Source organism: Streptosporangium sp. G12, from assembly GCF_052983175.1.
In genome coordinates, this window is record NZ_JBRIQO010000020.1 from 1 (window position 1) to 57,671 (window position 57,671).

General features: G+C 72.2%; 39 protein-coding genes (1 of these 39 running past the window's edge). 15 read left to right on the top strand and 24 right to left on the bottom strand.

Annotation, left to right across the window (positions count from 1 at the left end; translation table 11 throughout):
- Positions 1-648, top strand: a 648-nt coding sequence (locus ACVCAG_RS28265) for an RNA-guided endonuclease InsQ/TnpB family protein (protein ID WP_447190571.1), incomplete at its 5' end; no start/stop codon positions are given.
- A gap of 331 nt (positions 649-979) precedes the next feature.
- Complete coding sequence (locus ACVCAG_RS28270) at positions 980-2,269, top strand: ABC transporter ATP-binding protein (protein WP_362845700.1); 1,290 nt, start codon at positions 980-982, stop codon at positions 2,267-2,269.
- Between the two features lie 90 nt (positions 2,270-2,359).
- Here ACVCAG_RS28270 and ACVCAG_RS28275 read toward each other — a convergent pair whose 3' ends face one another.
- From ACVCAG_RS28275 to ACVCAG_RS28340, 14 genes are all read right to left on the bottom strand, one after another.
- Complete coding sequence (locus ACVCAG_RS28275; RefSeq protein WP_440086467.1) at positions 2,360-3,088, bottom strand: hypothetical protein; 729 nt, start codon at positions 3,086-3,088, stop codon at positions 2,360-2,362.
- 232 nt (positions 3,089-3,320) lie between these two features.
- The gene (locus ACVCAG_RS28280; protein ID WP_440086469.1) at positions 3,321-3,959 is read right to left on the bottom strand and encodes an amino acid-binding protein; all 639 of its coding nucleotides are present in this window, start codon (positions 3,957-3,959) and stop codon (positions 3,321-3,323) included.
- Positions 3,960-4,053: 94 nt separating this feature from the next.
- Positions 4,054-5,331, bottom strand: a complete 1,278-nt coding sequence (locus ACVCAG_RS28285; protein WP_440086470.1) for a right-handed parallel beta-helix repeat-containing protein — start codon at positions 5,329-5,331, stop codon at positions 4,054-4,056.
- 172 nt (positions 5,332-5,503) lie between these two features.
- Positions 5,504-6,535 carry a methyltransferase gene (locus ACVCAG_RS28290; protein ID WP_447190572.1) on the bottom strand — a complete coding sequence of 344 codons (1,032 nt, stop codon included), beginning with the start codon at positions 6,533-6,535 and terminating at the stop codon, positions 5,504-5,506.
- A 98-nt stretch (positions 6,536-6,633) separates the two neighbouring features.
- A complete protein-coding gene (locus ACVCAG_RS28295) occupies positions 6,634-7,950 on the bottom strand; it encodes an MFS transporter (RefSeq protein ID WP_440086472.1) in 1,317 nt (438 codons plus the stop codon).
- Positions 7,947-12,542, bottom strand: a complete 4,596-nt coding sequence (locus ACVCAG_RS28300) for a non-ribosomal peptide synthetase (RefSeq protein ID WP_447190573.1) — start codon at positions 12,540-12,542, stop codon at positions 7,947-7,949. Before ACVCAG_RS28300 ends, ACVCAG_RS28295 begins: the two co-directional genes overlap by 4 nt.
- Positions 12,539-13,213: a DUF6875 domain-containing protein gene (locus ACVCAG_RS28305; protein ID WP_440086474.1), complete on the bottom strand. Its 675-nt coding sequence runs from the start codon at positions 13,211-13,213 to the stop codon at positions 12,539-12,541. The genes ACVCAG_RS28300 and ACVCAG_RS28305 overlap by 4 nt, the downstream gene beginning before the upstream one ends.
- On the bottom strand, positions 13,210-14,670 hold the full coding sequence (locus tag ACVCAG_RS28310; RefSeq protein WP_447190574.1) for an FAD-dependent oxidoreductase: 1,461 nt from the start codon (positions 14,668-14,670) through the stop codon (positions 13,210-13,212). The genes ACVCAG_RS28305 and ACVCAG_RS28310 overlap by 4 nt, the downstream gene beginning before the upstream one ends.
- Positions 14,667-14,789, bottom strand: a complete 123-nt coding sequence (locus ACVCAG_RS28315) for a hypothetical protein (RefSeq protein WP_440086476.1) — start codon at positions 14,787-14,789, stop codon at positions 14,667-14,669. Before ACVCAG_RS28315 ends, ACVCAG_RS28310 begins: the two co-directional genes overlap by 4 nt.
- 329 nt (positions 14,790-15,118) lie before the next feature.
- Complete coding sequence (locus ACVCAG_RS28320) at positions 15,119-16,189, bottom strand: LacI family DNA-binding transcriptional regulator (RefSeq protein WP_447190575.1); 1,071 nt, start codon at positions 16,187-16,189, stop codon at positions 15,119-15,121.
- A complete protein-coding gene (locus ACVCAG_RS28325) occupies positions 16,179-17,795 on the bottom strand; it encodes a glycoside hydrolase family 13 protein (RefSeq protein ID WP_447190576.1) in 1,617 nt (538 codons plus the stop codon). The genes ACVCAG_RS28320 and ACVCAG_RS28325 overlap by 11 nt, the downstream gene beginning before the upstream one ends.
- Positions 17,796-17,845: 50 nt before the next feature.
- On the bottom strand, positions 17,846-18,748 hold the full coding sequence (locus ACVCAG_RS28330; RefSeq protein WP_447190577.1) for a sugar ABC transporter permease: 903 nt from the start codon (positions 18,746-18,748) through the stop codon (positions 17,846-17,848).
- Complete coding sequence (locus ACVCAG_RS28335) at positions 18,745-19,734, bottom strand: ABC transporter permease subunit (RefSeq protein ID WP_440086480.1); 990 nt, start codon at positions 19,732-19,734, stop codon at positions 18,745-18,747. The genes ACVCAG_RS28330 and ACVCAG_RS28335 overlap by 4 nt, the downstream gene beginning before the upstream one ends.
- Positions 19,735-19,758: 24 nt before the next feature.
- The gene (locus tag ACVCAG_RS28340; protein ID WP_440066964.1) at positions 19,759-21,051 is read right to left on the bottom strand and encodes an extracellular solute-binding protein; all 1,293 of its coding nucleotides are present in this window, start codon (positions 21,049-21,051) and stop codon (positions 19,759-19,761) included.
- Positions 21,052-21,416: 365 nt separating this feature from the next.
- Between ACVCAG_RS28340 and pulA the strand changes: the two genes are divergently transcribed.
- The 3 genes from pulA to ACVCAG_RS28355 all read left to right on the top strand — a co-directional run bounded on the left by pulA (position 21,417) and on the right by ACVCAG_RS28355 (position 30,070).
- A complete protein-coding gene (gene pulA, locus ACVCAG_RS28345; RefSeq protein ID WP_447190578.1) occupies positions 21,417-27,302 on the top strand; it encodes a pullulanase-type alpha-1,6-glucosidase in 5,886 nt (1,961 codons plus the stop codon).
- A 92-nt stretch (positions 27,303-27,394) separates the two neighbouring features.
- The gene (locus tag ACVCAG_RS28350) at positions 27,395-29,113 is read left to right on the top strand and encodes a carbohydrate-binding module family 20 domain-containing protein (RefSeq protein ID WP_447190579.1); all 1,719 of its coding nucleotides are present in this window, start codon (positions 27,395-27,397) and stop codon (positions 29,111-29,113) included.
- Positions 29,114-29,194: 81 nt separating this feature from the next.
- On the top strand, positions 29,195-30,070 hold the full coding sequence (locus ACVCAG_RS28355) for an AEC family transporter (protein WP_447190580.1): 876 nt from the start codon (positions 29,195-29,197) through the stop codon (positions 30,068-30,070).
- On the opposite strand, the gene ACVCAG_RS28360 is transcribed toward ACVCAG_RS28355, so the two are convergent.
- Positions 29,953-30,570 (bottom strand): TetR/AcrR family transcriptional regulator, encoded by a 618-nt coding sequence (locus ACVCAG_RS28360; protein ID WP_447190581.1) that lies wholly within the window; start codon positions 30,568-30,570, stop codon positions 29,953-29,955. The two genes, ACVCAG_RS28355 and ACVCAG_RS28360, sit on opposite strands and share 118 nt — an antisense overlap.
- A gap of 105 nt (positions 30,571-30,675) precedes the next feature.
- Between ACVCAG_RS28360 and ACVCAG_RS28365 the strand changes: the two genes are divergently transcribed.
- The gene (locus ACVCAG_RS28365) at positions 30,676-30,942 is read left to right on the top strand and encodes a hypothetical protein (RefSeq protein ID WP_440086487.1); all 267 of its coding nucleotides are present in this window, start codon (positions 30,676-30,678) and stop codon (positions 30,940-30,942) included.
- Between the two features lie 198 nt (positions 30,943-31,140).
- Here ACVCAG_RS28365 and ACVCAG_RS28370 read toward each other — a convergent pair whose 3' ends face one another.
- From ACVCAG_RS28370 to ACVCAG_RS28380, 3 genes are all read right to left on the bottom strand, one after another.
- Positions 31,141-33,570, bottom strand: coding sequence for a protein kinase domain-containing protein (locus ACVCAG_RS28370; RefSeq protein WP_447190582.1), 2,430 nt, complete (start codon positions 33,568-33,570; stop codon positions 31,141-31,143).
- A 141-nt stretch (positions 33,571-33,711) separates the two neighbouring features.
- Positions 33,712-34,362, bottom strand: a complete 651-nt coding sequence (locus ACVCAG_RS28375; RefSeq protein ID WP_440086489.1) for a response regulator — start codon at positions 34,360-34,362, stop codon at positions 33,712-33,714.
- Entirely contained in the window at positions 34,359-35,468 is a 1,110-nt protein-coding gene (locus ACVCAG_RS28380; protein ID WP_440086490.1) for a histidine kinase, read from the bottom strand. The genes ACVCAG_RS28375 and ACVCAG_RS28380 overlap by 4 nt, the downstream gene beginning before the upstream one ends.
- 110 nt (positions 35,469-35,578) lie before the next feature.
- On the opposite strand from ACVCAG_RS28380, the gene ACVCAG_RS28385 reads away from it, so the two are divergent.
- Positions 35,579-36,523, top strand: coding sequence for an ATP-binding cassette domain-containing protein (locus ACVCAG_RS28385; protein WP_440086491.1), 945 nt, complete (start codon positions 35,579-35,581; stop codon positions 36,521-36,523).
- On the top strand, positions 36,520-37,284 hold the full coding sequence (locus ACVCAG_RS28390; protein WP_447190583.1) for an ABC transporter permease: 765 nt from the start codon (positions 36,520-36,522) through the stop codon (positions 37,282-37,284). The genes ACVCAG_RS28385 and ACVCAG_RS28390 overlap by 4 nt, the downstream gene beginning before the upstream one ends.
- A gap of 404 nt (positions 37,285-37,688) precedes the next feature.
- On the opposite strand, the gene ACVCAG_RS28395 is transcribed toward ACVCAG_RS28390, so the two are convergent.
- From ACVCAG_RS28395 to ACVCAG_RS28420, 6 genes are all read right to left on the bottom strand, one after another.
- On the bottom strand, positions 37,689-38,612 hold the full coding sequence (locus tag ACVCAG_RS28395; protein ID WP_440086493.1) for a hypothetical protein: 924 nt from the start codon (positions 38,610-38,612) through the stop codon (positions 37,689-37,691).
- Between the two features lie 235 nt (positions 38,613-38,847).
- Positions 38,848-39,294: a DUF6294 family protein gene (locus ACVCAG_RS28400; protein ID WP_447190584.1), complete on the bottom strand. Its 447-nt coding sequence runs from the start codon at positions 39,292-39,294 to the stop codon at positions 38,848-38,850.
- The gene (locus ACVCAG_RS28405) at positions 39,291-40,568 is read right to left on the bottom strand and encodes an amidohydrolase family protein (RefSeq protein ID WP_447190585.1); all 1,278 of its coding nucleotides are present in this window, start codon (positions 40,566-40,568) and stop codon (positions 39,291-39,293) included. Before ACVCAG_RS28405 ends, ACVCAG_RS28400 begins: the two co-directional genes overlap by 4 nt.
- Before the next feature lie 84 nt (positions 40,569-40,652).
- Positions 40,653-43,583 carry an AAA family ATPase gene (locus ACVCAG_RS28410; protein ID WP_440086496.1) on the bottom strand — a complete coding sequence of 977 codons (2,931 nt, stop codon included), beginning with the start codon at positions 43,581-43,583 and terminating at the stop codon, positions 40,653-40,655.
- Positions 43,584-44,406: 823 nt separating this feature from the next.
- Positions 44,407-45,123: an MgtC/SapB family protein gene (locus tag ACVCAG_RS28415; protein WP_440086497.1), complete on the bottom strand. Its 717-nt coding sequence runs from the start codon at positions 45,121-45,123 to the stop codon at positions 44,407-44,409.
- A gap of 247 nt (positions 45,124-45,370) precedes the next feature.
- Positions 45,371-48,889, bottom strand: coding sequence for a S8 family serine peptidase (locus ACVCAG_RS28420; RefSeq protein WP_447190586.1), 3,519 nt, complete (start codon positions 48,887-48,889; stop codon positions 45,371-45,373).
- A 301-nt stretch (positions 48,890-49,190) separates the two neighbouring features.
- On the opposite strand from ACVCAG_RS28420, the gene ACVCAG_RS28425 reads away from it, so the two are divergent.
- The 7 genes from ACVCAG_RS28425 to ACVCAG_RS28455 form a co-directional block, all read left to right on the top strand.
- Positions 49,191-50,153 (top strand): alpha/beta hydrolase-fold protein, encoded by a 963-nt coding sequence (locus tag ACVCAG_RS28425; protein WP_440086499.1) that lies wholly within the window; start codon positions 49,191-49,193, stop codon positions 50,151-50,153.
- A 262-nt stretch (positions 50,154-50,415) separates the two neighbouring features.
- On the top strand, positions 50,416-52,473 hold the full coding sequence (locus ACVCAG_RS28430; protein ID WP_447190587.1) for an N-acetylneuraminate synthase family protein: 2,058 nt from the start codon (positions 50,416-50,418) through the stop codon (positions 52,471-52,473).
- Positions 52,474-52,530: 57 nt separating this feature from the next.
- Positions 52,531-53,460 carry a glycosyltransferase gene (locus tag ACVCAG_RS28435; RefSeq protein WP_440086501.1) on the top strand — a complete coding sequence of 310 codons (930 nt, stop codon included), beginning with the start codon at positions 52,531-52,533 and terminating at the stop codon, positions 53,458-53,460.
- On the top strand, positions 53,457-54,746 hold the full coding sequence (locus ACVCAG_RS28440; protein ID WP_440086502.1) for a polysialyltransferase family glycosyltransferase: 1,290 nt from the start codon (positions 53,457-53,459) through the stop codon (positions 54,744-54,746). Before ACVCAG_RS28435 ends, ACVCAG_RS28440 begins: the two co-directional genes overlap by 4 nt.
- A gap of 130 nt (positions 54,747-54,876) precedes the next feature.
- Positions 54,877-56,589, top strand: coding sequence for a serine hydrolase domain-containing protein (locus ACVCAG_RS28445; RefSeq protein ID WP_447190588.1), 1,713 nt, complete (start codon positions 54,877-54,879; stop codon positions 56,587-56,589).
- Positions 56,590-56,595: 6 nt separating this feature from the next.
- The gene (locus ACVCAG_RS28450) at positions 56,596-57,270 is read left to right on the top strand and encodes a response regulator transcription factor (RefSeq protein WP_447190589.1); all 675 of its coding nucleotides are present in this window, start codon (positions 56,596-56,598) and stop codon (positions 57,268-57,270) included.
- On the top strand, positions 57,267-57,671 hold the start of the coding sequence (locus tag ACVCAG_RS28455; protein WP_447190590.1) for a HAMP domain-containing sensor histidine kinase. The gene runs 654 nt beyond the window's last position; the window shows 405 of its 1,059 coding nt (coding positions 1-405); the start codon lies at positions 57,267-57,269; its stop codon lies beyond the right edge, outside the window. The genes ACVCAG_RS28450 and ACVCAG_RS28455 overlap by 4 nt, the downstream gene beginning before the upstream one ends.

The window sequence follows — 57,671 nt, forward strand, 5'->3', positions numbered from 1 at the left end:
GCCGAACCGCTTCCCGCGACCGGCGCGGTCGTCGGCATCGACCTGGGGGTGGCGTCGTTGGTCACCACCTCCGACGGCGACCACCTCGACAACCCGCGCCACCTGGCGGCGTCCGCAGACCGCCTCGCCGCCGCTCAGCGGGACCTGGCACGTAAGAAGCGGGGCTCTGCGCGGCGCCGCAAGGCCGTGGCCCGGATCGCCGCCCTGCACGGCAAGGTGCGCCGGCAACGCCTCGACGGCGCGCACAAGGCGGCTCTGCACCTGGTTCGCGACTACGACGTCATCGCCCACGAGGACCTGCGGATCGCCAACATGACCCGATCGGCGTCCGGCACGGTGGAGACACCCGGCCGGAACGTCGCGCAAAAGTCCGGCCTGAACCGCAGCCTCCTGGACGCGGGTTGGGGGGTGTTCCTGCGAATCCTCGCGGACAAGGCTGAAAGCGCCGGTCGAGAGCTGATCGCAGTGAACCCCCGAAACACCTCCCGCACGTGCGCCGCCTGCGGCCACGTCGCGAAGGAGAACCGCCTCACCCAAGCCGGGTTCCACTGTCAGCGGTGCGCTCATACGGCGCACGCCGACGTGAACGCGGCGATCAACATCCTCAGGGCAGGGCTTGCCCTTCGCGACGTCGCGCAAGCGGCCTAGCGAGAAGCCGCTCCCTTCAGGGAGCGGAGGAGTCACCAAGCAGTCACCCCACCATGCGGCTGAACCGGGCGCGAACCGATCGGCGTCCGGCGCCCTCTATGAAATTCGTTTCTGCAACTTTTCGCAAACTGTAACATTTCAACCTTCGTGCTGGCGCTCCGGTAAAGGCTTGGTGTCACGACCGACCGTCACGCCCGGGAACGGAGAAGTAACCATTAGATGAGCGATTTCTAACGACATCTATGGACACACGGGCAAGTGTCGCGATGTACTACCTCATCAATCACACAGCTGGGATCCGGGCGGGGGCGTCCGGGAGGAACGAGCGCGCATGAGTACCGTCGTCCTCGACAACGTGAGCAAGGTATACCCGGGTGGATACCTCGCGGTCGACCGCATGAGTCTGCGCGCGGAAAACGGGGAGTTTCTCGTTCTGTTAGGCCCTTCCGGCTGCGGCAAATCCACCCTGCTCCGGATGATCGCGGGTCTGGAGGAGGTCACCGAAGGGGACCTGTGGCTGGGCGGCACGCTCGCCAACGAGCTCGCTCCCCGCGACCGCGACGTGGCCATGGTGTTCCAGAACGGGGCGCTCTACCCGCACCGGACGGTACGCGGCAACATCGCCTTCCCCCTGGAGATCGCGAAGGCCGACCCCGCGATGGTCAGGGAGCGCGTGACGGAGCTGTCCAAGGCGTTGCACATCGACGAGACCCTGGAACGGCGCCCTGGAACGCTCTCCGGCGGCCAGCGCCAGCGCGTGGCGATGGGCCGCGCGATCGTCCGCCAGCCCTCGCTCTTCCTGATGGACGAGCCGCTCTCCAACCTGGACGCGGGCATGCGCACCGAGCTGCGGATGGAGATCTCGTCGCTGGTCCGCTCCCTCGGGGTGACCACGATCTACGTGACGCACGACCAGGTCGAGGCCCTCACGCTGGCCGACCGGATCGCCATCATGAACCGCGGCGTCCTGCAGGACGTCGGCACTCCCGGCCAGGTCTACAACGACCCCGCGACCGCCTTCACCGCGGCCTTCCTCAGCTCCCAGCAGATCAACCTGCTCGCGGCCACCGTACGGACCCCGCAGAACCAGTTCATCCTGCTGGACTTCGGCCCGCACCAGATCATGATCCCCTGGACCGATCCCAGGGCGTACGTCATCTCCCAGCATGTGGGCCACCAGATCATCGTCGGCCTGCGCCCGGACTGCCTGGCCCCGGTCCCCGACAGCTTCGAGGGCCCGACCTTCCTCGGCCGCGTCCGCGCCCTGGAGTACCACGGCCACGAGTGGCTCGCCTACGTCGAGAGCGGGCTGACCTCCGTGGCCGTGCCCGAGCCCCCCGACCCCCGGCACAAGGCCAACGGCCTGGGCGTCCCCCTCGTCGGCGGGCGGATCCGCTCGGTCCTGCGGCGGCTGATGCCCGGTGGCGTGTTCGACGAGGACGCCGAGCCGCAGCAGCAGCAGGAGCACGTCAGCGGCCACCACCGCCGGGCCGACCTCATCGTCCGCCTGGGCTCCCGCCCGGTCTGGCGGTCCGGAGAGCCCGCCAGGGTCGGTGTCGACGTCACCCGCCTGATGCTCTTCACCATGGACGGCGCCCGCATCGACCCGCCGCAGCGCTGACGCGGCGCCGCCCCGGAGCCGCCCACGGCGGCGGGGCGGTGCGGCGCCGGTCGTACGGGGCCCCCTCGCCTGCCGCGGGAGATGAGGCGGTCAGACCGGCCTGATCGTCTCGCCGATCCGGTCGAACAGCTCCTGCTTGCCCCCGGTGTCGGTGCTGAGCGTGACGATGCAGGTCCGGTCCTCGACCGGTACGTAGTACTGGGTGCCCCGGACGTTGACGCCGTTGGTCTCGAACGAGTAGACGAGCCGCGCCACCTCCCTGGAGCCGATCCGCACCTTCCCCGTCTCGATGACCTTGGCGTTGAGCTGTTCCAGCTGGGATCTGGTCTCCCTGAGCAGCTGTTCCGTCGGGATCTGCCGGCCGGCCTGGCAGAAGGCGTTGAGGTTGGTGGGGAAGCCGTTCCTGGAGGTCTTCGCCGAGTCGGTGTCCGACGCCCAGATGCCGTTGTTGTCGACCAGGGTCTGCAGGCTCTTCTTCGCCTGTTCCAGCGTGGGACCCGACAGGCCGCTTCTCTTCAGCCCCTTGTCGAGATCGTCCTTGGTCAGGTCGAGCGCCACCCATTCCTTCGGGACCGCGACGGTGACGCCGTTGGCGGGTCCCCCGATCCGTTTGAACCCCTCCGGCACGGGTGCGGCGCTCCCCGGGGAACCGGTACCGGGGGTGGCGCTCTGCCGGGGGCCGGGACTTCGCTCGAGGTCGGAGTCTCGCACCGGGACCGCGGAGGCGGCGTCCGTGACGGCCGGGCTCCCCCCGCAGGCCGTGGCGGCTCCCAGGCACAGCCCCAGCAGGATCATCGTCACGTGGTGGCGCTCAGGCATCAGGCTGCCCTCCTCGCGGACCCGCGGGGGCCCGGTACCGATACGACCAGCGGCGTCTATCGGGGGGAGATCTGATGCGGGTGTGCGCGACGGCCACCGTCCCGCCGGGCGGACCCGGCCGCCCACGGTGGACGGGGCCGGGCACGACGGACAAAGGCGCGGTCACCGCAGGTGGCGCCGAGCCACTCCTAGCCTTCCTACCCCATAACCGACATATCGGAAACGCGGGGACTTAAGAGGATCGACTCATGATGGAGACGATCTCCAGGACACGGATGGCACGGTCCAGCTCCGCGCGGTGGAAGGGCGGGCCGTCGGCCCTGGCCAGGACCAGGTGCCGGCTCGTGTCCGGCACCGGGAGGCTCATCAGCTGGTGCCGCCCGGAACCGAGGACGGCGGGGCGCAGCGTGGCGAGGTCGGCCGCCTTGACGCCGACGAGGCCACCCGTCTCGTCGAGGGCCACCGGAGCCTGCCAGCTGCGATGGACGAGATCTTCGCTCTCCGGCGACAGGATCACCGCCCACTCGGCGCTCACCAGGTCGGGCATGGCGTCCACGAGGGTGGCGAAGGCCCTGCCGGGATCGGCGGCGACGTGCTTCAGCAGGTCGTAGTCGGGCGCGGTACCGGGTATCTCGCGGGTGGGCCAGACGCCCTCGACGCGCATCCCGGGAACGCCGGAGAGGCGGTCCCTGACCGTCTCCGCGTCCACGGTGCCGGGCCAGGAGACGGTGAAGTCGTCCACCGCCCGGCCGAGCTCGCGTTCCAGGACCGTCACCTGGAGGATGTCCGCACCCAGCGTGCCGAGTACCCGGGCCGCCTGGCCCAGTGCGCCCGGCCTGTCCGGGAAGGAGACACGTAGCCGCAACATCATGCCGATCACCTCGCTCTGCGCACCAGACTGTCCTAGCCAGGTTTCACGAAGGTTCCGGGGAGATGTCCAGAATAAGACCCAAAACGGGTAAAAGTCAGGACTGATAGGCCCCGGCGGCGGGGGTCGCGGACAGCGTGGCACCGGAGAGGTCGCGGGCCAGGCCCGCCCCGCCGTACCAGGTGGGGCCGAGCTTGACGCCGCGGCCGAGCGCCGGGGAGCCGGGGAGCAGGCGCAGGTCCGTCCGGCTCCTGAAGCGGGGGTCGGCCATGATCGACCGGGGGCCGAGCTTGAACTTGCGGGAGCGGCCCTTGTAGACGCCGGCGTCCTCGTCGGCCCCCTTGCCGTCCTCGAAGCCCACCTCGCCGCCGACCACGATGATGTTGTTGCGCAGCTTCAGGATCGCCGGGGAGCAGCCGTCGTGGCAGGCCCAGCCGAGGGTCTTACGGGCGGGCAGGTAGACCGAGTTGTGCACCGCGACGGTGCCCTTCACCGGCCCGACCACGTGGCCGGCGCCCCGGGTGACGAGGAAGGAGCCCCTGCGCGAGGAGGTGACCACGTTGTGGGCGAAGATGTTGCCCCCGGCGGTCTTGCCCTTCTGCGCGCCGAGCTCGACGAAGGTCTCGTTGTTCCTGGCGATGTTGTGGGTGATCCGGTTGCGGTCACCGTTGAACACCTCCACCGCGGCGCCGTCGGTGCCGTAGTCCTTGCTGCTCGCGTAGCTGCCGGTGATCACGTTTCCGGTGACGAGGTTGTCGTCGCCGTTGAGCAGCACGCCGAACGCGCCGGAGTCGTCGTCGCCGCCCTCGTCGTTGACGCTCATGCGGTTGTTGTCGCTCAGAAAGCTGTTCTTGACGACGTTGCGCGCGCCGACGAAGTGGACCCCGGTGATGTTGCGGTCGGCGATGACGCGGTCGAGCTCGTTGCGGCTGCCGCCGACCTCGAAGCCGGCCCACCGGCAGTTGCTCGCCCGCACCCCCACGACCCGCACGTAGGAGCCCGAGATCACCACGCAGGCCGCGTCCCTGCCGCTGATCCTCGGGGCCGCGCCCTCGCCGTACGGCTCGACCGAGATGGGGCCGGCGGCGGTGCCCCGGCCGGACAGCGTCAGCGCGCCCGGCCAGCTGCCGCCGCGCTTGAGGCGCACGGTGTCGCCGGGGCCCAGGGTGGCGGCGTTGACGTTGTCCAGGCTGCGCCAGGCCGCCGCGGCCGAGGTCCCGGCGGCGGAGTCGTCTCCGGACCTGGAGTCGACGTAGTAGACGGTGCCCGCCGCGGCCGCAGCCGTGGCCGCGGTGGCTCCGGGCACGGCGACGAGCATGTTTCCCGCCATGAGAGCCCCCGCCACGGGAGCGGCCCACAGCCTCGTCGATTTCATTCTGGTACGCTCCATCGCCGTCACCGCCAGTACGTCAGCGCAGATCTTCGCACACCTGGGGTTCACTCAGCGATCCGAGCGCAGGACGCACAGCCGGTCGTTACCTCCGCTTCACTCCGGCGGGCCGGGAGGGCCGCTTCACTCGGGCGGGCCCGGTCGCCGTCCGTGCGGCTCACGCCCTGGTGGCGATGATCAGAAGGTGGGCCGGGGAGCGCGTCAGGACGTACTCCTGCGGTCCGTGACAACCGGCCTCGGCGAGCCATCGGGTGATCGTCTCCGGGGAGTACAGCCGCCCGCCCTGGGTGTGGTGCAGGTTGAGCTCGAAGAGCGGGGTGAAGGCCCGCGCCGCCGTGTCGCCCGGATGGCCGGGATCCCGGTCGAGGACCAGCACGACCCCGCCGGGCCGAAGCGTGCGCGCCGCGGCCCGCAGCAGGGCCGAGGCCTGCTCCTCGCCGAAGCCGTGCAGCAGGTTGAACAGCAGCACGGCGTCCTGGTCCCGGTACGGAAGATCGCCCAGGATGTCCCCGGCGAGGAGGGTGACGCGGTCGGCCATCCCCGCCGAGGCCACCGCCGGACGGCCCGCCTCGATCCCCGAGGGCAGGTCGACGACGGTGGCGCGCAGGTCCGGCCGGTCGCGGCAGTAGGCGATGCTGTAGCGGGCGTGCCCGCCGCCCAGGTCGAGCAGCCGGGAGGCGCCGCCCGGCAGGGGGGCGACGGCGGCGATCTCCTCCGCCAGCCACCCCGCCTGGTCCTGGAGCAGCCGCTGGAAGCGGGCCAGCACCTCGGGGCGCCCGGCCAGCCAGGCGTAGAAGTCGGCGCCGCGCCTGCCGGAGCGCACCGACTCCTCCAGCCCGCCCCAGAGCCCGGCCAGGACCTCCTGCCAGAACAGCAGCGTGTTGCCGTACCCGCCGAGCAGCGGGCGGGACACGGCGGTGAGCGCGTACCCGCCGGCCTCGGAGCTCACGTACCCGGTCGCGGCGAGCGCGCCGAGCAGGACGCGCAGGCCGTCCCGGTCGGCGCCGAGCCCGGCGGCCAGTTCGGTCAGCTCTCTGGGCCCGTCCGCCAGGGCCTCGAACAGGCCGAGCCGGAGCCCGGCCGCGGCGGCGTGCGCCGACATGGCGCCGATCACGTCGAGATGCGGACCGGGCGCCTCTCCGCTCTCCAGGTAGCGGCGGGCTTCCTCGGGTGTCAGGTGCAGCGGCATCGGACCTCGTTCGTAAGGGTCGCGGTTCGTATGGGCGGGGTGCGTGAGGGTCGCGGTTCCGAAGGTTTCTCGCGGGGACGCGGTCCCGGGGGCGGGGGTCAGGAGACCGGGGCGGGCGCGGTGTCCGTTCTGGGCGCGTCGGGGATCTCGCGCTCCAGGCGGCGGAGCCGGGGAAGGACGAAGGTCGTGACCGCGAGGACGACGAGCAGCAGCCCGTCGACCAGGAAGATCAGGGCGGTGCCCCTGCCGGGGCCCGTCCCGATCAGTTCCCCGACGCTCCCGGCGAGCGCGCCGCCCGGCATCAGCAGGGGGCCGGTCAGATGCTCGGCGGCGGGCGCGGCGCTCAGGTAGGCGATGGGCATCGCGCACTGGGACAGGGTGCGCGCCGTGGCGAGCACCCTGCCGAGCGCCCCCGCCTCCGTCTTGAGCTGCAGGACCGTCATCACGCAGCCGTTGACCACCGGCAGGACGAACAGGAACGCGGGGGCGACCACCGCGATGAGCACCACCGAGGGCGACAGGCCGTGCGCCGCCAGGGCGAGCCCGCCCGCCGCCATGAAGAGGCTCATCCCGGTGATCCTGCGGCGCGGCCCTCCCCACAGGCCCATGACCAGGCTTCCCGCGAACAGCCCCGCCCCACCGGCGAACACCAGCACCCCGAGCGTGGCGGGCCCGGTGAACGACAGGATGAGCGGGCGGATCAGCACCCCCGCGACGGCGAACACGAGGTTGAACGCGGCGAAGACCGCCAGCAGGGGGAACAGCCCGTGGGAACGCAGGTGCCGCAGCCCGAAGAGCAGGTCGGTGCCCAGCGACGGCGGGCTCGCGACGGTCTCGGGCCGGGTGACCGACCTGGGCAGCCTGGTCGCCAGGACCACGACCGTCGCGACGGCGAACGACAGGAGGTCCAGCAGGAGCACCCCGCGCAGTCCCACCACCTCCAGCAGCGTCCCCGCCGCCACCGGGGCCGCGATCTGCAGCCCCCAGGTGGCCTGCATCAGCCCGTTGGCCCGGCCCAGGTGGCGTTCGGGGACCAGCAGCGGCGTCATCGCCTGGTAGACGGTGAGGTGGAAGGTCCCGCAGATCGCGCCGACCGCGGTGGCGACGTAGACGTGCCACACGGCCAGGCTCTGCGCCTGGACGATCAGCAGCAGCGCGGCCGTCGACAGCGCCGCCCCGCAGTCGCTCAGCACGAGCACCCGCTTCCTGTCGAAGCGGTCGACGACCACCCCGGAGAAGGGGGTGATGAGGATGCCGGGCAGCGTGGCGCAGAGCATGGTGAGGGCGAACTGGGTCTCGGATCCGGACTCCTGGTAGACCCAGACGCTGAGCACGAAGCCGGTGAGGCTGGAGCCGATCACCGACACCAGCTCGGCGGACCAGATGCCGGCGAACCTGAGCGCGTCGGCTCTCAACGGAGCCCTCCTTCCGCGGACGTCCCGGTGGACGTCCCGGTTTCGGCGGACGTCCCGATGGACGTCCCGGCGGGTTTCTCGGTGGAGGCCTCGGTGGAGGCCTCGGTGGAGGCCTCGGAGGGCGTCCGGGGAGACGTTCCGGAAAGGAGTCCGGGGCACGTTTCGAGGAACGCGAGATAGCGACCGATCAGGGCGGCGCCGGGCGGCGGGCAGGTGAACGAGGTGTCGAACCTCGGTCCGCGCGGTCCCGGCGGCTTCTCGCCCAGATCGGCGGCGAACGGTCCCATGGCGACCGGCTCGCCCGTGGCGGAGCGCCGCAGGATCTCCGCCCGCCAGCGCTCCCAGGGGACGAGCCCGACGTCGTACCCGTGGTCGAGCAGGGCCGCCGCCATCTGCCGGTAGGTGATCCCCTCGGCGTCGAAGTAGTGGAAGTCGCGCCCCGCCGACGCCGGGTCCAGCAGCCTCGCGGCGATGGCGGCGGCGAGGTGGTCGACGGGGACGACGTCCTCGGTGACCGGGATGTCGGGCACCATGCGGAGCTGGACGAACGTGGCGAGCAGCCGGTTGAGGTAGTCCGCGGGATCGCCCCTGCCGGTGAGGCTGTGGCCGCCGACCCGCGCGGGCCGGTGGACCGTCACGGGCAGGCCGTGCTCGCGGGCCCGCCGCGCCACCGCGTCGGCGACCCACCTGGTCTGGTAGTACGGGGAGTCCAATCCGGCGGGGTCGTCCGGGGCCTCGTCCTCGGTGATCGGGCGGTCCTCGCCCGCCCGGCCCAGGTACACGCCGAGGGTGGAGACGGCGTGCAGCGGGGTCGGCCGCAGGTGCGCGGCCAGCCGGACCATCTCCACGGTCCCGCCGACGTTCACGGGGCCGAGCATCCGGTACGGCTGGACGAAGTTGACGATCCGCCCGGTGTGGCAGATCAGGTCGCTCCCCTCCGCCACGGCGTCGTGGACGCCGGGCTCCAGCCCCAGCCGGGGCGCCGTCAGGTCCCCGGCCAGACCGGTGACCCTCTCCCGGTAACCGGGTCTCCAGAGGCCGTGCCGGGTCAGGACGTCACGGACCCGGCCGGCGGCGGCGTGCCCGTCCCCCGCCCTGACCAGGCACACCACCTCGGGAACGCCCCGGTCGAGCAACTCGGCCAGCAGGTGCGCCCCGAGAAGGCCCGTCGCCCCCGTCAGCAGCACCCGCTCGGGCCACCCCGCCGCCCCGCCCGGCGCGGAGCCGGCCGGGCGGAGGACGCCGCGCGCGTTCCCCGGTACGCCGGACACGGGACCGGGCGCCTCGCCCCCGTCCCCCGGTACGCCGCGCGCCGGGGCGAGGGCGTCGCGCACATCGCCGGGCAGCACGGCCAGCGCCCTCAGGTCGTCGTCGCCGAGGGCCGGTTCCGGCGTGGCCGCGGAGGCCGCGAACTCCGCCAGGTCGGCCGTCTCGAAGAGACCGCCGAGGGAGAGCTCGGCCCCGGTCTCCCCGCGGGCCTCGCCGAGCACCCTGGCGGCCAGCAGCGAGGAGCCGCCGAGGGCGAAGAAGTTGTCGTGGCGTCCCACCCGGGGAAGGTCGAGCACCCGGGCCCACACCCCGGCCAGCGCCGTCTCCAGCGGGCCGCGCGGCGGGACGTATCCGGGCGCGTCCCGCGAGGCGTCCGGGAGCCGCCCGGTGTCGACCTTCCCGTGCGGTGTGCGCGGGATCTCGTCGAGCGGTACGAGCACGGCGGGCACCATGTGCCGGGGCAGCCGCTCGCGCAGGAAGCCCCGAAGCTCCTCGGGGTCGGTGGTGCGCGGCGCCACGTAGCCGACGAGCCGGTCTCCCTCGGGGGAGGCCACGACGGCCGCGTCCCGCACCCCCGGGTGCGCCGCGACGGCGGACTCGATCTCGGCGGGCTCGATCCGGTAGCCGTTGACCTTCAGCTGCCGGTCGACCCGCCCGAGGAACTCCAGCGTCCCGTCGGGCAGGTATCTGGCCAGGTCCCCGGTCCGGTACATGCGGGCCCCCTCGCGCCCGGCGTGGGGGTCGTGGACGAACCGCGCCTCGGTCTCCTCCGGCCGGGCGACGTAGCCCCGGGCCAGGCAGTCACCTCCCAGGTGGAGCTCGCCCGGCGTGCCGGTGGGCGCCAGGCCGCCCCTGCGGTCGAGGACGTACGCGCGGACGTGCGGCAGGGGGCGCCCGATCGGCAGGTGTTCCCGCCCGGCCGCCTCGGCGCCGTCGCGGGTGCGGTGCACCGTGGCGCACACGGTCGCCTCGGTCGGGCCGTAGTGGTTGAACAGCTCGACCCGGCCGCCGGTGGCGGCGGCCCAGGCGCGGACCGCCCAGAGCGGCACCCGCTCCCCCCCGACCATCATCGTGGTGACCGGCCAGCCGTCGGGCACCGCTCCGGGCGCCAGTCCGGCCGCCCACCCGCGCCACAGGGAGGCCGCGGTGTCGACCGCGGTCACGCCGTGCCGCGCGCAGAAGCGCACCAGTTCCGGCCCGTCGAGCAGGGCGGGGTCGGGATGCAGCACGACGGCGGCCCCCGAGCACAGGGCGGGGAACACGTCCCCCACCGAGGCGTCGAAGGTCAGCGGCGGCAGCATCAGCACCCGCCCGCCGGGCCCGAACCCATGGATGTCGCGGAACGACCCGGTCAGCCGGGCGAGGGTCCCGTGGGTCACCATCACCCCCTTGGGCCGCCCGGTGGACCCCGACGTGTAGATCACGTACGCGAGGTCCTCCGGTCCCGCGGGCGGCACCTCACCGAGGTCCCCGAGGCCCCCGGGGTCCCCGGCCTCCTCCGCGGCCCCGGCGGTGAGAACCGCGCCGGGGTAGCCCGCGAGCGCGTCCCGGTGCTCGTCGGAGGTGACGGCGGCGACCGCCCCGGCCTCCAGGAGTATCCCGGCGATCCTGTCCGGCGGGTCGGCCGGGTTGAGCGGCAGGTAGGCGGCCCCCGCCCTCAGCGCGGCGAGCAGGGCGACGACGGCGTCCTCGCCGTTCGGCAGGACGACGGCGACGACGGACTCGCGCCGGGCCCCCGCCTCCCTCAGCCGCGCCGCCAGCCGCGCCGAGCGGCGTTCCAGCTCGCCGTAGCCGATCGTCCCCGCCTCCGAGACCAGCGCGGGAGCGGCGGGGGTCTCGGCCGCCCACCGGGCGATGAGCTCGTGGACCGCCGTGAAGTCCTCGGCGGGCCGGGGATCGCGGGGCTCCGGACCGCCGTCGGGCGTGCCCCCGTCCAGGGGCCGCGCGCCCCCCGGGAAACCGCCGTACGAGGCGTCGGGCGTACCGGCGTGGACCTCGTCGTGGAGCGGGATCTGCCAGACCCGCAGGTCCGGCGTGGCGGTGAAGGCGGACAGGAAGACGACGACGTGGCGCAGGAACCGGTCGACGGTGACCTCGTCGTAGAGGTCGGCGGAGTAGTCGGCGTGCAGCTCGATCCCTCTCTCGCTCACGCTCACGACGAGGGTGAGGTCGAAGCGGGCGCCGGGCGAGGACTCGTCGAGTTCCCAGGTCTCCGTGGTGAGGTTCGCCGCCCGCTCGGTGGACCGGCCTCCCTCCCCCATGACGAGCAGCGTCTGGAAGACGGGGTTCCTGCGCAGGTCCCGGGGGGCTCCGGCCAGTTCGGCGATCTCCTCGAACGGCGTCGCCTGGTGGCCGAGCCCTCTGATGACCGAGCCGCGCACGGCCCGCAGGAGCTCGGCCAGGGTGGGGTCGGCCCGCAGGTCCGTCCGCACCGGGATGAGGTTGATGTAGCAGCCGACCGAGCCCTCCAGCTCGATCAGGTGCCGGTTGACCAGGGCGGTCCCGACGACCACGTCCTCCTCGTCGGAGTGCCTGGCCAGGGTGGCGGTCATCGCCGACATCGCGATGACGAACAGGGTGCAGCGCCGCGCCTTGACGAGGGCGTACAGGTCCGCCACCAGGGTGTCGGGCAGCCGCAGGGAGCGGCGGGCCCCGCCCCGTACGGGTTCGCGAGGCCGGGCCCGGTCCTGCGGGAGGGTGGTGACGGCGGGCGCGCCGGACAGGTGCTCGCGCCAGTGGGCCAGCCCCGCCTCGTGCCCCTCCGCCCCCTGCCCGGCGAGCCAGGCGGCGTAGTCGGGGAACTGGGCGGAGACCGGCCCCGGCGGCTCCTCGCCGTCGACCAGGACCCGGTAGCAGGCCCAGAGGTCCTCCTCCAGGATCCCGAGCGAGGGCGCGTCGCACATGATGTGGTGCAGGCACCAGCCCAGGACGTGCTCCCCTGCCGCGAGCCTGATCAGCACGGCCCGGTGCAGCGGGGCTCCGTCGAGGGTGAACCTGCGCGAGAGCACGTCCCTGACGATGTCGCGCGCCCGCTCCTCGTCGGGCGCGTCCACCACCCGCAGTTCCGGCCCGCTCTCCCGTACCACCTGGGCGGGTCCCTCGGCTCCCTCGACGATGACCAGGCGCAGCGCCTCGTGCCGGTCCACGACGGCGGTGAAGGCCGCGCGCAGCGCCTCCGTGTCGAGCGGCCCGACGAGGCGCTGGAAGGTCCAGCAGACGTAGGACGCCCCGCCGGACCCGACCCGGTCGAGGAACCACAGGCGTGCCTGGGCGGGGGTGAGCGGGACGGGCGCGGCGGGGTCGCGGCGCGCGGGCGGTATCACTCGGTCCCCTCCATGACGGCCTCCATGACGATCTCTCGCAGATGGGCGGGCACCCTGCCGTCGAACCGGGTCAGGTACGCGCGCCGGTGGGCCGGGTCCCCCCACAGGAAGGGGAGGTCCGTGGCGACCATGTGGCGGATCGCGAGCAGCGGCACGGGACCGGCCAGGGGGCGCAGCGACGGGTTCCACAGCCCCGGCTTGTCGGGCGGCCCGTCGTGGAACTCCCCGATCATCAGGCCCTCCTCGACGAAGGCGGCCTTCAGCGCGTTCTGCGCGCCGTCGACGAACTCCAGGCGGTCGCGGAGGCAGGGCAGGAGCAGCAGGATCGTGGTGAACACGGCCTCGGGCCCGTCCAGCGGCGCGAGCCGGACGAACCAGGCCCGGTAGGGCTCCACCGCGGCGACGACGTCCTCGACGGTCTCGACGGCGCGGGGTCCCGCCTCGGGCACCGCGAGGTAGAACCTGTTCCGGCTCAGCGAGCCCTGGGCGTACGGGCAGACCGGGCCGTTGCGGCCCAGGTCGGGGTGCGGGCGGCACAGGTAGGTCCCGGCCCAGTCCACGACGGCCCGCAGCGCGTCCCGGTGGGCGAGGACCTCGGGCGGCGGGGACGGGGCGTCGAGGTCGGCGACCTCGATCAGGCGGAGCGACGGGTCGTCGGGGTGCGTGATCATGGGGCCGTCCTCCGTGGTGAGGAGCCGATCCGTACGGCCGCGAGGGCTGCTCCCGCGGCCAGCCCGGCGGCCAGCCCTGCGCCCGACCAGCGCAGCACGCGGTCCTGCCGGTGGGCCCGGCGCAACGCCTCGCCGTAGGGCATGTCGGTGTGCGAGACCATGGTGTAGAGCGGCCGCCACAGGGCGGGGAAGGCGCGGTTCAGCGCGAGGTCGGCCTGCCTGCGGGCCAGCCGCAGCGGTGACCGGGTGCCGTCGCGCAGGTCGGCGAAGTTCCGCTCCGACAGGTCGGCCAGGATGTCGGTGTGCGGTTTGCGCAGCCGTTGGTACTCCTCGAACGCGGCCGCGCGGTCGCCGGGGTGCCGGGCGAGGCAGCCGTCGAGCACCAGGCAGTCCTCCAGGGCCGAGTTCATGCCCTGGCCGTAGAACGGGTAGACCGCGTGGGCGGCGTCGCCCGCCAGGACAACCCGGTCCGCGTGCCGCCAGCGCGAGGTGCGGATGGTCACCAGGTTCCCGACCGGGTTGGCGGCGTACTGCGCGGCCAGGTCGGGCACGAGGTCCACCACGCCGGGGAACGTCCGCCGGAAGAAGCGGGTGACGTCCCGCTCCCCGGCGAGTTCGGCGAAGCCTGGGGTGCCGGAGTGCGGCAGGAAGAGCGTCGCGGTGAGCGAGCCGTCCACGTTGGGGTGGGCGACGATCAGGGCGTTCTCACCGGGCCAGACGTGCAGCGCCTCCAGCGGGATGCGGGAGCCGCCGCCGGGGGCGGCGGGGATCGTGAGTTCCTTGTACCCCCATTCGAGGAACTCCTGGCGGTAGTCGGCGGCGAGCCCTCGCTGCATGGCGGTGCGTACGGCGGAGAACGCTCCGTCCGCGCCGACCACGAAGTCCGCGCGGGCCTCGCGCGTCTCCCCGGTGGTCACGTCGGCCAGGGTCAGCTCCCCGCTCTCGCGGTCGACTCCCGCGCAGCGGACGCCGAAGAGGTGCCTCACCCCCTCGTGCGCGGCGGCGCTCTCGACGAGGAGGGTGGTCAGCTCGTCCCTGCGGACCGAGTAGAGGATCTCCCCCGGGTCGGTGCCGTACGCCTGGAAGGCCGCGGGCCTGCCCGGACGGTGGATCATCCGTCCCCGCATGGGCACGAGCCTGTCCCCGAGAGCGTTCCACAGGCCGACGTGCCGCAGGGCGCGGATGCCGCGGGCCGACAGGCCCAGGTTGATCGAGCGTCCCTCTCCGTCGCCCTTGCCGTCGCGCGGGTCGGGGCGCATGTCGTAGACGTCGACCGGGTGGCCGCGGCGGGCGAGGAGGACGGCGAGCAGCGATCCCGCCGGGCCCGCCCCGACGACCGCGGCCCGCGCGGCCCGGTCCCCGGGGGTGGGGCGGGGCTCGGTGGCGGGGTGGGGTTCGGGGCGGCGCGAGCCGCCGGGTAAGTCGGATAAATCAGATAAGTGGGAAACGTCCGTCACGGCGTCTCCTCCGGCTCCACGCCGCGCCACGAGGGCGTGCCCGCGCGGTCGCGGATCGGGACGGTGGACCGGGAAGGATCGGCGGTCATGGCGATCCGGGCGGTATCGTGCACACTCAAACCGGCCTCCTGGGGCGGGCGCGCGAGATCGACGGGTCGAACGAGGGTGAGGTCCCGGGCCGCGGGCGACCCGGATCAAAACGTGCCGAGCGGAAGAACCGGCGGCTCTGACGGCCTTCGCGATGTTCGAGGGGGCCGGCGGCTCTGACGGCCTTCGCACTGCCCGGGAGGACCGGCGGCTACGGTCTTCGCGGTGTTCCGGGGGACCGGCGGCTGCGGCGGTCCTCTCGGTGTGAGGATCTCGGAGTATAGAGATCGACGGGCACACCGGGGAAGCCCGCGACGGTGGCGGAAACGGATCGCCGTGAAACGTACACGGGCGGGGACGTTCAGCGAACGATCTTGGGGCCGGAGCCCGTCGAGCCCCGCACGATGAGTTCCGGCTGGAAGATGAGCTCGGAGTGCTGGCCGGGCGCCCCGGCGACGGCCTCCAGGAGGGTGTGCACGGCGGCGGTGACCATCGGCTGCACGGGCTGGCGCACGGTGGTCAGCGGCGGGTCGGTGAACGCGATCAGCGGCGAGTCGTCGAACCCCACCACCGACACCTCCCCCGGCACCGACAGTCCCCGGTCGCGGCAGGCCCGGATCGCGCCCAGCGCCATCAGATCCGAGGCGCACACGATGCCCGTGCAGCCGCGCTCCAGCAGCTGCGCCGCCGCGACCTGGCCGCCCTCCACCGAGAACAGCGAGTGCGAGATCAGCCCGTCGACGTCCGTGACGCCGAGCAGCTGGGACATGGCCTGCCGGTAGCCCTCGATCTTCCTGATCACCGGCACGAACCGGCCGGGGCCGACGGCCAGGCCGATGCGCTCGTGCCCGAGGTCGGCCAGGTGCTGCACGGCCAGCCGCGCCGCGGCCCGGTCGTCCGGGGAGATGAACGGGGCGGGCACGTCGGCGGCGTGCCCGTTGAGCAGGACGATCGGCACGCCCTGCCCGATCAGCTGGGTGTAGCGGTCCGAGCGCGCGGTGATGTCCGCGTGCAGCCCGGAGACGAAGATGATGCCGCTCACCCCGCGCTCCACGAGGATCTCGGTGAACTCGTCCTCGACCGCCCCGCCGGGCAGCTGGGTGCAGAGCACCGGGGTGTAGCCGTGCTGGGTCAGCGTCTTCTCGAAGGCCTGGGCGAAGGCCGGGAAGATCGGGTTGTCCAGCTCCGGGGTGACCAGGCCGACCAGCCCGTTGCTGCGCTGGCGCAGCCGCTGCGGGCGCTCGTAGCCCATCAGGTCCAGCGCCGTCAGCACCGCCTGCCGGGTCGACCGCGACACGCCCGGCTTGCCGTTGAGCACCCGGCTGACCGTGGCCTCGCTCACCCCGGCCTGGGCGGCGATGTCGGTCAGCCTGGCGGTGCCGGTGCCGGTGCCGCCGGCACCGGCACCGAGCTGCCCGGTGCTATGCGGCATCGGGTTCCCACCAGACGGCGGAGTCGGGGGCGAGCCGCACCGTGCCGCCCGCGACGGCCGTCTCCGCGCTGGCCAGCAGGATCCGCCCGGGGGCGGGCAGCTCCACGGGCTCGCCGGTGAGGTTGACCGTGCAGGCGAACCCGTCGCCCCTGGCGAAGGCCAGGGTGCCCTGCGGGGAGTCGAGCCAGGTCAGCGGGGCGTCGTCGAAGGAGCGGCGCTCGCGCCTGATCCGCAGCGCCTCCCGGTAGAGGTTCAGCGTGGAGACCGGGTCGCCGAGCTGGGACGCGACGCTGAGCGGCCCCCAGGAGGGCGGCATGGGCAGCCAGGTCTCCTCGGCGCCGGGCAGGCTGAAGCCGAAGTGCGGCTCGCCGTCGGCCCACGGGAGGGGCACCCGGCAGCCGTCGCGGCCGTGGTCGGGGTTGCGCAGGCGCTGCGGGTCGCGCTGGAACTCCTCCGGCAGGTCGAGGACCTCGGGCAGCCCCAGCTCCTCCCCCTGGTAGATGTAGGCCGAGCCGGGCAGGGAGAGCGTCAGCAGGGCGGCGGCGCGGGAGCGGCGCAGGCCGACCTCGCCGCCGCCGTACCGGGTGAGATGACGCTTGACGTCGTGGTTGGACAGCACCCAGGTGGAGGGTGCGCCGACCGTCCCGGCCGTCGTCAGCGACTCCTGGATGACCGCGCGGAACGTGGCGGCCTCCCAGGGGGCGACGAGGAAGTGGAAGTTGAACGCCTGGTGCATCTCGTCGGGGCGGATGTAGTTGGCCAGCCGCTGCGAGGAGGGCGCCCACGCCTCGGCGACGCCGATCCGCTCCCCGGGATAGGAGTCGAGCAGCTTGCGCCAGGCGCGGTGGATCTCGTGCACGCCGTCCTGGTCGAAGAACGGCACCACCTCGGTGCCGATCATCCCGACCTGGTCGGCGTGGCCGACGTCGGGCAGGCCGTCCGCCTTGACCATGCCGTGGGCGACGTCGACGCGGAAGCCGTCCACCCCCATGTCGAGCCAGAACCGCAGGATCGACTCGAACTCCGCGTGGACCTCGGGGTTCTCCCAGTTCAGGTCGGGCTGCTGGGGGGCGAACAGGTGCAGGTACCACTCGCCGTCGGGCAGCCGGGTCCACGCGGGCCCGCCGAAGACCGACTCCCAGTCGTTGGGCGGCAGCTCCCCCTCGGCTCCGCGGCCCCGGCGGAAGATGTAGCGCTCCCGCGCGGGGTCTCCGGAGGGCGCCGCCAGGGCCTCCAGGAACCAGGCGTGCCGGTCGGAGGTGTGGTTGGGCACCACGTCCACGATGACCCGCAGGCCGTGCCGGTGCGCCTCGTCGATCAGCGCCCCGGCGTCGGCCAGCGACCCGAAGATCGGGTCCACGTCCCGGTAGTCGGCCACGTCGTAGCCGAAGTCGGCCATCGGCGAGGTGAAGAACGGGGTGAGCCAGACCGCGTCGACCCCGAGGTCCGCGAGGTACGGGAGCCTGCCGCGCACGCCGAGCAGGTCGCCCACGCCGTCGCCGTTGCCGTCGGCGAAGCTGCGCACGTAGACCTGGTAGATCACCGCGTCGCGCCACCATCGGGTGGCGGTCCCGGCACCCCGGTCCGCCCGGACAAGCTCGGTCATATTAAATCCCCCGATCAGATGACATATCAGGACGTTCTAGCACGGTGGTGTTACGACTTCGTGGCACCGGCGGTGAGCCCGGTGACCAGATGCCGCTGGACGAGCAGGAAGACGACCGCCGCCGGAACCGCGATCAGCACCGCCGCGGCGGTGAGCAGGCCCCAGTCCGACCAGTGCTGGCCGACGAACTGCTGAAGCCCGATGCCGAGCGTGCGCTTCTCCTCCTGCGACATGAACACGGTGGCGTAGGCCACCTCGCCCCAGGCGGTCATGAACGAGTAGAACGCGGTGACCGCCAGGCTCGGCCTGGCCAGCGGCAGGACGACCCGCCAGAACGCGCCGAACGGCGTCAGGCCGTCGACCAGTCCCGCCTGGTCGATCTCGCGCGGGATGGAGTCGAAGTAGCTCTTCATCATCCACGCGCAGAACGGCACCGCCACCGTCATGTAGGCGATGACCAGCCCGGGGATCTGGTTGAGCAGCCCGAGGCCCGCCATCAGGTTGTAGAGGGGGACGATCAGGATCGCCACCGGGAACATCTGGGTGACGAGCAGCATCCACATCACCCCGCGGTAGCCGGGGAAGCGGAAGCGGCTGATGGCGTACCCGGTCGTGGAGGCCAGGAAGACGCCGATGACCGTGGTCAGCCCGGCGACGATCACCGAGTTGAGCAGCCAGGTCGGGAACCGCGTCTCGGTCAGCACCCGGACGTAGTTGTCCAGCGAGGGCTGGTTGAAGATCTCCAGCTCGCTGGAGAGCCAGCCGTCGCGCGGCTTGAGCGAGGTCAGGACCAGCCAGACGATCGGGAACAGCGAGGTGACGACCGCGGCGAGCAGGGTCGCGTGCAGCAGGATCGACTTCCCCACGGCGCGTTCCCCGCGCCCCCGGGCGCGCCCGGTCCCGGCCCTGGCCGTGGTGGCCGCGGTGGCCGCGGTGGTGGTGGCGGTGCTCACCAGACCTCCCCTTGCTTGCGCAGCGAGCGCCGGTAGACCACGGCCAGCACGACGAGGAGCAGGAGAATGATCACTCCCCATGCCGCGGAGTTGGAGTAGTTGCGGACGCCGGTGAAGGCCTCGCGGAAGGCGTAGGTGACCAGGATCTCGGTGGAGCTGCCCGGTCCTCCCCCGCTGATCAGATAGATCACCGGGAACATGTTGAACGTCCAGATCGTGCCCAGCAGGACAACCGTGCTCGACACGGTACGCAAGCCGGGAATCGTAATGAAGCGGAAGCGCTGCCACGGCGTGGCGCCGTCGACCTCGGCCGCCTCGTACAGCTCACCGGGGATCGACTGGAGCCCGCCCAGCACGGCGACCATCATGAACGGCACGCCCATCCAGACGTTGACCGCGATGACCGCGATCTTCGCCGTGGTCGGGTCGTCGAGCCAGCCGACCGCGCCCAGGCCGGCGGCCCGCAGCATCGCGTTGATCACGCCGAAGTCGCTGTTGTAGAGGTAGCGCCAGATGAACGCCGAGACGAAGCCGGGGATCGCCCACGGCAGGATGAGCAGCAGCCGGTAGGCCGAGCGGAACCTGACCTTGCGGTTGAGCAGCATGGCCAGGCCGAGGCCCAGGCCGTAGTGGAACGCCACGCAGGCGACGGTCCACACGACCGTCCAGGTCAGCTTCTCCCAGAACAGTCCGCTGGTCAGGATCGCGACGTAGTTGTCGAACCAGGTGAACTCGTAGGTCGAGGGGATGACGTTGACGCCGATCGTCCGGCCGATGTTGGCCTCGGTGGCGTCGGTCAGCGACAGGTAGACGCCCCTGGCCAGCGGCCAGCCGACCAGCAGGCCGGTGACCAGGATCACCGGGGCGACCATGGCCCAGGCGTACCAGTGCCTGCCCAGCGCCCGCCGGAACGGGCCGCCCGGCGGGCGGCCCCGGCCGCGGGCGCCGTCGGCACCCGCGGCCCGGCCCCTGGCCGTGCTGTTCACACGCCCAGTCGAGAGCGCCACGGGTCAGCTCCAGTCCTTGAAGATGCCCCGGTACTGGCCGTCGACCTTCTTGAGCATGTCCTCGGGGGTCGCCGTGCCGCCGACGAGCGACTGGTAGCCCTCGAGGAGCGGCTGGAAGAGCTGGCCGCCCTCGGGGATCCACGGCCGCGCGGTCGCGGTCTCCATGATGGGCTTGAAGACGGAGACGTCCTTGTTGGCCTGCACGTCGGGGTTGTCGTACGCGGAGACGCGGGTCGGCAGGAGGCTGATCTCCTTGGCGACCTTGGCCTGGGACTCGGGGGTGCTCATGAAGCGGACGAACTCGTAGGAGGCGTCCAGGTTCTTGGAACCGGCGTAGATGGCCAGGTTCCAGCCGCCGGTGGGGGCGCCGGCCTTGACCGAGCCCGCCGGGACGGGCGCGATGCCCAGGTTCTCCTTGTCCTTGAACTCCTTGCCCTGGTAGATCTCCGACAGCGCCCACGGGCCGTTGTAGATCATCGCGGCCTTGCCGTCCTTGAGGGCGGTCATCGCGTTGGCGTAGCTGTCCTGGATGGCGGGCTTGGGCGCGGCGCCGGAGGTGATCAGGTCGGCGACGGTGGCCATGGCCTTCACGTTCGCCGGGGAGTTGACGGTGATCTTCTTGTTCTGCACGTCGAGGAGGTCGCCGCCCTCGCCGTACATGAAGGGCAGCAGGAAGTAGGAGTCGACGTTGAGCGCGAGGCCGCTGGCGCCGGTCTTCTCCTTGACGTCGAGCGCGGTCTGCTTGAGCTCCTCGACCGTGGTGGGGGCCTTCTCGTGCCCGGCCTCCTTGAGCAGCCGCTTGTTGTAGATGAGCGCGAGGGTGTCGGTGACCTGCGGGACGGCGTACGTCTTGCCGTTGTACTTGGTGCTGCTCAGCGGCCCCGGCAGGAAGTCCGACTCGTTCTCCACGGCGCGCGTGCCCTCCAGCGGCTGGAGGTAGCCGAGCGAGGCGAACTGGGAGGTCCAGGCGACCTCGGAACGGATCACGTCCGGCGCCCCCGCGCCCGCCTGCGCCGCGGTCTGGAACTGGTTCTGCGCCTGGTCGGAGGGGACGTTGACGTACTTGACCTTGATGCCCGGGTACTTCGCCTGGAAGTCCTTGATGAGCGCCTGGAAGGTCGGGCCCTCGCTGTCGGGCCTGACGGTGTCCCACCAGGTGATCTCACCGGTGATCTTCGACGGGTCCGTCGCCGCGGGCTGGGTGGGGGCCGCCGTACCGGCGTCACCGCCACCACAGGCGGAGACCGCCAGGGCGAGGGCCGCGACAATCGTCGCGGCCGAGAAGGCTCGCCGCATGTTCTTCTCCTCGTGTTCAGGGGGCGGCCGGGACCGAAGAGCCGTCCGGCCGGGTCTGGAGTACGCCGGACGTTACGCCGACGTGAACCTCATTGGAAGAAGTTTCTGCAAGAGTCTGCAAAGTCGTTACAAAGCCCCCCAAAGCCGAGGAGTCTCACCACCCTTCCCCTCGACCTGCGAGCAGCTATATCGCCCTCTTAGTGATGAAAAATCACTGTTTGTACGTTTTGGGCAACCGATTGGGTCCCCTTCCGGACGACCGTGAATTGCCGGGATTCAGAAAATTGCCGCAAGGGATTGCACAGACCATTCCCAATGAGTAACTTCCGGGCAATACCCTCGAAACAACTCCCGTGGAGGCCCCCGTGGTCTGGCCGCTCCCCCCACGGCGCGCGAGAACGACCTTCCTGACGGGGGTCGCGCTCGCGGCGACCCTGATCGCCACCCCTCTCGCCGCCACCCCGCTCCCCGCCGCCGCGTCCTCCTCCCCCGCGCCCCTCTCAGCACCGGTCCCGGCCTCCACGAGCTCCGTACCGGCCTCCACGAAGCCCTCCGCGTCCGGCGCCGTGGTGTCGTCCGGTCCCGTGGTGTCCGCGCTCAGCCGCACCGCCGAGCCCTCCGACCGGGACCTCGCGCGCGACGCGCTCCGCGCCGACCTGAGCCGCGAGCGCTTCTACTTCGCGATGACCGACCGGTTCGCCAACGGCGACACCGGCAACGACCGGGGCGGCCTGTCCGGCGACCGGCTCGCCACCGGCTTCGACCCCACGCACAAGGGCTTCTACCAGGGCGGCGACCTCAAGGGCCTGCTCGGCAAGCTCGACTACGTCAAGAACCTGGGCAGCACCGCGATCTGGATCACCCCGGCCTTCGTGAACCGTCCCGTGCAGGGCACCGGCGCGAACGTCTCGGCCGGGTACCACGGCTACTGGATCACCGACTTCACCAGGATCGACCCGCACCTGGGGACCAACGCCCAGATGAGGGAGCTGGTGCGCGAGGCCCACCGGCGCGGGATGAAGGTCTTCTTCGACATCATCACCAACCACACGGCCGACGTGGTCGACTACGCGGAGAAGACCTACTCCTACCGCTCCAAGGGTGCCTACCCCTACGTCGACACCGGCGGCGTGCCGTTCGACGACCGCGACCACGCGGGCGAGGACACCTTCCCGAAGGTGGACACCGGCTCGTTCCCGTACACGCCGGTCGCGCCGAGGAACGCCAAGACCCCGTCCTGGCTGAACGACCCGACGATGTACCACAACCGGGGCGACTCCACCTTCAGCGGCGGCGAGAACGACGAGTACGGCGACTTCTTCGGCCTCGACGACCTGTGGACCGAGCGCCCCGAGGTCGTCAAGGGCATGATCGACATCTACCGGACGTGGGTGCGCGACACCGGCCTCGACGGCTTCCGCATCGACACCGCCAAGCACGTCGACATGGAGTTCTGGGAGAGGTTCTCCCCGGCGCTGCGCGGCTACGCGGCCCAGCAGGGCAACAAGCGGTTCTTCATGTTCGGCGAGGTCTACTCCGGCGAGCCCGCCTTCACCAGCCGCTACTCCACCCGGGGCGCCATGGACGCCACCCTGGACTTCCCGTTCCAGGAGGCCGCCCGCTCCTTCGGCGGCGGCACGGCGGACGCGTCCCGGCTGGCCCGGCTGTACGCGGGCGACGACTACCACATCGACGCCGACGGCAACGCGTCGTCGCTGCCGACCTTCCTCGGCAACCACGACATGGGCCGCATCGGCCGCTTCGTCGCCCAGGACAACCCCGGCGCCCCCGACTCCGAGCTGCTGCGCAGGGACCTGCTCGCCCACGAGCTGATGTACCTCACCCGGGGCCAGCCGGTCGTCTACTACGGCGACGAGCAGGGCTTCACCGGCAAGGGCGGCGACCAGGACGCCCGCGCGTCCATGTTCGCCTCCAGGACCGAGAGCTACCTGAGCGACGACCTGATCGGCACCGGCTCCACCCACGCCCAGGACAACTTCGTCCTCTCCCACCCGCTCTACCGGGGCATCTCCGCCCTCGCCGCGCTGCGCGACGCCCACCCGGCGCTGGCCGACGGCGCCCAGATCGAGCGGCTGGTCTCCGGCGGCGTCTACGCCTTCTCCAGGATCGACGCCGCGCGGCAGGTCGAGTACCTGGTCGCGGTCAACAACGCCGAGCAGCCGGCGACCGCGAGCGTGCCCACCTTCTCGGCGGGCGCGGCCTTCACCCGGGTGTACGGCGAGGGCGCCGCCACGCTCACCACCGGCACGGACACGAAGCTGGCGCTCACCGTCCCCGCCCTGTCGGCGGTGGTCTACAAGGCGCCCGCCAGGCTCGAGGCCCCGGCCGCGGCTCCGGCCGTCTCGATCGCCCTGCCCGGGACCGAGATCAGGGGCACCGCCGAGGACGGCCGGATCCCGGTCGTCGCGACCGTGCCGGGCACCGGCTTCGACCAGGTCACCTTCGCCGCCAAGACCGGCGACGGCGCCTGGCGGGCGATCGGCACCGACGACGCCCCCAACGCCACCCCCTCCGGCCGCGCCTTCCGGGTCTTCCACGACCTGCGCGGCGTCGCGGCGGGCACGAGGATCTCGTACAAGGCCGTGGTGAAGGACTCCGCGGGCCGGTTCGCCTCGGCGGTCGCGCAGGCGACCGTCGGCGCCGAGCCCGCCCCCGAGGAGCCCGGCGCGGTCAGGCGCGACTGGCTGGTCGTGCACTACCAGCGGGAGGACGCCGCCGACTACGACGGCTGGGGCCTGCACGTCTGGGGCGACGTGGAGAACCCTACCGAGTGGGCGGCCCCGCTCCCGCTGACCGGCGAGGACTCCTACGGCCGCTTCGCCTGGATCAAGCTCAAGCCGGGCGCCACCAGCGTCGGGATCATCGCCCACAGGGGCGAGGAGAAGGACGGCGGCGACCGGATCGTGAACCCCGCCAGGAACGGCGAGGTCTGGCTGGCGAAGGGGAGACCGGAGACCCACCTGTCCCGCGCGGCGGCCCAGGGGTACGCGACCGTCCACTACGGCCGCCCGGACAAGGACTACGACGGCTGGGGGCTGCACCTGTGGGGTGACGGGCTCGCCGACGGGGTGCCCACCGACTGGGCCGCGCCGCGCCCGCCGGACGGCGTCGACTCCTACGGCGCGTTCTGGAAGGTGCCGCTGAAGGACGCCTCCCTTCCGGCGAACTTCATCGTGCACAGGGGCGACACCAAGGACCCCGGGCCCGACCAGTCGTTCACCCCCGCTCTGCAATCCGACGCGTACGTCGCCTCGGGCGTGGCGAAGGCCCACCCGACCCGGGCGGCGGCCGAGAACGTCGCGATCCTGCATTACCACCGGCCGGACGGGAATTACGACGGCTGGGGACTTCATCTGTGGGGTGACGTGGCGAATCCCACCGAGTGGGCCGCGCCGCTGCCGCCCGCGGGCGAGGACGGGTTCGGCGTTCACTTCCGCGTCCCCCTGACCGAGGGGGCCAAGACCGTGAACTACATCATCCACAAGGGCGACACCAAGGACCTGCCGGACGACCAGTCGCTGGACCTGACCGCGACCGGCCACGAGGTGTGGCGGGTCGCGGCCACCGAGGGCCACCTGCTGCCCCAGCCCTCGGCGCGCGGGGCCGACGCCGACCTGTCGAAGTCGTCGGCGCACTGGATCGACCGCGCCACCGTCGCCTGGAAGGTCGGCCCCTCCACCACGAATCGCTACTCCCTGGCCTTCTCCGCCGAGGGCGGCGTCACCTACGACAAGGGCGACCTGACCGGCGACCTCAGGATCATCCGGCTCATACCCGGCGCGCTGACCGAGGCGCAGAAGGCGAAGTGGCCGCACCTGGCCGGGCACGCCGCGTTCACCGTCGACCCGCGCGACGCCGACCTGGTGCGCGAGGCCGTCCGCGGCCAGGTCGTGGCCGTCGAGCGCGACGCCTCCGGCGCGCTGCTGGCCGCCACCGGCGTGCAGCTGCCCGGCCTGCTCGACGACCTGTACCCCAAGGCGGCGACCGCCGAGCTCGGCCCCTCCTGGAGCGGCGGCACGCCCAGGCTGTCGGTCTGGGCGCCGACCGCGGGCAAGGTCGAGCTGGCGCTCTACCGCGACTCCTCCGGCGGGAGGCGCACCGTCCACCCCATGCGCCGCGACGACGACACCGGCGTCTGGTCGCTGCGGGGGCGGCGGGACTGGAAGGACCGCTACTACACCTTCCTGGTCACGGTCTACGTGCCCGGCGAGGGGAAGGTCGTGGTCAACGAGGTGACCGACCCGTACAGCCTGTCGCTGTCGGCGGGCTCGGGCCGCAGCCAGCTCGCCGACCTGTCCGACCGGGCGCTGCGGCCCGACGGCTGGTCGTCGCTGGCCAAGCCGAAGGCCGTGCCCCAGCGGAAGGCGTCCATCTACGAGCTGCACGTGCGCGACTTCTCCGCCTCCGACACGACCGTCCCGGCCGCCGAGCGCGGCACGTACGCCGCGTTCACCGGCGACTCGGCGGGGATGAGGGAGCTGCGCGGGCTGGCCGAGGACGGGCTGACCCACGTGCACCTGCTGCCCGTCTTCGACATGGCGACCGTCCCCGAGCGCAGGGCCGACCGGACCGAACCCGCCTGCGACCTCGCCTCGATGCCCCCCGACTCCGAGGAGCAGCAGGCCTGCGTCGCGAGGACCGCGGCCAAGGACTCCTTCAACTGGGGCTACGACCCGCTGCACTACACCGTGCCCGAGGGCTCCTACGCCGCCGACCCCGACGGGTCGTCGCGGATCAGGGAGTTCCGCGGCATGGTCGGCGGGCTGAACAGGGCCGGGCTGCGGGTGGTGATGGACGTGGTCTACAACCACACCCACGCCGCGGGCCAGGACCCCGCCTCGGTGCTCGACCGCCTCGTGCCCGGCTACTACCACCGCCTGCTCGACGACGGCACGGTGGCCACCTCCACCTGTTGCGCCAACACCGCGCCCGAGCACGCCATGATGGGCAGACTCGTCGTCGACTCCATCGTCACCTGGGCCCGCGAGTACAAGGTGGACGGCTTCAGGTTCGACCTGATGGGCCACCACCCGAAGGCGAACATGGTCGCGGTCCGCGAGGCCCTGGACGCCCTGACCGTCGCCCGCGACGGCGTCGACGGCAAGTCGATCATCCTGTACGGGGAGGGCTGGAACTTCGGCGAGGTGGCCGACGGCGCCCGCTTCGAGCAGGCCACCCAGGCCAACATGGCGGGCACCGGGATCGGCACCTTCAGCGACCGGCTGCGCGACGCGGTGCGCGGCGGCGGCCCGTTCGACGCCGACCCCCGCGTGCAGGGCTTCGGCTCGGGGCTCGCCGGAGCGCCCAACGGCTCACCGGCCAACGGCGACGAGGGACAGCGGCGGGCCCGGCTGCTGAACTACCACGACCTGATCAAGGTCGGGCTCGCCGGCAACCTCCGCGACTACACCTTCACCGCCTCCAGCGGCGAGCGGGTCAAGGGCTCGCAGGTGAGCTACAACGGCTCCCCCGCCGGGTACACCGCCGCGCCGGACGAGGTCGTCACCTACGTCGACGCCCACGACAACGAGACGCTGTTCGACGCGCTGGCGTACAAGCTGCCCCCGGCGACCGCGATGGCCGACCGGGTGCGCATGCAGTCGCTCTCGCTGGCCACGGCCGTCCTCGGACAGGGCACCTCGTTCATGCACGCGGGCAGCGAGCGGCTGCGTTCCAAGTCGCTCGACCGCAACTCCTACGACTCGGGCGACTGGTTCAACCGGCTGCTGTGGGACTGCTCGGCGGGCAACGGCTTCGGCGCCGGGCTCCCCCCGAAGCCCGACAACGAGGACAAGTGGCAGTACGCCAGGCCGCTGCTCGCCGACCCGGCGCTGAAGCCGGACTGCGCGGCGATCGGCGCGGCCCGCGCCCGGTACGGGGAGCTGCTGAGGATCCGCTCCTCCTCGCCGGTCTTCGGCCTCGCCACCCTGGCCGAGGTGCAGGAGCGCCTCACCTTCCCGGCCGGCGGCACCTCGGAGACCCCGGGTGTCGTGACCATGCACCTGGACGCCACGGGGATCGACCCGCGCTGGAAGTCGGTCACCGTCGTCTTCAACGCGACCCCCGAGGCGCGGCCGCAGACCGTCGCCGCGCTGAAGGGCGCCCGGGTGACGCTCCACCCCGTCCAGGCGGCCGGCGACGACGCCGTCGTGAAGCGGTCGACGTTCGACCCCGCCACGGGCACGCTGACGGTGCCGGCCCGCACGGTCGCCGTCTTCGTCCGGCCCTGACCCCCGTACACCCCGGAAAGGCGGCCGGGCCAGGTGTTGCAGCACCCGGCCCGGCCAGGGAACCCGTCCATCGATCCTGGAGGCCCCCACCCGTGAAACCCTACAGAGTCGTCGTTGCCACGGCGTTGAGCGCTCTGGTGAGCGCCGCCGTGCTGGTGCCCGGCGCCCTCCCCGCCCAGGCCGCGCCGCCCACCCCCGGCCCGATCGTCAAACTGTGGAACTGGAACTGGAACTCCGTCGCCAGGGAGTGCACCGACGTCCTCGGCCCGGCCGGATACGCCGCCGTGCAGGTCTCCCCGCCGAACGACTCGATGTCGCGGGGCGGCGCGGTCTGGTGGGACGTCTACCAGCCCGCCCGCTACACCCTCACCAGCAAGTTCGGCGACGAGAACGCGTTCAGGAACATGGTGAACGCCTGCCATTCCGCCGGGCTCAAGGTCCACGTCGACGCCGTCGTCAACCACATGACCGGCCAGGGCAGCACCAGCTACGGCGGCCACACCTTCGGCAAGTACGACTACCCCGGGCTCTACTCCGCCGCCGACTTCCACTCCCCCACCTGCGGGATCAACGGCTCCGACTACGTCAACGACGGCTGGCGGGTGCAGAACTGCGAGCTGGTCGGCCTGGCCGACCTCAACACCGGCTCCGAGTACGTCCGCGACCGGATCGCCGGCTACCTCAACAAGCTGACCTCCCTGGGTGTGGACGGTTTCCGTATCGACGCCGCCAAGCACATCGACCCCGGCGACCTGGCCGCGATCAAGGGCAGGCTCACCGGCTCGCCGTACATCCACCAGGAGGTCATCCAGGGCGACGGCGAGGCGATCAGCCCGGGCCAGTACACCGGGATCGGCGACGTGCACGAGTTCGTGTACGGGCGCAGGCTCAAGGAGCAGTTCAACGGCGGCCAGATCAGGAACCTGCGGTCCTTCGGGCAGAGCTGGGGCCTGTCGGTGCCGAGCGACAAGGCCGTGGTGTTCGTCGACAACCACGACACCGAGCGCAACGGCTCGACCATGAACTACAAGTACGGCGACGCCTACCGGCTGGCCAACGTCTTCATGCTCGCCTGGCCGTACGGCACGCCCAGGGTCTACTCCGGGTTCACCTGGAGCGACGGCGAGGCCGGCCCGCCGTCGGCCAACGGCGGCTTCGCCACCGACGCCGACTGCGGCAACGGCCGGTGGACCTGCTTCCACCGCCAGATGAACGGCATGGTCGGCTTCAACCGCGCCGTGCAGGGCACCTCGGTCGGCGACTGGTACGACAACGGCAACAACGTGATCGCCTTCAGCCGGGGCGCGAAGGGCTGGGTCGCGATCAACAACGAGGGCGGGAGCGTCACCCGCACCTTCGCCACCGGCCTGCCCGCCGGGACCTACGCCAACGTCGCGGGCGGCGGCTCGGTGACCGTCGGCGCGGACGGCTCGGCCTCGGTGACCGTCCCCGCCAGGGGCGCGGTCGCCGTCCACACCGGCGCCCCGGGCCCCGGCCCAACCCCGACGGTCGACCCCGGCCAGGTCGCCACCACGTTCAACGCGACCGTGACCACGAGCTGGGGCCAGAACGTCTTCGTCGTCGGCGACGTCGCCGCGCTGGGCTCCTGGAACCCGGTGAACGCCGTCGCCCTGTCGTCGGCCGCCTACCCGGTCTGGAGGGCCACGGTGAACCTGCCGGCCGGCACGGCGATCCAGTACAAGTACATCAAGAAGAACTCCGACGGCTCGGTGACCTGGGAGAGCGACCCCAACCGCTCCTTCACCACCCCCTCCGGCGGCACCGCGACCCGCACCGACTCCTGGCGCTGACCCCCGACCGGCCCTGACTGACACGGCCCGGCCCTGGCCGGGCTCGCCGGGGAGCGCGAGGGCCCAGATACGGTATGCCGGGTGCAGGCGGTTATAGCAGCATTTATCCCGATATGGTTTATCGGCGCCCTCGGCTGGCTGGCCGCCCGGTTCGGATGGGCGAGCGACCAGGCCCGGCAGGCGCTGACGCGGTTCGCGTTCACCGTCGCGATGCCCGCGGTGCTGTTCACCACGCTCAGCCGTACCCCGCTCGACCGGATCCAGCCCGGCCCGCTGGTCGCCTTCGCGATCAGCACCTTCGCCGTCGGCCTGCTCGCGCTCGCGCTGTTCCGCGGCGGGCTGCCGGAACGGGTGCTCGCCGCGATGTCGTCGTCCTACGTCAACGCCGGCAACCTCGGCATCCCCGTCGGCCTGTACGTCCTGAACGACGCGACGTTCGTGGTGTCGGTCCTGATCTTCCAGGTCCTGGTGGTCTCCCCGCTGATCTTCCTCGGCCTCGGGGCCGGGCGCGCGTCCTTCCTCGCCCCGCTGCGGACGCCGATCGTGATCGCCTCCTTCCTCGGCCTGGGCGTGTCGGCCCTCGGCCTGCGGCTGCCCGACCTCGCGCTGAGGCCCCTGGAGATCCTCGGCGGCGCCGCGGTGCCCCTGGCGCTCTTCTCGCTGGGCATGTCCCTGAACGGCTCGGCCGTCTCCTGGCGCGCGACGGCACCGGCGGTGATGCTCAAGCTGCTGCTCCAGCCGCTGCTGGCCTTCCTGGCCGGGCGCTTCCTCCTGGGCCTCGACGGCCCGGCGCTCTTCGCGGCCGTCCTGTTCGCCGGGCTCCCCACCGCGCAGAACACCTACGTGTACGCCGCCGAGTACGGCCGCCCCACCGACCTGCCCCGCGACGCCATCCTCGTCTCCAGCGTCCTGTCCCTGGGCACCCTGTCGGCCATCGCCCTGCTGGGAGCCGCCTGATCCGAGGACGGGACTACGGGCGCGCCCGCTCCACCAGGACGGCGAGACCATCGAGATTCGTCCGCCATGGACAGCGCGACGCTGAGGACCAAGGCGGGCAGCGTGAGCGCCTCGCGGATCCGTGTCGTCATGGGCAGTCCGAGCCCGTCGAGCGCGCGCAGGGTCCATTCGGTGTGCTCCATCACGTTGGGCGCCAGCGACGGGCGGACGAGCGAGACGGCCCTGGGTAGCCAGAGGTGCCGCCGGCACGGCTCCCACTGCAGGCGGGAGATCAGTTCGAGCTTGGCCCGCCAGCCGTCCGGCCCCGGAACGGGCAGCTCGGGTTCGCCGAAGACCTCGTCGGTCATCTGCGTCACCAGCTCCTCCTTGCTCGCGACGTGCCGGTACAGCGACATCGGGCCGACACCGAACTCGGCCGCGAACCGTCGCATGGACACGGCGTCGAGTCGCTCGGTGTCGGCGATCGCGATGGCGGCGCGGAGAGTCCGCCTCCGGTCCAACGCCTGCCGGGAAACGCCGGCCCGCCGTGGTGCCGGAGGAGGAGTCACGACGACCGGCCGCGTCCGGCCCATGAGGGCGCCGACGGGGGGCGGCGGCTGCTCAACATGCTGGAGCCGGACGAGACCGCCGGCATCCCGACGGCCGAGGCCCAGGGTGAGGCGCACACCTGGGGCCGGATTCCCCGGACCTACGTGCGCCTCACCCTCGACCGGCTGATCCCGCCCGCGTTGCAGGACCGGTTCATCAAGGAGGCCGACCGTCTCACCCCGGACAACCCGACCGACGTGCGGAGCGTCGCGGCCCCCCACGTCGGCCCGTTCGACCGGCCGGAACTGGTGGAGATCTTCTCGGAGCTCGCCGCCGGTCGCTGACCGGCGCGGCGCGGCACGCTCCGGGACAGGCGGCACGTTCTTGGAAATCCGCACGCCCCCCGGAGACGCGGCACGTTCCGGGAGCGTACGGCTGGTCGAGGCAGGAGCCCGGCGACCCGGGGACCGGCCAGCGCAGGCGCCGGACACAGACGGACGCGCTGCGCTTCTACGAGCGCGAGGGCATCCTGCGGGGACCGGTCAGCCCAGGCGCCAGACGCGGACGGTGTCGTCGCCGCCTGCGGTGACCGCGACGGGGCGCCCGCCGAGCTCGGTCACCGCGGCGGCGAACACGTTGTGGTCGTGGGCCTTGAACGGCCGCCCCGCCGGCTTTCCCGTGTCGAGGTCGTGGACCCGCGCGGTGGAGTCGTTGCTGCCGGAGACGACGACGGTGAGCGATCCCACCCGGCCGACGGCCAGGGAGTAGACCCAGCCGCTGTGGCTCCGGATGGGCGGGCGTGCCTCACCGTCGCCCGCGGCGTCGTCGATGTGGATGTCCTGCGCGCCACCGGCGGACAGCACCACGAGCCTGCCGTCCAGCTCGGCCGTGGTGACGGCGGTGACCTGGCCGCGCTGGGTGAGGATCGTCTCGCCGGGCCCCGAGCGGAGCGGCCAGCGGCGCACCGTGCCGTCGCCGCCGCCGGTGAACACGACGGGCTCGTCGTCGAGCTCGGCGGTGGCCAGGCCGAACACGGCGCCGTCGGCGGCACGGCGGGCCTTGCCGATCGCGGCGCCCGTCCTCAGGTCCCACAGGCGCAGGCTCCCGTCGCGTCCACCGGTCACCACGACGGGCTCGCCGTCGAGAGTGGCCAGGGCGAGGGAGAAGACGGGCACGGCGGCGTCGAAGGGCCTGCCGACCGGCTTGCGGGTGGTGAGGTCCCAGCGGCGTACGGTGCCGTCGTCGCCGCCCGACACCGCGATCGTCCTGCCGTCCAGCTCGGTGACCGCGACGGAGCGCACCCAGTTGGTATGCCCGGCGAGCGTGGCCAGCGGCCTGCGGGTGGCCAGGTCCCACAGGCGGACGGTGCGGTCGTTGGCACCGGAGACGATCACGGGCCTGCCGTCCACCTGAGCGATCGCCACCGTCTGGAGGTCGTCGCGATGGCCGCGCAGCGGGCCGCCGACCGGCGCGCTCCTCCAGTCCCCGGTGACCGAGGTGGGGGTGGCCGCGGGGGACGCCGATCCACCGGGAGAGGGGGAACCGCCGGGAGACGGCGAAGTGCTGGGCGGCGCTGATTCGCCGGGCGAGGGGGATCCGCCGGAGACCGACGGGGATCCGGTCAGCGCGACGGGGGTGGGGTCCGCGGGCTCCTCCCCCGTACCCGCCAGCAGCGGCGGGAGCACGAAGACTCCCGCGGAGACCGCGACGGCGGTGGCGGCGACGGCGGCCCCGATCCGCCACGGCCGCGACCGTCCGGACCCGCCGGGCACGGTCGCGTCGGCGGACCCCTCCCGCGCGTCATCGGGAAAGGCCGGTACCCCGGGATCCGCCGGGCGCCACTGCCCCGGCGCGGCGCCCGGGCCGATCGGTGACGGCCCGGCGTACGACGGCTGCGGGGGCGCGGCGCTCCGCCCGGGTGGCGGCAACGACGGCAACGGCGGGGACGGCGGCTCGGACGGCGGCTCGGACGGCGGCTCGGACGGCGACCGAGAGAGCGGCTGCCGGGACGGCGGGAGCCAGGTGGGCCGCCGGGAGTCGGCACCCCACCCGGGAGACGGCTGCCCGGACTCGCCGTCCCGACCGGGGGACGGCTGGGACGACGGTGGCCGGTCCCGTACCGGGTGCCCGGCCTGCGGCGGTGACGGTGGCGCGACGGCTCCCGCCGACGGCTGGCGGATCAGCCGGAACAGCAGGTCGGGGGCGGCCGGCCGGGCGGCGGGGTTCTTGGCCAGGCAGGCGCGCAGCAGCGGCCGCAGCCCCTCGGGCACCCCGGACAGGTCGGGCTCGGCGTTGAGGATGCGGTGGAGCACGGCCGGGATGGAGTCCTGGCCGAACGCGGGGCCGCCGGTGGCGGCGAACACCATCGTCACGGCCCAGCTGAACACGTCCGAGGGGGCGGCGACGAGCTGACCGTGCACCTGCTCGGGTGACATGTAGGCCGGGGTCCCGATGGCGCCGCTGGTCTGGGCGGACCCGGCGTCGAGCGCCTTGGAGATGCCGAAGTCGATGACCCGCGGGCCGTCGAAGCCGAGGAGCACGTTGGCCGGTTTGAAGTCGCGGTGCGCGATCCCCGCCTGGTGGATGGCGACGAGCGCGGTGGCCGTGCTGATCGCGACGCGCTGCAGGGCGGCGCCATCGCGCGGTCCCTCGCTCTCGACGGCCTGCTGCAGCGACGGCCCGTCGATGAACTCGCTCACCACGTAGAGGTGGCCGTCGCTCTCCCCCGCGTCGAGCACCCGGGCGGTGCAGAACTCGGCGATCTGCCGGGCGACGGCGATCTCCCGCTGGAAGCGCGTCCTCGCGACCTGGTCGGCGGCGAACCTCGGGTGCAGCACCTTGACCGCGACGCGCTCACCGGCCGGGTCACGGCCGAGGTAGACCGTGCCCTGCCCGCCCTCGCCCAGCCTGGCCTCGATCGTGTACGGCCCGAAGGCGGTGGGGTCGCCGGATCTGAGCTCTGTACCGGCCATCGTGCTCCTCCCCCCGCCGCGAACCCGCCCGAGTGGTCCGGCGGCCGGCGCCCTGCCGCACGCGCCGGGTTCCGGGCAGCCGAGTCCCGGAAAGGAGCATGCCAGTATCAGCGAATTGCGCCAAATGCTGGCCAACTACTATCAGTCGAGGATGCTGGCGTGCAGGGCGCGCAGCACCGCGTTGGTCCGGTCGCGAGCCCCGAGTTTGAGCAGCACGGTCGAGACATGGTTCTTCACCGTGCCTTCTGCCAGAAACAGGGCCCGGGCGATCTCGCGGTTGCTGTACCCCTCCGCGACGAGCCGCAGCACCTCCACCTCTCGTTCGGTGAGCTGCTGGATCGCGGGCAGATCGTCGTCATCCGCCGACCGGCGGCGGTGCACCGCGCGCAGCAGCCGATCGGTGATCGACGGCGAGATCAGCGTCCCCCCGTCGGTCAGGACGCGGATGGCCCGGGTCAGCCGTTCGAGCGTCACGTCCTTCAGCAGGTAGCCGCATGCCCCCGCCCGCATCGCGTCCAGCACCAGGGTGTCGTTGTCGAACGTGGTCAGCACGAGCACCGGCGGCGAGCCGCCCGCGCGCTCCTGCAACGCCCTGAGCACCCAGATGCCGTCGTGGCGGGGCATGCGCAGGTCGAGCAGGACGACGTCGGGGGCGTGCTCCTCGATCGCCGCCAGCGCGGACATGCCGTCGTCGGACTCCCCCACCACCTCGATGTCGTCGGTCAGGTCGAGCAGGCTGCGGATGCCCTGCCGCACCAGGGTCTGGTCGTCGACCACGATCACCCGGATCACCGCGCCGGCACCCTGGCGGTGACGCGGAAACCGTCGCTGCCGTCGAGCCGCACGTCGCCGCCGACCGCGCCGATCCGCTCGCTCAGGCCGCGCAACCCGTTGCCCGGCCGCAGATGGGGACTGCCGCGCCCGTCGTCGACGGAGGTGAGCCTCACACCCCGGTCCGGCGTGCTCTCGATCCGGATGCGCAACGAGGTCGCGTCCGCGTGCCGGACGGTGTTGGTGACGATCTCCTGGACGACGCGGATGAGCGTCATGGTCACCTCCTCGGTGGGGCGTACGTCGTCGTCGATCCACACACCGACCTCAAGGCCGGGAATGTCGCGTACTACGGCGGTCAGGGACTCGCGCAGATCGGGCGCGTCGGTGCGCAGCTGCCCGACGGTCGTGCGCACGTCGCGGAGCAGGTCCCGCGCCACCCGGTCGGCGCGCTCGATGTGCACGCGCGCGCCGGGGCCGTCGCGGTGCCGGGCGACCTCCAGCTCCAGGGTGAGCGCCGTGAGCTGGTGCCCCATCAGGTCATGCAGTTCCCGGGCGATGCGCAGGCGTTCGTGGGCGCGTGCGGTGTCGGCCAGGATGACACTCGCCGCCCGCAGCTCCAGATGTGCCTCGCTCAGCTCACGGCGCATCCGCTGCTCCCGGATGGTCGCCAGCGAGCTCAGCAGCGTCGCGACCTGGATCAGCAGGTACAGCAGCGCGCTGAGGCCGATCTGGGGGAAGGCGGCGCCGGTGAGACCCACGGTCACGGCGATGACGACGGTGTTGAGCACGACCACCAGCGGGCCCGCCCACGGCGGTGCGATGTACGCGCCCAAGGCCGCGACGAAGACCAGCAGGATCGGCAGCCACCCGGCGCCGGGCGCCGTCAGGATCGTCAGCCACCCCAGCACGACGGCCGCGCCGTAACAGGCCCACGCCCGCCTTCGCCGGCAATCCTCCCAGAGCACGGCGGTCAGCGAGGTGACCAGCAGCGCCACGAACAGCGCGCCCCACACCGGCCGGGGCACCCACGTCTCGGCCGCGCCGAGCAGTATCGGGGTGCCCACCGCGAGGCACACCAGCAGCACCGCCAGCCCCGCCCACGCGTCCGGCTCGATTCGCCGCATAGCATCACTTTACTGGCGCTCGCATCCGGGCCGAGGTGCCAAAAGTCATGGGTGCCGATACTGACCATCGGCACAGGCGCCTGGGGCTCGCCCTTTCTAACGTCGACGGCATGCATGCGACAACGTCATCTCCCGCCGTCGAGGCGGACCGTCTGCACAAGCGCTACCGCTCCAAGGTCGCCGTCGAGGAGGTCAGCCTCTCGGTCGCCGCCGGCGAGATCTTCGGCATCCTGGGACGCAACGGAGCCGGCAAGACGACCACCGTCGAGCTGATCGCCGGGCTCAGGCGGCCCGACCGCGGCACCGTCCGCGTGCTCGGCCTGGACACCCGGCGCGACCGGGCCCGGCTGCGCCAGGTTCTCGGAGTCCAGTTGCAGGAGGCCACCCTGCACTCCGCGCTCACGGTCACCGAACTGGTCCGCCTGTACGGGACCTTCTACCGCGACCCGCTGCCGGCCGGCGACCTGATCGAGTCGGTCGGCCTGACCGCCTCCCACCGCACCCGCTTCGAGAATCTCTCCGGCGGCCAGCAGCAACGGCTGTCGATCGCGCTCGCCCTCGTCGGGCGGCCCCGGGTGGTGATCCTCGACGAGCTCACCACCGGGCTCGACCCCGAGGCACGCCGCCAGATGTGGTCGACCCTTGAGCGGCTGCGCGAGTCCGGCGTGACCGTCCTGCTCGTCAGCCACTCCATGGAGGAGATCGAACGACTGTGCGACCGGGTCGCACTGCTCGACGAGGGACGGGTCATCGCCCTCGACTCGCCCTCCGGACTCGTGCGAAGGGCCGGGTTCGCCCAGAGGGTCACCTTCCGCACGGCCGCCCCCGTGCCGGGCGGGCTGCTCGAAGGACTCGACGAGGTCGAGCGGGTACGCGCCGACGGCGACCGCGTCGTCGTCGAAGGCCACGGTGACCTGCTCCAGGCCGTCAGCGTCGCGCTCGTACGCGCCGGCGTCGTGGCGACCGGGACGCGCAGCGAACAGGCCGGCCTGGACGACGCCTTCGCCGTCCTGACCGGGCACCGGCTCGACGCCGAGGAGGAGACGGTCCGATGACGGACATCGTCGTCCACCGCCCCGGCCCGCGCGCCTGGGCCGGACTGCTGATCTGCGAGCTCAAGATGGTCGCCCGCGACACCGCCGGGCTGATCGTGCCGATCGGCATGCCCATGCTCATCCTGGTGATGAACGCCTCGTCCGCCGGCCGGGAGACGATCGCGCACGGCCGCACGGCGTTCGACGTCTACGTACTGCCGCTGGTGTTCACGATGGTCGTGGCCACCACCGGCATCGTCAACATGCCGAGCTTCCTGGCCTACTACCGCCGCAGCGGCATCCTGCGACGCCTCGGGGTGACGCCCGCCTCTCCCGCGCTGGTTCTCGTCGCCCAGGCGGCCGCCGGCGCGCTGCAGATCACCGTCGGCATCGCGGCCGCCTGGCTCCTGGCCCTGCTGGCATTCGACGCCAGCCCCCCGGTGCGTGTCGGCGCGGCGCTCGGTGCGCTGGCGCTGACGGTGGCCGCCATGTACGCCGTGGGCCTGATCGTCGCCGCGCTGTCGCCCACCCCGAACTCCTCCGTGGCGATCGGCCTGAGCGTCTTCTTCGTCCTGGGCGCCACCGGCGGCATGTTCGGCGGGCGCGGCAGTCTCCCAGAGGTGATCACGACGATCGGGCAGTGGCTGCCGTTCAGCGCCGGGAGCCAGGCCCTGTCGGCCGCCTGGATCGGCGCCCCCGTCGAGGCCTCCAACCTGATCGGCCTCGCCGCCTGCGTCGTGTTCGGCAGCGTTGTCGCGGCCGTGTTCTTCCGCTGGGACTAGGAACCGTTCAGAGTTCGGATCATGTGGCTGAGGTGAGGAGCTTCAGCCACATGATCGCGCCTCGGAGGTGGAGTCCGGCCTTGTAGCTTTCCGGGGTTTTGTCGTAGCGGGTCGCCAGGCCGCGCCAGGTCTTGATCTTCCGGAAACAGCGTTCGACTGTTCTTCAACCCCCGGTGAAGAGTTCGGCGCTGGTGGAGTTGCTTCGCGGAGAAGGGGTGGCGTCGTTGCCGCAGCCGACCTGCGGCATGAAATCAGGAGAGTCGACCTTTTCTGGCACACGGGAGCGTGCATGCCAGGGTGACCCGGGTTTGAACACATCAAGTAGCCGTCAGCTCTGAACACACACCCCTGTGTCATCCGGGAACCGGCGACATGGGGCGCCGCGAGGGGTCACACTGCTGGTGCTACGCCAGACTGACCCGCAGGTCGAGGTTCATGTGCCGGTCAGTGAACCGCTGCTGACCGCTCCACTGTCCGTTCTGGAATTGGGACCACCAGAGAAAGTTGTCGTCACTGCCGACCCAGACCATCACGAGGCCCCGGTTCGTCCGGCCGAGCGCCGGGCTGCCGGTGGTCCATCCTACGGGCAGGTACTGTGGGGGTCCCTCCAACGTCGACCACCAGATATCGTTGTTGTCGACGCTTCGCCAGGCCATGTACAGATGTCTGCCATCGGACACGAGGGCAGGAACCTTGCTGGTGACCCTATGATCGGTGAAAGAAATCGGGTCTGACAGACGCGCTCCGTCCCAGTGCGCCAGCCGGATCTCCTTGGTTCCTTCCTCGCGCCAGGCGATGTACAGCTTTCCCTGGTGCTCCGTGGCCGCGACGCCGTCCTCGGTGCGGATGTCCGGGAGCCACCATGCGGGGGTGGGCGGGTTCCCCTCGCCTGGCTGCACCCACGTGTCACCACGTAGCTCCGACCAGCGCATAGAGGTGCCGCCGTCGCCTGCAGCCGCATCCGGGGTCGTCTTCCAGAACATGAACATCCGGCCGCTGTATTGAACCATGGTAGGAAAATTCTTGGTTTTGAAAGTGCGGTGGCCGTTTCCCGCTGGGACGTACGGCCCCCAGGCGTACTGCGTGCCGCCTGGGATCGCGTCAGGCAGCCGCTGCAGCCGCGAGAACCAGATGTGCTCGTCGTGACCGGAGCCCTTCCACGCCATGACGGTGTCGGTGCTGTTGCCCGCGATCGATGGGACGTTGCTGGTTCGCCGATCCCAGAGCAGTTGCGGCTCGGTCCAGCGGATGGTCGTCCCTATCACGTTGCGCGCCTCGGACCAGCGCGGGAAGTCGTCGCCGTCAGGATTCCACTCCAGCCAGGCCATTGCAGGCACCCGGATCGACATTATGTGTGGGCCTGTCATAATTCGCTACCTCCACTCAAATCACAGGGTGTATTGCGGGTGCGGATGATTCCACAACCTGGTGGTCCACCTCTGATCGCGAAATGTAAATCCTCCCTCCGCATGTCCCACACCGAGCGCGCCAGCGGCCGGATGTCGTTCCCGCCGGTCTGATCGTGGGGGCGCGGCAGGCCGTGTGGCCTGTCGCGGAGGGTGGTCAGCAGTGCTTGGCGAGGGACATGCGCTTGATGAGGGGGAACAGGTGCTTTTTGAATTCACCGGAGGCGAACCAGCGGTAGCGTTGTGAGCTGCTGGGCAGGCCCTGGACGAACTTGGTCGGGTCGGAACGGTCCTGGACGTCGACGTTGGTCAACGTGCCGAGCACGGCGTTGTTCTCGTCCTTGAGGCGCGCCCACATCAGCCAGGCGTCGTTGTCGTCGCCGCTGGTGACCGTGCCGTCGAACGTGGCTCTGCCGCTCGGGTACAGGGTCCATCGGGCGCCTTCGAACATCGTGCAGTTCCCCGCCGTCATCGGCCTGCTCCACGTGAAGGACATGGGGGACAGCGACGTGGAGGACGCGGCGCTCGGGAGCGTCGGTCCCAAGGCCAGGGCTACCAGGGTCGAGGTGGCGCCCACGGTCATGCGGAAGCGGGATCGGTTCATGACGGTTGATTCCTTTCGTAGTGAGGGTTGGTCGGAATGCGCCGGCCGAAGGTTGTCGGAGGCGGAATCGGGGTGAGCAGGGGGGTACCGCGGACGTAGACGGCGCGGATGTGGTGCAGGGCGTTGAGGTCTTCGAGTGGGTTGCCGTCGACGGCCAGGATGTCGGCGTCGTAGCCAGGGGCGAGTCGGCCCTTGCGATCTCCCAGCCCGCACACCTCGGCGGCGAGGGAGGTGGCGGCGCGCAGCGCCTCGGTTCTGGTCAGGCCGATGCCGGGGAACTGGCCGACGGCCCAGCGCAGGACGTCGGGCGGCTTGACCGGGCCGATGCCGGCGTCGGTCCCGGCGACGATTCGCGCCCCGGACGCGTGCAGTCGGCGGGCGTTGGCGGTCAGCGCCGGTACCCGGGCCGCCATTGCGGACGGCATCGCGCCCCCCTCCACCGGGACCACGCCGAGCGTGATCCCGAGTGCGATGCCGCGTTCCGCTATGGCCTTGACAAGGTCGTCCGGCGCCGGGTCGACGCCTTCCGAGGTCATGAAGGTGACGTGCTCAAGACCGTCCACACCCGCCGCGACCGCGTCGGCGACGGCTTGGGTGCCGTGCACGTGGGCGGTGACCGGCAGGTGGTGGCGGTGCGCCTCGGCCACGGCGGCCCGCAGCTCCTCCGGCGTGAACTGGGGCAGCTCAGGGTGGGTGCCGGGGGTCAGGTTGCCCCCGCTCGCCATGATCTTGATGATGTCGACGCCGCGCTCGGCGCGTTCCCGCACGGCCGCGCGGACCCCGTCCACGCCGGTCGCGGCGCCGCCCAGGTAGTGGCAGTGCCCTCTGGGCGTGGTGATCGGCGGCCCGGCCGCGACGATCGTCGGTAGAGAGCGGTCGGACGCGGCGGCGCCGCGCAGCGCGAGGCTCAGATAGTCCCGGTCGCCGAGATCGCGCACCGTCGTCACCCCGCCGCGGACGGCCCGCCTGGCGGCCGCCGCCATCGCGGCGAGGGCGGCGGCGGCGTCTCGGCCTGCCAGGTTGCCCACCGGATCCGGGCTCGCGTCGAAGGCCAGGTGAACGTGCGTGTCGATCAGGCCCGGCAGCAGCGTCGCACCGCCGAGGTCGACGACGGTGGCCCCCTGCGGCACACCGTCGAACGGGCCGACGGCCACGATGACGCCGCCGTCGAGCACGAGGACGGGATCGGGGGTCAGGGCCGGGCCGATGCCGTCGTACAGCCACGCGGCGCGCAGGACCGTGAGTCCGCCGAGCCGGGAGGAGCTGGTGTTCATGCACGTCAGCGTGCGGCCACCGGGGCCCTGCCCGCGTCCGGGAAACTACTCATGGCCGGTACTCATCCAGGGCAACCCGTGCGTCTACCCGGGCTCCGTGTCCGTCTGTCGCCGCGGACGGCCGGAGGCGACCCAGGCGGCGATCTGGGCGCGGCTGGTGAAGCCGAGTTTGCCCAGGATGTGCTGTACGTGATTCTCCACTGTCCGCTCGGCGATGTGCACGGCGGCGGCGATCTGCCGGCTGGTCAGGCCTTGGGACACCAGCACGGCGATCTCGTCCTCGCGCCGAGTCAGCGGGCCGGCCACCCGGCCGGACAGCGATCGCGCCAGTTCCGCGCAGCGCTCCCGCAGGGGAGCCATGCCGAGCCCTCCGGCCGCCGAGCCCGCCGACTCGGCCAGCGCGACCGCCTCGTCCCGGTCTCCCGGCCGTCGGCGCCTGGCCAGGGCACGGGCCAGTTCGTATCGGGCGAAGGCGGCCATGGGCGGCATGCCCGCCCGCTCGTTGATCTCGGCGGCGACGCGCAGGTGACGTACGGCATCGTCGAGGCGGCCCAGCGCGGCGGCCGCCCTTCCGAGCGGCAGCCGCATCGAGCCGAGGACCGCGATCACGCCGGCCCCACCGCAGGCGAACAGATCGGCATACGGTGCCATTGCACGGTACGTCTCGGCGGCCGCCTCCCGGTCGTCGAACTCCGCGGCGAGTTCGGCCGTGACGGCGAGCGCGCTCAGCAGAAGAAAACCCGGCACCGACGACGCGGGCGGCAACGTCTGGTAGATCTGCCGGGCCTCCTCCCGCCGTCCGGACGCCACCAGCAACAACGCCCAGGCGGGAGGCATCGCGACGGTGGCCGGGTTCACTTGGACCGCCGCCTCGATCGACTGGTCGGCGCTTCCGGCCTGGGTTCGCACCATCACCAGGAAGCCGTGCGACGGCACCAGGGCGCCCTCGTGGCCGGCCCGCCGCGCCAATTCCAACGCCTGTTCCCCCAGCGCGAGCGCATCACCGAAACGGCCGCGGGCCAGGGCGATCGCGGCCTGGTAGCGCAGCGCGTGCCAGCGTGCCAGTGGCGAGCGCAGCCGCCGGGCCACCGTGTCGATCGGGTCCAGTTCGGCCTCGGCCCGGTCGATCTGGCCCAGTTGCGCCAGCGCGTCGAAACGCCACAGCCGGCCCCACAGCACCGCGTCATCGTCACGGTCGGCCTCGCCCATGGCCAGCATCCGGTCCCCGAGGGCCAGCCGGTCGGCCACGCCGTCCGGGCCGCTGCGAGCGAGTTGTCTGGCCCGCAGCGCCTCCTTGACGGCCCTTCGGTCGCCGACCCGTTCGGCCATGGCCAGTGCTTCGGCCGAAAGGGCCCCGGCATCGCTGGACGAAGTCCACGAATCGTTCACCGCGAACTGGGCCAGGAGCCGCGCCCGCAGCGCGCTGTCCTGTTCGGGGATGCCCGCCAGCGCCTCGGCGTACAGCGCGCCGCCGGTGGCGTCCCACGCGAAGTCGGTGACCCCCTCCATGATCATGGCCGCCTCGCCGATGGTCCGCGCGTCGCCGGCCTCTCGCGCGATGGCGGCGGCCGCGAGCAACGACCGGCGGGCGCCGACCATCTCGTACGCCCTGACCTGCGCACGAGCTCTCGCCATCAGTAACCGGCACCGGTCCGGCCCGCCCAAGGCCGCGTCGGCCGCCGCGGCCACCGCGCGCCCGTACAGGGCGGCGGCCTCCTCCCACGCCAGTTGCGCCATCGCCTGCCCCGCGGCGCGCTCGGCCCACGCCACGGCCAGGCCGGCGTCCCCCGAGGGCAGCGACTCCAGCAGGTGAAAGGCCACCTCACTGACCCGGTCGGCCGCATCGACCCGCCCGATCAGGTACTCCGCCATCCGCAGATGCAACGTGAGCCGCTCCGCCGTGGACACCTCCAGCCGCGCCGCCTCCCGGATCAGATCGTGCCCGAACCGCACACCTGTGGGTCTCGCCTCCGTCGCGCCACCCGTGCTCCCGCCTGCGCGCGCCCCCGTGTCCGCCAGAGCGGTCAGGATTCCGGCCGCCGCCGCTTCGTCGAGCGCGTTCAGTACCTCCCCCACCTCCCACTCGGCCGCCGCGGCCAAGGCGAGCGGGTCCACTGCCGAGCCCAGCACTGCCGCCGCCGACACCACCCGCCCGCACCACGCCGACAGGCGATCCAGCCGACCCCGTACGGCGTCGCGGACCCCGACCGGCAGCTCTGCATCATCCCCTTGCTCGCCGCCCAGCACCCGGGCCAACTCGGTGACGAAGAACGGATTTCCCTGCGTACGCCGACTCACCGCGCCGACCACCGATTCCGGCGACGGCCAGCCGGTGACCCCGGCCAGCAAGTCGCCGACCTCGGCCTCGGCCAGGCCCGTCAGCCGCACCCGCGTCACCGACGCCTCCCCGGCCAGCGAGGCCAGCATCCGCCGCAGCGGCTCCCCGATCTCGGTGTCCCGGTAGATCGCCAGCACCGCCAGCCGTGACCCGGCCACTCCCCGAGCCAGGTACACCAGCAGCCGCAGCGACGCCTCGTCCGCCCAATGCAGGTCATCCAGGACCACCAGCAGCCCATCGGCCCCGGCCCCGGCCACCAGCAGCCCGCTCACCTCTTCGAACAGCTGGAACCGCTGCTCGGCCCCGCCCACTCCCGCGTGCACCAGGTCACCCAGCTCCGGCACGACGCCTCCCGTGCCCTGCCCGGCCTCCTGTCCCATGCCTTGCTCGGCGCCCTGCCCGGCACCGTGACCCGCGTGCTGACCCGGAGCGCCCCCGGATCGCCCGAGCGCCCGCAGGACCTGCCGGAACGGCCAATACGCCGGATTGCCCTCCTCATCGGTGGCCCGCCCCCACCAGCACCGCATCCCCATCCGCGCCGCCAGCGCCGCGGCCTCCTCCGCCAGGCGGCTCTTGCCCGCCCCGGGCTCCCCGGCCAGCAAAACCACCTGGCCCGCGCCACCGGCGGCCGCGCCAAGCCGGTCCGCGAGCAGCGCAAGCTCACGCTCCCGCCCCACGAACCCGACCTGCCCCTGTCGCGTCGCCTTCTCCGCTCCACCCGCGACCAGCCTTCACCGACCGCTTCCACCCGACTGTCGCCTCCGCAAGTGTGCCAGCGGTTCCACCCGGTTCAAAAGCACGGCGGCGAAGAGGGGGTTGATGCCGGCGGGAGTCGTTGATCAAGTGGTCCGTATTCGAGAGCACGGCCCCGGTGGCGGTCGCCCGGAGCGGTCGTTGGGGCGTAGCGATTCCAGGTCGCGTCGGCGTCAGCGGCGACTCGTGTGGCGGTGACGTGGTGATGGCCGAGAGACCTGGTGATGACGGGTGCCGGGGCCTGGAGAACGAGTTGGCGCCGGACCGCGGTAGGCCGAGTCCCGGAAAAGAGCATGCCATCACCGATGAACCAGACCGAACGCCCATGGGTCTCCCCGGCCCCACCCGCGGTGGGGCGACCTCGGCGACCTCCCGCCGCTCCCACGACCGGCCCCGGGAACGGCTCGGACGGGATTACCCGGAGGGGACGGCCCGCGAGCCGGCCCCCGCCAGGCTCGCGGCCTTCCCGGCAGCCGGTGCGACACCCGCGAGGAGCGGCACCGGCGTCATCGACACGATGACGAGGACGGATCAAGCCCTTTTCCCACCCACCCCCCGTGGATCGGTCAGGACGGGTCTTTCCGAACGTTAGGCAGGGACGCGCCGGAAAGCATGAGTATCCCCTACTCATCCCACCGGATCCCCGCCCAGCAAAAACCCGCGAATCCCCACGTCATAGACATTCTCCCCTCCGTACCCGGCAACGACGACGCCGAGGAGTGATCACCGAGGACGCGCGGCCGCGGTTCAGGGCATCGCCGTGTTGGCGTCCCTGCTCACCACGGCGAGCACCCCGTCGATCTCGGAGAGCGCCGTGGTGAGCTCCGTTATCGAGCCGGGGCCGTGCACGGTGAGCCAGAGCGAGACGGTCTCCGGGCTCTGCCCCTCGGGGCGCTGGCCGACGGACAGCTCGTCCACGCCGAATCCCCGGCGCGTGCATTCGGCCAGTGCCCTCCGCAGCACGCCGTGCTCGCCGAGGTAGGTCAGGTGGAGCCGCGAGGGCGCGTATTTGGACCGGGGAAGCCGGTCGGCCAGCGGCGTGAGGACGAACACCGTCGCGAAGTACCCGGCGGTCACGATGATCGCCAGCAGCCACAGCCCGGCCCCCGCCGCCATGCCCACCCCGGCGGTGAGCCAGACGGCCGCGGCGGTGGTGAGACCGCGGACCGCGTCACCGCGGACGAATATCAGTCCCGCGCCCAGGAAGCCGATGCCGGACACGATCTGGGAGGCCACCCGGGACGGATCGAGATTGACGTTCTCCCCCAGAACATCGGCGAAGCCGTATTTCGACACCAGCATGATCAGGGCGGCGGCGAAGCCGACCAGGGTGTGGGTGCGCAGGCCCGCGCTCTTCTGGCGGACCTCCCGCTCAAGGCCGATCATGGCCGAGAGCGCGAAGGCCAGGAACAGTGCCCCCACCTGCGCCCAGCCCTGTCCGGCGAGTTCACCGAGAGGTGCCATCCCCATCACCCCCGGTCCCGGTCCCGCGTCCCGGTGAAGGCGACACACCCCGCCAATCCCCGGCCCCGCACGACCCGTAACGTCGTTTGACCAGGACTTTGCCCGTCCGGCCGGCTCTCGGACCACCGGCCCGCGCACCGTCACACCGCGGCTCCCGGGTCGCGCACCGTCGTACCGCGGACCGCCGGGGGACGAGCACGGCCCGCCCCGTGGGGAAGACGGGGCGGGCCGGTGGGGGGTCAGGCCACTACGGGGTGGCCTTGTCGGGGCGCTCGGAGACGCGGACGCTGTTGAGCACGGTGTCGCCGGTCCGCTTGGCGAACCGCACGTTGAGCTGGCCGTCGGTGACCTTCACCGTGTACTGCCGGGTGGTGGCGACGTACGCGCCGGTCTCCAGGGCGAGGTCCAGCGCGGGGATCGCCAGCCCGCCCTCGACGATGACGTCGAAGACGCGCTGGCCCTCACGCTTGCCCCGGGTCTCGGCGAAGCCCAGCTCGACGGTGTAGGTGCCGTTGGGCACCTGGTCGAACCGGTACTCCAGCATCCCCTCGCGGACGCTCCTGAACAGCGCCTGCTCGGTGGTGCCGGTGATCGTCCTGCTCGTCGTGTTCGTCTTGGTGCCGGTGCCGACGTAGCCGTGACCGCCGGCGCTGTGCTTGCGGTCCGCGGTCCAGCGGTCGCCCGCGGCGTCGACGACGTCCCTGGTGCCGCCCACCTCGACGGCGACCTGGTGCCTGGGCACCACGACCGTCACGACGATCTCGATCTGCGGGTCGCGGCCGCTCGCCGAACGCACCAGCAGTTTGCCGGTGCGTACGGTGCCCGGCGGGACGCCCGCGCTGGAGGCGGTCACCTTCAGCGTCACCGACGCGCCCTTGGCGAGCTCGCCGGTGGCGGGCGCCACGCTCAACCAGCCCTGGGCGGGGTCGGTCACCACGGTGTAGGCCGTGGTGACGCCCAGGTTGGACAGTTCGACCGTGCCCGTCCTGGTGGTCTCCGCCGGTTGCACCAGGGTCAGCTCGGCGACCGAGGCCGTCACCCGGCCGGTGGCCAGCGCGATGTCGGCCCGGGTCACCGCCCCGGCGGTGACGGTGACCTCCTGGGTGAAGGTCCCGTAGTTCTCCTTGGAGACCTCGACCTGGTAGTCGCCCAGCAGGATCTGCCCGAGGAACCTGCCGTCCGCCCCGGTGGTGAAGGTCGCCACGTCACCGACCTTCACCGTCGCGCCCGCCAGCGGCTCGCCGTCGTTGGCGTCGGTGACGACGCCGGTCAGCAGGCCGTGCCGGCTCGCGGTGAAGGTCAGGCTCTGGCCGTCGCCGATCGCGGCGCTGTTGAAGGAGTACTGCAGCGCGTCGGTGCCGTCGGCGTTCTCGATGCCCACCGTGGCGCCGATCCCGGCGTCGCGTTCGCCGTCGACGCCGTCGTAGCGGTATCCGACCGACCCGTTCTCGCCGAGCAGCGCCGAGAACGAGACGCGCTGGGTGGCGTCGGCGTAGAAGCGGGCGTTGCGCCACTCGACGACGAAGGTCCGGTTCGGCGCGGTCCCGACGGTGGCGGTGTAGACCCCGGACTGGTCGTCCAGCACGAGGTCGTCCCAGAAGGCGTAGAGCGCCGCGTTGGGCGCGCCGGGGGCGGGCAGGGCCACGTTGCCCGCCAGGGCGGTGCTGTCCTTGAAGGCCAGGAACCCGTTGCTGCTCACCCAGGCGCCGGTGTAGCCGGTGCCGTAGAACGGGAAGGTGAACGGCAGCGCGATCTGCTGGACCGCGTCGTCGCCGGTGAGCGTGCTCCTGGCGGTGCCCGCGACGTACGCCTCGGCGGCGCTGTCACAGGTGTAGCCGAAGGAGTCGGCGCGGCGCGGCAGGTCGACGTCCCTGGTCAGGTCGCCGGCCACCGTGATCGGCACGGTGAGCTCTCCCGCGCACCGGGAGCCGGGGGTGACCTTCAGCCGGTAGTCGCCGTCGGGCAGCGTGAGCCGGTACCGGCCCGCCGCGTCGGCGACCGCGCTGACCGGGGTGCCCACCGCGGTCAGCGTGGCACCCGGCTCGGCGGCGCCCGCGGCGGTGACCGTGCCGGAGACCGTGCCCGAGGACAGCTGCGCCGGCGACACGTCCTGGGTGACCTCCTGGCCGGACACGACGGTGACGGTCGCGGTGGCGTCGTCGTACCCGAACTTCCTCACGGTGAGCCGGTATTCGCCCGCGAGCAGGCGGGGCAGCGCGTACGTCCCGTCCTGGGCGGTGGTGGTCGTGCGGTTCAGCGGCCCGGTGACGGTGACGGCCGCCGCGGCGAGCGGTGTGCCGCCGGAGGTGACGGTGCCGCTCAGCCCGCCGAGCTCGCCGGCCGGGGTGGCCTGGACCGCCGCGAACGCGTCGAGCCTGCCCTCGCCCCAGATGTTGTTGTCCGCGGCGGTACCGCCGCAGCGCGTGTCGTCGACGTCGATCGCGGTCCGGTCGAGCAGCTCCCGGGTGGTGGCGATCTCGCCCAGCAGGGCGGGAGAGGCCGACCACATCAGTGCGACGGTGGCCGCCAGGTGCGGCGCGGCCATCGACGTGCCGGAGTTGGACCCGTAGCCGCCGTTGGTCACGGACGAGCGCACGTTCACGCCGGGTGCCGCGAGGTTGGGCTTGATCTCGCCGTTCTCGCCGGAACCGCGGGTGGAGAAGGTGGCGATCGCGTTGTTGACGTCGAACGCGCCGGCGCTGTATCCGGCGACGTACTGGCCGGGCGAGCCGCTGGAGTTGCAGCCCGCGTTCGTGACGTTGCCGTTGGCGAAGACGGGGAAGATGCCCGCCGCGACCCACGCGTCGACGGTCTCCTTGTACCAGGGGTCGAAGCCGTCGCCGCCCCAGGAGTTGTTGACGACGTGCGGCGCCAGGTCGGGACGCGGGTTGCCGCCGTCCAGGTCGGTGGGCGCGAGCACCCACTGCCCGGCGGCGAGCAGCGAGGCGTCGGAGCAGGTGCTGGACTCGCAGCCCTTGACGGCGATCCACTTCGCGGCGGGGGCGACGCCGATCGTGTTGGCGCCGCCGTCGTCGCCCACCATCGTGCCCATGGTGTGGGTGCCGTGGCCGTTGTTGTCGCACGGCGCGGTGCCCGGGCAGATGCCGGCCGGGTCGAACCAGTTGTAGGCGTGGTCGACGACGCCGTCGGCGCTCCTGCCGCGATACTTGGCGGCGAGCGCGGGGTGGTCGAACTGCACGCCGGTGTCGATGTTGGCCACGACGACGCCCTCGCCGCGGACGCCGAGCTCGCCCCAGACGCGGGGGGCGTTGACGCGGTCGATGTTCCACTCGATCGCGTTGATCCTCGCCACCTCCTTGCCGGGCAGCGGCTCGGGCACCTTGGTGACCCGGCCGGGCTCGATCCGGTCCACCTCGGGCCGCCCGGCGATCTCCTCGGCCAGCTTGGCGTTGCCGGTCACCTGGATGGCGTTGGCGATCCAGAAGGGGGTGAAGTCGGCGTTCTCGGCGGTCAGGAGCTTGCGCAGGCCCGCCTGCGACGAGGTGGCGAGCTCGGTCTTGGCCCGGAAGACCTGCGCGGCCTTCTCGGTCCTGGTCTTCGCCCTGCGAGCCGCGCCGAGGTCGGCGTCGCCGTTCAGGCGTACCCAGAAAGTGGCCTTGTCGTCGGTGGCCAGATCCGCCAGGACGGCCTTGTGGATCTTGTCTGGGGCGGGTGCGGCCTGGGCCACCCCCTGGGGGAGGACGAGCATCAGGGCGGTGGTGATCCCGGCCAGGACCGATCGCCGGTGTCGAGGGGGGTTTGACACACGATCTCCTTCACTCACTCCGGGCGGGAGTCTCCCGCCCGGCAGAGCGACGCGGGATGCGCACGATCTTTACAACCCACGTGGAGAATCCTGAATAGATCTTGTGTACTTTTCAAGCTTTCGGGTTACTAAAGCGCCATATGTCACCAGAATTAACATGAATGGACGGGCCCAAACAGCGGGTCGTACCGGCCGCGAACTCCCGCGCCTCCGCCGGACACACCGCCTCACCACCTCCCCCGCGGGCCCGGTACGGCATGTGGGCTTCACGCGATCAGCGGGACGCGGGAGGATTGGCGGCGTGAACCGCACCGCTGTACGCCTGGGAGTGTTCCTGCTGGCCGCCGTCGCGGTCGTGGCGGTGCTCCTCGCCCTGCTGCCCCCGTCCTCCACCGGCACGTACGGCAAGGAGGACGCCCGAGCCGCCGCCGTCGCGGTGAAGAAACTGGGCGAGCGCGACCACGAACTCACCGTCACCTCCGCCGCGCTCGGCCGCGAGGGCAAGGTCAGGGTCCTGCTGCCCGAGGGGTGGGAGCCGGGCTCGGGTCCGTGGCCGGTGCTGTATCTGCTGAACGGCTGCTGCCAGTCCCATTACGACACCTGGGTGACCAAGGGAGGCGCCGCGGAGCTCACCTCGGGCTACCCCGCGCTCGTGGTCATCCCCGAGAGCGGCCCCGTCGGTTTCTACTCGGACTGGCGTGAGGGGCCCGGCTGGGAGACCTTCCACCTCACCGAGGTGCGGACCGTCCTGGAGCGCGACTACGGCGCCGGGGACCGGCGGGCGGTGGCGGGGCTGTCCATGGGCGGGTTCGGGGCGATGTCGTACGCGGCCCGCCACCCCGGCATGTTCCAGGCGGCGGCCTCCTACTCCGGGGTGCTGCACACCCGCGACGGCAACGGCGGCGTCGACTGGCTGCTCGAGCAGTACGACGAGGAGTCCGTGAGGCTCTGGGGCTCCCCCCGGGACCCGGAGTGGGCCGCCCACAATCCAGCCGACCTCACCGGCGCGCTGCGCGGGGTGCGGCTCTTCGTCTCCAGCGGCGACGGCGCCCCCGGCCCGCTGGACGACGCCTCCGAGGCACGGGACGAGGGCGAGGCCTCCCTGCTCCTCCAGGCCGTGACCTTCGTCGAGCGGGCCAAGGCGAACGGCGCCGACGTGGCGGTCGACTTCTACGGCCCCGGCACCCACTCCTGGCCCTACTGGCGCCGCGGCCTCGAACGCTCGCTCCCCATGCTCATGGGCTCCATCGGCGCGTCCGTCTGAGGATCCGCGGGTCATCGGCGGGCCGGCGACCGGGAGGCCACGGGTCATCGGCGGGCGGGCGCTCGGAGGGCCGCGAGCGACCGGCGGGCCGGTGAGCAAGAGGCCGCGGGGCACCGGCGAGCCGGCGCTCCCGGTCGCGCGGAAAGTTAAGACGGGCGACTCTGGGCGTTCAGCTCAGACACCCCTTTCCGGTCACCCCCGTGGCTAGGTTCCTATGACACCCCAGCTCAGGGGCGTTCGCCGTATGTCATGAGGAGCCACCTTGCGAGTCCTGGCCGTTGTCCCCGCCCGTGGAGGTTCGGTGGGGGTCCCCCTGAAGAACCTGGCCGCGGTGGGCGGCAGTCCCCTGGTCGCCCGTGCGGTACGGGCCTGCGTGCGCGCCGAGCTGGTCGACGAGGTCGTGGTCAGCACCGACCACGAGGGGATCGCCGAGGCCGCCCGCGCCGCGGGCGCCACCGTGATCCACCGGCCGGAGGAGCTCAGCGGCGCGACCGCCTCCAGCGAGTCCGCCGTGCTGCACGCGCTGGACCACCTGTCCGAGGTCCCCGACGTGGTCGTCCTGGTGCAGTGCACCAGCGCGTTCATCGACCCCGCCGACCTGGACAGCGCGATCGCCAAGGTCCTGGACGGCAGCGCCGACGTGGTGTTCTCCGGGCTGGAGACGCACGAGTTCCTGTGGAGCGCCGCCGGCGCGGGCGTCAACCACGACCCGTCCCACCGCCCCCGCCGCCAGGACCGCGAGCCGAACTTCCGCGAGACCGGCGCGTTCTACGTGATGCGCGCCGAGGGCCTGCGCGAGCACGGCCACCGCTTCTTCGGCGCCGTCGCCGTGCAGCAGGTGCCCTCGCGCCACGCCATCGAGATCGACACCCCCGAGGACCTGGAGATCGTACGGGCGCTCGCGCCCTTCGTCGACGAGCCCGAGCCGATCGACGTGGACGCGGTGATCACCGACTTCGACGGCGTGCACACCGACGACCGCGCCTACGTCGACCAGGACGGCCGCGAGATGGTCGCGGTCAGCCGCTCCGACGGCATGGGCATCTCGCTGCTGCGCCGCTCCGGCGTCAAACTGATGATCATGTCCACCGAGCACAACCCGGTGGTCGCGGCCCGCGCCCGCAAGCTCGGCGTGCCCGTCCTGCAGGGCCTGACCGACAAGCGGACCGTGCTGCGCGACTGGCTCGCCATCGAGGGGATCGACCCGGCCCGCGTCGCGTACGTCGGCAACGACGTCAACGACCTGGGCCCGATGAGCGACGTCGGCTGGCCCATCACGGTTCCCGACGCCCACCCCAAGGTCCGCGCCGCCGCCAGGACCGTGCTGACCCGGGCCGGAGGGGCCGGGGCCGTACGGGAGCTGTGCGACCGGGTCCTCGCGGCCCGCCCGCTGGAGGAGGTCGTCACCGCTCCCGCGCCCCGCGCCGAGCTGCGGCTCACCCCGGTCGCCAAGCCGGTCCAGATCGGCGACTCGCTGGTCGGCGCCGGCCAGCCGGTCTACATGATCGCCGAGATCGGCATCAACCACAACGGCGACCTGGACATCGCGCGCAGGCTGATCGACGTGGCGGCCGAGGCGGGCTGCCAGGCGGTCAAGTTCCAGAAGCGCACCCCGGAGATCTGCGTGCCGCTGGAGCAGCGCGACCAGATCCGGCAGACGCCCTGGGGCGAGATGACCTACATGGAGTACAAGATCAGGACCGAGTTCGGCCTGAAGGAGTACACCGAGATCGCCAAGCACTGCCAGGAGCGCGGCCTGGACTGGTTCGCCTCCCCGTGGGACGTGCCGTCGGTGGAGTTCCTCGAGTCGATGGACGTGGCCACCCACAAGATCGCCTCGGCGAGCGTGACCGACCTGGAGCTGCTGCGCGCGCTCGCCTCCACCGGCAAGCCGCTCATCCTGTCCACCGGCATGTCCACGCTGGAGGAGATCGACCAGGCGGTGGAGATCCTCGGCACCTCCAAGCTGGTGATGATGCACGCCACCTCCACCTACCCGCTTCCCCCCGAGGAGGCCAACCTCCGCGCGATCGTCACCCTCCAGGAGCGGTACGGCGTGCCGGTCGGCTACTCCGGCCACGAGCGCGGCCTGCAGATCTCGCTCGCGGCGGTGACCCTGGGCGCGGTGACCGTGGAGCGGCACATCACGCTCGACCGCACCATGTGGGGCTCCGACCACGCCGCCTCGCTGGAGCCGGCCGGGCTGGAGCACCTGGTCCGCGACATCCGGATCATCGAGACCGCCCTGGGCGACGGCGTCAAGCGGGTCTTCCCCGGCGAGGAGGCGCCCAAGTCGCGCCTGCGCCGCGTCACCGTGTGACCCTCCGACCGGGAAGCCGCCTCGTACGAACCTCCGACCGGGAACGGGAAGAACAACTTGATCAAGCTGTCCGTCGTCGTCCCGGTGCGGGACGCGGAGGCATACATCGGTGACGCGCTGACCTCGCTGGTCAGGAACGCGCGCCGGGACTTCGAGTTCATCGTGGTGGACGACGGATCCGCGGACGCGACCGGGCAGATCGTCGAGGACTTCCGCGACGACCTGCCCGGTCTGGTCGTGCTGCACAACGACGCGCCGGTCGGGCTGGCCGACGCGCGCAACCTCGGGGTCGCCCTGGCCTCCGGCCGCTACCTGACGTTCATGGACGGCGACGACTGGCTCGCGCCCGGCTACCTGGAGGACCTGGTCGGGGCGATCGAGCGGCTCGGCTGCGACTTCGTCCGGGTCGACCACGTCCAGGTGGAGGGCAGGAAGCGGGTGATCCACCGGGCGCCGCTCGCCACCCGGGAGGTGGTGCTGAAGCCGCGCGACCACATCCTGCCCGCCCGGTCGAAGACCATGGTCGACTACCCGTACGCGTGGGCGGGGATCTACCGCCGCGACCTCGGCGAGCTGCTGACCTTTCCCGGGCACCTGCACACCGCCGAGGACAGGCCGTGGATCTGGCGGCTGCACCGCGCCGCGAGCTCGTTCGCGGTGGTGTCGCTGGCCGGGCTGTTCTACCGGCGGATGGTGGCGGGCTCGCTGACGCAGATCGGCGACGCCAGGCAGCTGCACTTCTTCGACGCCTTCGACATGGTCTTCGACGGCCTGGAGGAGGAGTTCGCGCCCAAGGCGGTGCGCATGTTCCGCGCGCTCCTGGCCCACCACCTGGAGATGGGCGAGCGGTTCTCCCCCGAGCTGCGCGCCCGCTTCGAGGAGCGCGGCGCCGCCACCCTGAGACGGTTCCCCGCGGACCTGCTCGCCGAGACCCGCCTGGACCCGGAACGTGACCAGATCCTGCAGAGACTCCTGGAGGGCTGTTGACGCAGCTGTTCTACGCCTCGACCCTGTTCGGCGCGATGACGCTGGCGGCGGCGATCGACGACGGCCGCTTCGGTCCCCGCGAGGGGCGCCGGATCCTGCTGGTGTCCAACAACGCGGCCATCCCGGAGATCACCCCGTCCCTGGACGAGACCCCCGGTTTCGCCGCGCTGCGCCCGCGCTTCGACGAGGTCCACTCGTGGAACGAGATCGTGGCCCCGCTGCACCCCTCGGACTGGAAGGCCCGCGTCATCGAGGTGCCGATGCTGAGCCGCCTGGTCGGCTCGCACCTGTCCCTGGGCGACGGGCCCGCCGAGCTGGTCCTGGAGTCCATCGCGGTCCCCCCGGCCAGGACCCTGGGAGGGCTGGTCAAGGACTGCCCGATCTCGGTCTACTCCGACGGCCTGATGAGCTACGGCCCGACCCGCGACCCGCTGCCGCTGGAGATCTCCGGCCGGATCACCCGCCTGCTCCACCTCGACCTGGTCCCCGGCCTGACGCCGCTGCTGCTGTCGGAGTACGGGGTCCCCGCCGAGATCATCCCCGGCCGGGCCTTCCTCGACGTGATCGGGAAGGTCGGCGGAGAGGCCGGCGACGCGCCCTCGGGCCGGGCGATGATCCTCGGGCAGTACCTGTCCGCCCTCGACCTCGTCACCCCCGAGGAGGAGGCGCGGCTGCACGCCGACATGCTGCGCGGCCTCGCCGCCCGGGGATTTCGCGGCGTGCTGTTCAAGCCCCACCCGGCCGCCGGGCGCGAGCACGCCAGGCGGCTGCGCGAGACGGCCGCCGAGCTGGGCGTCGAGCTCGACGTGGTGGCGGAGACCGTACCCGCCGAATCGTGCTTCGCCGCGCTGAGGCCCGAGCTCGTGGTCGGCTGCTTCTCCACCGCCCTGATCACCGCGAGCCGGTACTTCGGGCTCCCGGTGGCGACGGTGGGCGGTGAGCTGGTCCTGGAGCGGCTCACCCCGTACGAGAACAGCAACCGGATCCCGGCCACCGTCACCGACGCCCTGCTGCCGCGGCTGTCGGCGGACGGCTCGCTGGAGGAACCGCCGCCGGTGGATCTTCCCGCCCTGGTGGGCGCGGTCGGCTACTGCATGCAGGCCGAGGTGTATCCGGGGCTGCGCGAGAACGCCGCCGCCTACCTGGAGGCGCACGGCCCCGCCCGCTACTTCAAGCGCCAGCGCCTCGGCGCCCTGGACCTGATCGCCCCGCGGGCCACCGCCGCCTCCCGGGAGCGGAGTCCCCTGGGCAGGCTCCGCGACCGCCTGTCGAAGGCGTTCCCCTAGACCCGCGGACCCGGCCCCGCCACGGCCCTGCCACGGCGGCGGCCGGTGAACGGCTCCGGGCCGGGCGGGACCCCGGCCCGGCGCGGAGCCGTTCACATCAGGTTTGCGGGCGGGGTCCTAGCTTCGCCTCATGCGAAAATCTCTTCCAGCCATCGCGGCCCTCGCGCTGACGGCGGCCCTGGCGGCGTGCAGCGCCGATCCGGCCGGCCCTGCCGGGTCGGCGGGCCCGCAGCCGCGACGGGCCGCGGACACCGGCGCGCCGCGGTGCGACCAGCGGCTGGACACGGCCTTCGGCGCGTGGGCGAGGGCCGGGTTCAGCGGATCGATCGCGATCATGAAGGGCGGCGAGGTCGAGTGTCTCGCCGCCTACGGCACGGCCGACGCCGCCACCGGAAGGCCGAACACGCCGGAGACGGTGTTCAGCATCGGATCGGTCACCAAGGCCTTCACCGCGGCGGCCGTGTTCGCCCTGGTGGAGGAGGGGAAGCTGTCGCTCGACGACCGGGCGGGACGGATCCTGCCCGAGCTGGGCGGCGCCGCGGCCAAGGCGACGGTCAGGCAGCTGCTGCTGCACACCGGCGGGCTCAACGGCTCGCACGCCGACGACGACTACGAGCCGCTCGACCGGGACGCCGCGGTGGCGGCGATCGGCGCGCTGGAGCCGGCCTTCAAGCCCGGCCGCGGCTACCTGTACTCCAACGCCGGCTACACGTTGCTGGCGCTCGTCGTCGAGAAGGCGTCCGGCCGGAGTTTCCGCTCCTACCTGGCATCGAGGATCCTGCGGCTGCCCGGCGGACGGGTCGCGGGGGGATTCTGGGACGGTGAGCCGGCCGTGACCGGCCCCCGGGCCGTCGGCCGCCTCGACAACGACACGACCGGCCACCCGGGTGGTTTCGGCGGGCCGTACTGGGCCGTGGAGGGCAACGGGGGCCTCGCCATGACCATGCGGGATCTGGCGGCCTGGACGCACGCGCTGTTCACCGGGCGGCTGCTCTCCCGCGAGTCGGCCGAGGCCGTCGGCAGGCCCGGACACGACCTGGGCGGCGGCAGGGCCGAGACCCCGGGATGGGTGGCGTTCGAGAAGTCGGTGTTCGGCGAACCGTTCCTGACCGCGGCGGGGGGCGGCGGCGAGGTCGGCCACAACACCACCGTCGCGTGGATCCCCGGGCAGGATCGGGTGGTCGCGATATCGGCCAACAGGCCGGAGGTGAGCGCCGAGGACCTGCTGCGGGCGGTGGGCCCGGCGCTGCTCACCGGCGGCCCGCTGCCCACCCCCACCACCGCGCCCCGCGACGGCGCCGACCTCGCCGCTATCGTCGGATCGTACGAGCTGGAGACGGGAGGTTCCCTCGACGTGAGCGCCGCCGCGGGCAAGGTGACGGTCTCCGCCACCGGTCCCGACGCCGTCACGGCGCTGTTCCCGCCGCGCGGGCCCGGCGCCGGCGACACGCGCGGGCACGACGAGCGCGTCCTGGCGCTGCTGGCCGGTCGGACACAGGAGGGCCGCAAGGAGCGGGCGTCCCTGACCGCCGCCTTCGGGCCCGTGAACGGCGTCACCCTGGCCGGCACCGTGACCGGCGGCGGCGAGGTGCGCACCTACGTCACCATCACCGCGGGAGCCAGGCCGGTCCTCGGCTGGTACGCCGTGAACGAGCAGGGGGGCGTCCAGGCGGCGGAGGTTCCCACCAAACCCCCGAGGCTGACCTTCGTCGCCTCCGGGGACGGCCGCTATGTCCCCGACGACCCGACCGGCACCGGGCCGCAGGTGAGCCTCTCCCTCCGGGACCGGGACCTGGTCGTCTCCGGAGCGGACGGGACCTCGACCGCCCGGCGAACCGGCTGACCCGCCGTGCGCATCCTGATCGTCGAGGACGACCCCGATCTGGCCGAGCTGGTCGCCCTCGGCCTGCGCAACGAGTCGTACGCGGTCGACCTGGCGGCGACCTACCGCGAGGCGGAGGAGGCGCTGCGGACCACGGCCTACGACGTGGCCTGCTTCGACCTGTCCCTGCCCGACGGTGACGGGCTCGACCTCGTGCACCGGCTCGCCCGTGATCCCGACCTGCACCGGCCCCGGCGCACGCTCGTGCTGACCGCCCGCGACGCCGTCGCCGACCGGGTGGCCGGGCTGGACGCCGGTGCCGACGACTACCTCGTCAAGCCGTTCCACTTCGCCGAGCTCGTCGCCCGGCTGCGGGCGCTGGGCCGTCGCGGCGACGACCACGGATCGGTCCTGCGGGTGGGCGAGCTGACGCTCGACCTGGCCGCCCACCGGGTGTGGCGATCCGGCGTCGAGCTCGCTCTCACCTCGCGCGAGTACGCGCTGCTGCGCTACTTCATGCACCACCCCGGTGCGACACTCTCGGCCGAGGACCTGCTGGAGCACGTGTGGGACGCGCACGCCAACCCCTTCACCGCCTCGGTACGGGTCATCCTCAGCCGGTTGCGCAGGAAGCTCGGCGATCCTCCCCTGATCCTCACGATCACCAATGTCGGCTACCGGCTGAAGGGGCCTTCGTCATGACCCGTCCCTGGCGGTCGCTGCGCGCGCGCCTGGCCGTGCTCGGATTCCTCGCGAGCTACCTCCCTGCGCTCCTGCTGTTCGGCGTGATCCTGGTGACCGACACCGAGACGACCCTGCAGACGCTCGACGGCACGCAGAGCGTCCGGAGCACCTCCACGCACAGGTCGGCGTGGGTCAGCTGGACCGTCCTCGCGCTCGCTCCGGCCGCCGCCGCGCTCGCCTGGTGGTGGGCGGGCCGGGCGACGGCCCCGATCGAGCGGGTCCGCGCGGCGGCCGACGACATCGGCGGAACGGACCTGAGCCGGCGCATCGCCCTGGACCGCGGGCCGGCCGAGATAGTGGCACTGGCCGCCGCCTTCGACGCCATGCTCGACCGGCTGGAACAGGCCGCCGCGACGCAG

Excerpts from the sequence above, each read along its gene's own strand:
- ACVCAG_RS28270 (WP_362845700.1), top strand. The coding sequence starts at position 980 with ATGAGTACCGTCGTCCTCGACAACGTGAGCAAGGTATACCCGGGTGGA.
- ACVCAG_RS28275 (WP_440086467.1), bottom strand. The coding sequence starts at position 3,088 with ATGCCTGAGCGCCACCACGTGACGATGATCCTGCTGGGGCTGTGCCTG.
- ACVCAG_RS28280 (WP_440086469.1), bottom strand. The coding sequence starts at position 3,959 with ATGATGTTGCGGCTACGTGTCTCCTTCCCGGACAGGCCGGGCGCACTG.
- ACVCAG_RS28285 (WP_440086470.1), bottom strand. The coding sequence starts at position 5,331 with ATGAAATCGACGAGGCTGTGGGCCGCTCCCGTGGCGGGGGCTCTCATG.
- ACVCAG_RS28290 (WP_447190572.1), bottom strand. The coding sequence starts at position 6,535 with ATGCCGCTGCACCTGACACCCGAGGAAGCCCGCCGCTACCTGGAGAGC.
- ACVCAG_RS28305 (WP_440086474.1), bottom strand. The coding sequence starts at position 13,213 with ATGATCACGCACCCCGACGACCCGTCGCTCCGCCTGATCGAGGTCGCC.
- ACVCAG_RS28320 (WP_447190575.1), bottom strand. The coding sequence starts at position 16,189 with ATGCCGCATAGCACCGGGCAGCTCGGTGCCGGTGCCGGCGGCACCGGC.
- ACVCAG_RS28325 (WP_447190576.1), bottom strand. The coding sequence starts at position 17,795 with ATGACCGAGCTTGTCCGGGCGGACCGGGGTGCCGGGACCGCCACCCGA.
- ACVCAG_RS28340 (WP_440066964.1), bottom strand. The coding sequence starts at position 21,051 with ATGCGGCGAGCCTTCTCGGCCGCGACGATTGTCGCGGCCCTCGCCCTG.
- ACVCAG_RS28365 (WP_440086487.1), top strand. The coding sequence starts at position 30,676 with ATGCTGGAGCCGGACGAGACCGCCGGCATCCCGACGGCCGAGGCCCAG.
- ACVCAG_RS28370 (WP_447190582.1), bottom strand. The coding sequence starts at position 33,570 with ATGGCCGGTACAGAGCTCAGATCCGGCGACCCCACCGCCTTCGGGCCG.
- ACVCAG_RS28380 (WP_440086490.1), bottom strand. The coding sequence starts at position 35,468 with ATGCGGCGAATCGAGCCGGACGCGTGGGCGGGGCTGGCGGTGCTGCTG.
- ACVCAG_RS28385 (WP_440086491.1), top strand. The coding sequence starts at position 35,579 with ATGCATGCGACAACGTCATCTCCCGCCGTCGAGGCGGACCGTCTGCAC.
- ACVCAG_RS28390 (WP_447190583.1), top strand. The coding sequence starts at position 36,520 with ATGACGGACATCGTCGTCCACCGCCCCGGCCCGCGCGCCTGGGCCGGA.
- ACVCAG_RS28395 (WP_440086493.1), bottom strand. The coding sequence starts at position 38,612 with ATGGCCTGGCTGGAGTGGAATCCTGACGGCGACGACTTCCCGCGCTGG.
- ACVCAG_RS28400 (WP_447190584.1), bottom strand. The coding sequence starts at position 39,294 with ATGAACCGATCCCGCTTCCGCATGACCGTGGGCGCCACCTCGACCCTG.
- ACVCAG_RS28405 (WP_447190585.1), bottom strand. The coding sequence starts at position 40,568 with ATGAACACCAGCTCCTCCCGGCTCGGCGGACTCACGGTCCTGCGCGCC.
- ACVCAG_RS28415 (WP_440086497.1), bottom strand. The coding sequence starts at position 45,123 with ATGGCACCTCTCGGTGAACTCGCCGGACAGGGCTGGGCGCAGGTGGGG.
- ACVCAG_RS28445 (WP_447190588.1), top strand. The coding sequence starts at position 54,877 with ATGCGAAAATCTCTTCCAGCCATCGCGGCCCTCGCGCTGACGGCGGCC.